The organism is Gemmatimonas sp. UBA7669, from assembly GCF_002483225.1.
In the GTDB taxonomy this organism is placed as follows: domain Bacteria; phylum Gemmatimonadota; class Gemmatimonadetes; order Gemmatimonadales; family Gemmatimonadaceae; genus Gemmatimonas.
The window spans coordinates 1-56,685 of record NZ_DLHL01000033.1 but is presented as its reverse complement, the minus strand read 5'-3'; the positions used below and the strand labels follow the sequence as shown (position 1 = coordinate 56,685).

Annotated in this window: 55 protein-coding genes and 3 tRNA genes (1 of these 58 only partly in view); 49 read left to right on the top strand and 9 right to left on the bottom strand. The window is 66.9% G+C overall.

The window, feature by feature from the left end; all coding sequences use genetic code 11:
* Positions 1-406 carry the final stretch of a hypothetical protein gene (locus B2747_RS09745; RefSeq protein WP_291159787.1) on the top strand. 767 nt of this gene lie to the left of the window's left edge, so the window shows 406 of its 1,173 coding nt (coding positions 768-1,173); the start codon falls outside the window, past its left edge; its stop codon occupies positions 404-406.
* A 122-nt stretch (positions 407-528) separates the two neighbouring features.
* Here B2747_RS09745 and rpsT read toward each other — a convergent pair whose 3' ends face one another.
* The gene (gene rpsT, locus B2747_RS09740; protein WP_291159786.1) at positions 529-780 is read right to left on the bottom strand and encodes a 30S ribosomal protein S20; all 252 of its coding nucleotides are present in this window, start codon (positions 778-780) and stop codon (positions 529-531) included.
* A 258-nt stretch (positions 781-1,038) separates the two neighbouring features.
* Here rpsT and B2747_RS09735 point away from each other — a divergent pair, with 258 nt between their 5' ends.
* The 17 genes from B2747_RS09735 to groL all read left to right on the top strand — a co-directional run bounded on the left by B2747_RS09735 (position 1,039) and on the right by groL (position 20,331).
* Positions 1,039-1,791: a site-2 protease family protein gene (locus B2747_RS09735; RefSeq protein ID WP_291159784.1), complete on the top strand. Its 753-nt coding sequence runs from the start codon at positions 1,039-1,041 to the stop codon at positions 1,789-1,791.
* A gap of 4 nt (positions 1,792-1,795) precedes the next feature.
* A complete protein-coding gene (locus tag B2747_RS09730) occupies positions 1,796-2,545 on the top strand; it encodes a segregation and condensation protein A (RefSeq protein ID WP_291159782.1) in 750 nt (249 codons plus the stop codon).
* Positions 2,520-3,074, top strand: coding sequence for an SMC-Scp complex subunit ScpB (scpB, locus tag B2747_RS09725; protein WP_291159779.1), 555 nt, complete (start codon positions 2,520-2,522; stop codon positions 3,072-3,074). Before B2747_RS09730 ends, scpB begins: the two co-directional genes overlap by 26 nt.
* A 293-nt stretch (positions 3,075-3,367) precedes the next feature.
* Positions 3,368-4,105 (top strand): pseudouridine synthase, encoded by a 738-nt coding sequence (locus B2747_RS09720; RefSeq protein ID WP_291159778.1) that lies wholly within the window; start codon positions 3,368-3,370, stop codon positions 4,103-4,105.
* A gap of 225 nt (positions 4,106-4,330) precedes the next feature.
* Positions 4,331-5,317 carry an AAA family ATPase gene (locus tag B2747_RS09715; protein WP_291159776.1) on the top strand — a complete coding sequence of 329 codons (987 nt, stop codon included), beginning with the start codon at positions 4,331-4,333 and terminating at the stop codon, positions 5,315-5,317.
* Entirely contained in the window at positions 5,314-6,285 is a 972-nt protein-coding gene (locus B2747_RS09710) for a DUF58 domain-containing protein (RefSeq protein WP_291159774.1), read from the top strand. The genes B2747_RS09715 and B2747_RS09710 overlap by 4 nt, the downstream gene beginning before the upstream one ends.
* Positions 6,282-7,295 (top strand): hypothetical protein, encoded by a 1,014-nt coding sequence (locus B2747_RS09705; RefSeq protein ID WP_291159772.1) that lies wholly within the window; start codon positions 6,282-6,284, stop codon positions 7,293-7,295. Before B2747_RS09710 ends, B2747_RS09705 begins: the two co-directional genes overlap by 4 nt.
* A 27-nt stretch (positions 7,296-7,322) precedes the next feature.
* On the top strand, positions 7,323-8,387 hold the full coding sequence (locus B2747_RS09700; protein ID WP_291159769.1) for a VWA domain-containing protein: 1,065 nt from the start codon (positions 7,323-7,325) through the stop codon (positions 8,385-8,387).
* 10 nt (positions 8,388-8,397) lie between these two features.
* On the top strand, positions 8,398-10,116 hold the full coding sequence (locus B2747_RS09695; protein ID WP_291159766.1) for a VWA domain-containing protein: 1,719 nt from the start codon (positions 8,398-8,400) through the stop codon (positions 10,114-10,116).
* A 17-nt stretch (positions 10,117-10,133) separates the two neighbouring features.
* Positions 10,134-12,455 carry a hypothetical protein gene (locus tag B2747_RS09690; protein ID WP_291159763.1) on the top strand — a complete coding sequence of 774 codons (2,322 nt, stop codon included), beginning with the start codon at positions 10,134-10,136 and terminating at the stop codon, positions 12,453-12,455.
* Positions 12,456-12,463: 8 nt separating this feature from the next.
* Positions 12,464-14,383, top strand: coding sequence for a DNA mismatch repair endonuclease MutL (gene mutL / locus B2747_RS09685; protein ID WP_291159760.1), 1,920 nt, complete (start codon positions 12,464-12,466; stop codon positions 14,381-14,383).
* Positions 14,384-14,393: 10 nt separating this feature from the next.
* Positions 14,394-15,329 (top strand): tRNA (adenosine(37)-N6)-dimethylallyltransferase MiaA, encoded by a 936-nt coding sequence (gene miaA, locus B2747_RS09680; protein WP_291159757.1) that lies wholly within the window; start codon positions 14,394-14,396, stop codon positions 15,327-15,329.
* Positions 15,326-16,534 (top strand): N-acetyl-alpha-D-glucosaminyl L-malate synthase BshA, encoded by a 1,209-nt coding sequence (gene bshA / locus B2747_RS09675; protein WP_291159754.1) that lies wholly within the window; start codon positions 15,326-15,328, stop codon positions 16,532-16,534. Before miaA ends, bshA begins: the two co-directional genes overlap by 4 nt.
* On the top strand, positions 16,531-17,337 hold the full coding sequence (gene uppP, locus B2747_RS09670; RefSeq protein WP_291159752.1) for an undecaprenyl-diphosphatase UppP: 807 nt from the start codon (positions 16,531-16,533) through the stop codon (positions 17,335-17,337). Before bshA ends, uppP begins: the two co-directional genes overlap by 4 nt.
* Positions 17,330-18,148: a biotin--[acetyl-CoA-carboxylase] ligase gene (locus B2747_RS09665; RefSeq protein WP_291159749.1), complete on the top strand. Its 819-nt coding sequence runs from the start codon at positions 17,330-17,332 to the stop codon at positions 18,146-18,148. Before uppP ends, B2747_RS09665 begins: the two co-directional genes overlap by 8 nt.
* A gap of 230 nt (positions 18,149-18,378) precedes the next feature.
* A complete protein-coding gene (locus tag B2747_RS09660) occupies positions 18,379-18,672 on the top strand; it encodes a co-chaperone GroES (RefSeq protein ID WP_291159745.1) in 294 nt (97 codons plus the stop codon).
* 27 nt (positions 18,673-18,699) lie between these two features.
* Positions 18,700-20,331 (top strand): chaperonin GroEL, encoded by a 1,632-nt coding sequence (groL, locus tag B2747_RS09655; protein ID WP_291159742.1) that lies wholly within the window; start codon positions 18,700-18,702, stop codon positions 20,329-20,331.
* 315 nt (positions 20,332-20,646) lie between these two features.
* Here groL and B2747_RS09650 read toward each other — a convergent pair whose 3' ends face one another.
* The 5 genes from B2747_RS09650 to B2747_RS09630 are packed head-to-tail and all read right to left on the bottom strand — an operon-like array spanning position 20,647 to position 24,599.
* Positions 20,647-21,495, bottom strand: a complete 849-nt coding sequence (locus B2747_RS09650) for an MBL fold metallo-hydrolase (protein WP_291159739.1) — start codon at positions 21,493-21,495, stop codon at positions 20,647-20,649.
* A gap of 51 nt (positions 21,496-21,546) precedes the next feature.
* A complete protein-coding gene (locus tag B2747_RS09645) occupies positions 21,547-22,806 on the bottom strand; it encodes a putative sugar nucleotidyl transferase (protein WP_291159736.1) in 1,260 nt (419 codons plus the stop codon).
* Between the two features lies 1 nt (position 22,807).
* Positions 22,808-23,848, bottom strand: coding sequence for a mannose-1-phosphate guanylyltransferase (locus tag B2747_RS09640; protein WP_291159733.1), 1,041 nt, complete (start codon positions 23,846-23,848; stop codon positions 22,808-22,810).
* Entirely contained in the window at positions 23,845-24,240 is a 396-nt protein-coding gene (locus tag B2747_RS09635) for a response regulator transcription factor (protein ID WP_291159731.1), read from the bottom strand. The genes B2747_RS09640 and B2747_RS09635 overlap by 4 nt, the downstream gene beginning before the upstream one ends.
* 5 nt (positions 24,241-24,245) lie before the next feature.
* Positions 24,246-24,599, bottom strand: coding sequence for a roadblock/LC7 domain-containing protein (locus tag B2747_RS09630; protein ID WP_291159729.1), 354 nt, complete (start codon positions 24,597-24,599; stop codon positions 24,246-24,248).
* Between the two features lie 141 nt (positions 24,600-24,740).
* Here B2747_RS09630 and B2747_RS09625 point away from each other — a divergent pair, with 141 nt between their 5' ends.
* From B2747_RS09625 to gatB, 7 genes are read left to right on the top strand one after another with little or no spacing between them, the layout of a single operon-like run.
* Entirely contained in the window at positions 24,741-25,355 is a 615-nt protein-coding gene (locus tag B2747_RS09625; RefSeq protein ID WP_291159727.1) for a hypothetical protein, read from the top strand.
* Between the two features lie 53 nt (positions 25,356-25,408).
* A complete protein-coding gene (gene serS, locus B2747_RS09620; RefSeq protein ID WP_291159725.1) occupies positions 25,409-26,683 on the top strand; it encodes a serine--tRNA ligase in 1,275 nt (424 codons plus the stop codon).
* A 57-nt stretch (positions 26,684-26,740) separates the two neighbouring features.
* Positions 26,741-27,898 carry a sensor histidine kinase gene (locus tag B2747_RS09615; RefSeq protein ID WP_291159723.1) on the top strand — a complete coding sequence of 386 codons (1,158 nt, stop codon included), beginning with the start codon at positions 26,741-26,743 and terminating at the stop codon, positions 27,896-27,898.
* The gene (locus tag B2747_RS09610; protein WP_291159721.1) at positions 27,895-30,360 is read left to right on the top strand and encodes an ATP-dependent helicase; all 2,466 of its coding nucleotides are present in this window, start codon (positions 27,895-27,897) and stop codon (positions 30,358-30,360) included. Before B2747_RS09615 ends, B2747_RS09610 begins: the two co-directional genes overlap by 4 nt.
* Positions 30,360-30,689, top strand: a complete 330-nt coding sequence (gene gatC / locus B2747_RS09605) for an Asp-tRNA(Asn)/Glu-tRNA(Gln) amidotransferase subunit GatC (protein WP_291159719.1) — start codon at positions 30,360-30,362, stop codon at positions 30,687-30,689. The genes B2747_RS09610 and gatC overlap by 1 nt, the downstream gene beginning before the upstream one ends.
* Complete coding sequence (gene gatA, locus B2747_RS09600; RefSeq protein ID WP_291159717.1) at positions 30,686-32,086, top strand: Asp-tRNA(Asn)/Glu-tRNA(Gln) amidotransferase subunit GatA; 1,401 nt, start codon at positions 30,686-30,688, stop codon at positions 32,084-32,086. Before gatC ends, gatA begins: the two co-directional genes overlap by 4 nt.
* Positions 32,083-33,546: an Asp-tRNA(Asn)/Glu-tRNA(Gln) amidotransferase subunit GatB gene (gatB, locus tag B2747_RS09595; protein WP_291159716.1), complete on the top strand. Its 1,464-nt coding sequence runs from the start codon at positions 32,083-32,085 to the stop codon at positions 33,544-33,546. The genes gatA and gatB overlap by 4 nt, the downstream gene beginning before the upstream one ends.
* Here gatB and B2747_RS09590 read toward each other — a convergent pair.
* Both B2747_RS09590 and B2747_RS09585 read right to left on the bottom strand, forming a co-directional pair.
* Positions 33,515-34,444 (bottom strand): zinc dependent phospholipase C family protein, encoded by a 930-nt coding sequence (locus B2747_RS09590; protein WP_291159713.1) that lies wholly within the window; start codon positions 34,442-34,444, stop codon positions 33,515-33,517. The two genes, gatB and B2747_RS09590, sit on opposite strands and share 32 nt — an antisense overlap.
* A gap of 11 nt (positions 34,445-34,455) precedes the next feature.
* On the bottom strand, positions 34,456-35,061 hold the full coding sequence (locus tag B2747_RS09585) for a hypothetical protein (protein ID WP_291159709.1): 606 nt from the start codon (positions 35,059-35,061) through the stop codon (positions 34,456-34,458).
* Between the two features lie 129 nt (positions 35,062-35,190).
* Between B2747_RS09585 and murA the strand changes: the two genes are divergently transcribed.
* From murA to B2747_RS09515, 14 genes are all read left to right on the top strand, one after another.
* Positions 35,191-36,486, top strand: coding sequence for a UDP-N-acetylglucosamine 1-carboxyvinyltransferase (gene murA, locus B2747_RS09580; protein ID WP_291159707.1), 1,296 nt, complete (start codon positions 35,191-35,193; stop codon positions 36,484-36,486).
* Between the two features lie 31 nt (positions 36,487-36,517).
* Positions 36,518-37,243 carry a polyphenol oxidase family protein gene (locus tag B2747_RS09575; protein WP_291159704.1) on the top strand — a complete coding sequence of 242 codons (726 nt, stop codon included), beginning with the start codon at positions 36,518-36,520 and terminating at the stop codon, positions 37,241-37,243.
* Between the two features lie 138 nt (positions 37,244-37,381).
* The gene (gene rimP / locus B2747_RS09570) at positions 37,382-37,846 is read left to right on the top strand and encodes a ribosome maturation factor RimP (RefSeq protein WP_291159701.1); all 465 of its coding nucleotides are present in this window, start codon (positions 37,382-37,384) and stop codon (positions 37,844-37,846) included.
* A 9-nt stretch (positions 37,847-37,855) separates the two neighbouring features.
* A complete protein-coding gene (nusA, locus tag B2747_RS09565; RefSeq protein WP_291159699.1) occupies positions 37,856-39,169 on the top strand; it encodes a transcription termination factor NusA in 1,314 nt (437 codons plus the stop codon).
* Positions 39,166-39,546 (top strand): L7Ae/L30e/S12e/Gadd45 family ribosomal protein, encoded by a 381-nt coding sequence (locus B2747_RS09560; RefSeq protein WP_291159696.1) that lies wholly within the window; start codon positions 39,166-39,168, stop codon positions 39,544-39,546. Before nusA ends, B2747_RS09560 begins: the two co-directional genes overlap by 4 nt.
* 11 nt (positions 39,547-39,557) lie before the next feature.
* On the top strand, positions 39,558-42,617 hold the full coding sequence (infB, locus tag B2747_RS09555; protein ID WP_291159693.1) for a translation initiation factor IF-2: 3,060 nt from the start codon (positions 39,558-39,560) through the stop codon (positions 42,615-42,617).
* A gap of 12 nt (positions 42,618-42,629) precedes the next feature.
* Positions 42,630-43,007: a 30S ribosome-binding factor RbfA gene (gene rbfA, locus B2747_RS09550; protein ID WP_291159690.1), complete on the top strand. Its 378-nt coding sequence runs from the start codon at positions 42,630-42,632 to the stop codon at positions 43,005-43,007.
* A 20-nt stretch (positions 43,008-43,027) separates the two neighbouring features.
* A complete protein-coding gene (gene truB / locus B2747_RS09545) occupies positions 43,028-43,942 on the top strand; it encodes a tRNA pseudouridine(55) synthase TruB (RefSeq protein ID WP_291159688.1) in 915 nt (304 codons plus the stop codon).
* Positions 43,939-44,907 carry a bifunctional riboflavin kinase/FAD synthetase gene (locus tag B2747_RS09540; protein ID WP_291159687.1) on the top strand — a complete coding sequence of 323 codons (969 nt, stop codon included), beginning with the start codon at positions 43,939-43,941 and terminating at the stop codon, positions 44,905-44,907. The genes truB and B2747_RS09540 overlap by 4 nt, the downstream gene beginning before the upstream one ends.
* A gap of 149 nt (positions 44,908-45,056) precedes the next feature.
* The gene (gene secD / locus B2747_RS09535; RefSeq protein ID WP_291159684.1) at positions 45,057-46,724 is read left to right on the top strand and encodes a protein translocase subunit SecD; all 1,668 of its coding nucleotides are present in this window, start codon (positions 45,057-45,059) and stop codon (positions 46,722-46,724) included.
* 7 nt (positions 46,725-46,731) lie between these two features.
* On the top strand, positions 46,732-47,736 hold the full coding sequence (secF, locus tag B2747_RS09530; RefSeq protein WP_291159680.1) for a protein translocase subunit SecF: 1,005 nt from the start codon (positions 46,732-46,734) through the stop codon (positions 47,734-47,736).
* A 25-nt stretch (positions 47,737-47,761) separates the two neighbouring features.
* Positions 47,762-48,562, top strand: a complete 801-nt coding sequence (locus B2747_RS09525) for a TatD family hydrolase (protein ID WP_291159677.1) — start codon at positions 47,762-47,764, stop codon at positions 48,560-48,562.
* A gap of 35 nt (positions 48,563-48,597) precedes the next feature.
* The gene (locus B2747_RS09520) at positions 48,598-48,987 is read left to right on the top strand and encodes a RidA family protein (RefSeq protein WP_291159674.1); all 390 of its coding nucleotides are present in this window, start codon (positions 48,598-48,600) and stop codon (positions 48,985-48,987) included.
* Between the two features lie 11 nt (positions 48,988-48,998).
* Positions 48,999-49,631, top strand: a complete 633-nt coding sequence (locus B2747_RS09515) for a hypothetical protein (protein WP_291159671.1) — start codon at positions 48,999-49,001, stop codon at positions 49,629-49,631.
* Here B2747_RS09515 and B2747_RS09510 read toward each other — a convergent pair.
* Positions 49,617-50,390 (bottom strand): UDP-2,3-diacylglucosamine diphosphatase, encoded by a 774-nt coding sequence (locus tag B2747_RS09510; protein ID WP_291159668.1) that lies wholly within the window; start codon positions 50,388-50,390, stop codon positions 49,617-49,619. The two genes, B2747_RS09515 and B2747_RS09510, sit on opposite strands and share 15 nt — an antisense overlap.
* Positions 50,391-50,445: 55 nt before the next feature.
* Here B2747_RS09510 and B2747_RS09505 point away from each other — a divergent pair, with 55 nt between their 5' ends.
* The 10 genes from B2747_RS09505 to B2747_RS09460 all read left to right on the top strand — a co-directional run bounded on the left by B2747_RS09505 (position 50,446) and on the right by B2747_RS09460 (position 56,307).
* The gene (locus tag B2747_RS09505; RefSeq protein WP_291159665.1) at positions 50,446-50,883 is read left to right on the top strand and encodes an acyl-CoA thioesterase; all 438 of its coding nucleotides are present in this window, start codon (positions 50,446-50,448) and stop codon (positions 50,881-50,883) included.
* Positions 50,884-50,913: 30 nt separating this feature from the next.
* Complete coding sequence (locus tag B2747_RS09500; RefSeq protein WP_291159662.1) at positions 50,914-52,686, top strand: peptidylprolyl isomerase; 1,773 nt, start codon at positions 50,914-50,916, stop codon at positions 52,684-52,686.
* The gene (locus B2747_RS09495; protein ID WP_291159653.1) at positions 52,686-53,381 is read left to right on the top strand and encodes a hypothetical protein; all 696 of its coding nucleotides are present in this window, start codon (positions 52,686-52,688) and stop codon (positions 53,379-53,381) included. The genes B2747_RS09500 and B2747_RS09495 overlap by 1 nt, the downstream gene beginning before the upstream one ends.
* Positions 53,356-53,943, top strand: a complete 588-nt coding sequence (lptE, locus tag B2747_RS09490; protein WP_291159650.1) for an LptE family protein — start codon at positions 53,356-53,358, stop codon at positions 53,941-53,943. The genes B2747_RS09495 and lptE overlap by 26 nt, the downstream gene beginning before the upstream one ends.
* A 2-nt stretch (positions 53,944-53,945) precedes the next feature.
* On the top strand, positions 53,946-54,431 hold the full coding sequence (gene rfaE2 / locus B2747_RS09485) for a D-glycero-beta-D-manno-heptose 1-phosphate adenylyltransferase (protein ID WP_291159648.1): 486 nt from the start codon (positions 53,946-53,948) through the stop codon (positions 54,429-54,431).
* Positions 54,424-55,200 (top strand): ribonuclease PH, encoded by a 777-nt coding sequence (gene rph / locus B2747_RS09480; RefSeq protein WP_291159646.1) that lies wholly within the window; start codon positions 54,424-54,426, stop codon positions 55,198-55,200. The genes rfaE2 and rph overlap by 8 nt, the downstream gene beginning before the upstream one ends.
* Before the next feature lie 12 nt (positions 55,201-55,212).
* The gene (locus tag B2747_RS09475; protein WP_291159643.1) at positions 55,213-55,956 is read left to right on the top strand and encodes a non-canonical purine NTP pyrophosphatase; all 744 of its coding nucleotides are present in this window, start codon (positions 55,213-55,215) and stop codon (positions 55,954-55,956) included.
* A gap of 34 nt (positions 55,957-55,990) precedes the next feature.
* Positions 55,991-56,064, top strand: a tRNA-Pro gene (locus tag B2747_RS09470).
* A gap of 58 nt (positions 56,065-56,122) precedes the next feature.
* Positions 56,123-56,196 (top strand) — tRNA-Arg (locus tag B2747_RS09465).
* Between the two features lie 39 nt (positions 56,197-56,235).
* Positions 56,236-56,307, top strand: a tRNA-Lys gene (locus tag B2747_RS09460).
* Positions 56,308-56,685 lie beyond the last annotated feature (378 nt).

The following is a 56,685-nucleotide window of genomic DNA, read 5'->3' as shown; positions in this document are numbered from 1 at the left end:
CATCCCGCCGGTTGCGGAGCCGCGCGTCGACAACGAATTCGACGATGCGCTGGCCATGTTCTCCGACAGCGGGAACGCGCCCGATTCCACCTTTGTGAACTCACTCGAAGGCATCGAAGTGGAAGTCGATGTGCCGAGTGTCGATCCCACCACGCGGACCGCGACGCCGCCCACGTCCGCGCCGTCTGCCGGCGCTCCTTCAGCCGGCTTTGATGACCTGGCCTTCCTGCGTTCGGTCATCAATCCCTCGGGTGGCAACCCGGCGGTGGGATCGGTGCCCGATGCGCTGCCGTCAGCCACGGGCGCCGAGCCGCAGAAGACGCTGCGCTGCACCGAGTGCGGCACCATGAACCTGCCCACCGAGTGGTACTGCGAACGCTGCGGCGGAGAGCTCGCGGCGTTCTGACGGCATGAGCTGTCGACGATCCGGCTCCTGCACCCGCACTCGCTGCAATTCCAAGATCGCAAACGACAAAGGGGCCGGACTCGCGATGAGTCCGGCCCCTCGTGCGTTGCTAACCGACTGGCTTACGCTGCCGAGGCGGCGTTGGCAGCCTTGGCCAGCTTGCTCTTCTGACGAGCCGCCGCATTCTTGTGAATGAGGCCCTTGCGCGCCGCACGATCGAGCAGCGACACGGCCGTGAGACGATCGTCGCTCGCCGCACCCGCCGCCTTCGCCTTCTTCACGGCAGTACGCAGCGCCGAACGCTGAGCGCGGTTGCGCACGGCAGCCGCACGCGACTTGCGCAAGTCCTTCTTGGAGGACTGGATATTCGGCACGTAAAACTCCTCAGAACCCGTTGATCAGTGACGTGGAACCCACCCGGCACACGGATGGAATCCGGCCACGGCGGAACAGACTGGGAAACGTAGAACATCCGGCCGCGCCGGTCAAGCCACCACTGCTGCAGCACTTACCGGACCTGTGGTGTCGGGAGCCACCTCCGCCAACGGCTCCGGCAAAATGTGGATAACCTCACATGTGGAATACTTTTGACATGCCCCGGTCCGATCGCTAGACTTCCCCTCTCGATTTGCTTGCATTCGCGTCCCGGTTCGCGTTCCCTCGCGCCTGCCCGCTCGCTCTCCTATCAGCTCGGCCTCGCGGTGACCCTCGTCCAGCAACTCGCCCTCGTATTCCCCGTGCTGCTGTTCTCGATGGTCGCCCACGAGTACGCGCACGGCTATGCGGCCTATCGGCAGGGCGACCTCACAGCCTACCAGCTGGGACGGCTCACCTGGAATCCGGTCAAGCACATCGACCCCTTCATGACCCTCCTCCTGCCAGCCCTGCTGGCCTGGATGGGCGGGCCCATCTTCGGCGGCGCCAAGCCGGTGCCGGTGAACCCACGCAACTATCGGCAGTACAAGCGGGGGGACATCATTGTCTCCCTGGCCGGCGTGGCCACCAACCTGGTCATCGCCTTCGCCCTCGTGCCGCTGGTCGTGCTCGTGGGCCTCATCGGGCAGCAGGTCCCGGGCCTCGTGCGGCCGCTCGGCATCCTGCAGCTCATGTTCGCGCAGGGTATCATCATCAATCTCGTGCTGGTGGCGTTCAATCTCATCCCGATTCCGCCACTCGACGGGTCCCACGTCTTCAAGTACCTCCTGCCACCGCAATGGTCGCTGCAGTATCAGCGCCTGGGTGGTATCGGACTGTTGCTGCTGTTCGCTCTGCTGTCCTTCGGACGGCCCATCGTGAACCTCTGGATGGCCCCGGCGTTCATCCTCGGACGCCTCGCCCAGCAGTTCTACATTCCGTTCCTGTTGCCCAACCCCTTCGGCGTGTGATCGCGTGACTGCACCGAACTTCCGTTCCGTCGAGGCCAACACCCCGTCGTTTGTCATCGAGCTGAGCCAGTTCACGGGCCCGCTCGACCTGCTGCTGTCGCTCATCCGCGACGAGCAGGTGGACATCTACGACATTCCCATCGCCCGCATCGCCGAGCAGTTCCTCGCGCGCATCAGCTCACTCGGGCTCGATGAAGCCGCGGACTATCTCGAGATGGCGGCGCGTCTCTTGCGCATCAAGGCGCAGATGCTGCTGCCGCGCGCCGATGGCGAGGACGCGTGGGAAGATCCGCGCGCTGAACTCGTGCGCCGTCTGCTCGAGTACCAGCAGATGCGCGAAGTGGTGGACCTGCTCGAGCGCCGCGGTGAAGAGCGCCGGCATCAGTTCGCGCGCCGCTTCGTGCCGGTGGCCGCTGACCTCACGCCGCTCAATGCGCCGCTCTCGCTCTCACTCGGCGAGCTGCTCGCGGCGGTGGATCGGGTGCTGCGCGTCACCAAGGAGCCCACGCTGCACGAAGTCGTGCCGCGGGCGCTCGACGTGGCCGGGGCCATGGGCACGGTGCGTGCCGTGCTGGCCATGCGCCGCGCCTGCCGCTGGTCGGACCTCGTCGCCCGCGACGCCGAACCCTGGCAGATCCTGTCCGTGCTGCTGGCCCTGCTCGAAATGGCGAAGCTCGGTGAGCTGCGCATTGCGCAGTCCCGCGCCTTTGCCTCTGTGGAGATCCGTCGTGACGCCATTAGCGAAGCTGCTTGAAGCAGCGCTCTTCGCTGCCCCGCGCCCCATTCCCTTCGACACGCTCGCGGCGCTCGACCCCGAGTCGAGCCCCGCGGCGGTGAGCGCTGCACTCGACGAGCTGCGCGAGCACTACGATGTGGACGGGCACGCCGTCGAACTGGTGGAGCAGGGTGGAGGCTGGCAGATCCTCACGCGCGCCGAATTCGCCGAGGCCATCGAGCGCGCGCAGGTCGCGGTGCGTCCGCAGAAGCTCTCGGCGGCCGCGCTCGAAACGCTGGCCATCGTCGCCTATCGTCAGCCCATCGGCCGCGCGGAAATCGAAGAAATTCGTGGTGTGGCCGTGGGCTCGGTGCTCAAGTCGCTGCATGAGCGTGGGCTCATCGACATTGTGGGCCGCAGTGAAGGCATCGGCCGTCCGCTGCTCTATGGCACCACCTCGCAATTCCTCGAGCAGTTTGCGCTGCGCCATCTCGAGGAACTGCCGCGCGCTGACGAACTGGCCATCGCGCTGCGCGGCGCTGGAAACGCCACGGTCGTACCGGAGTGACGCCCGCGCGTCGCTCCGGAGGTGACGGCCGGCCGGGCTCCGGCAAGCCCGGGTCTGGTAAGCCGGGATCCGGTAGGCCGGGGTCCGGCAAGCCGGGAGCCGGTAGATCGGGCGCCGGGAAGTCTGGCGCCGGCAAGCCGGGAGCTTCCAAGGCCGGCCCGCGCGATGCCGCGAAAAAAACAGCAGACAGGCCAGGCGCCAAGTCCGCGGCCAAGTCTTCGTCCAAACCGTCGGCCAGGCCCCGCCCCAAGCGTGCAGCCGCCGGACAGGAGTACTCGCGCAGCGGCGGCACCATGGCGGCGCGCAACGAAGGACCCATGCGTGTGCAACGTGCACTCGCGCGCGCCGGAGTGGTGAGTCGCCGCGAGGCCGACAAGGCCGTCGCGGAGGGCCGCGTGCAGGTCAACGGCAGTGTGGCCACCGTCGGGCAGGTGGTCGACCCGAAGCGCGATCAGATCACGCTCGACGGACAGCCGGTCAAGACGGCCGTGTCGGCGCATCGCTGGATTGTGTTGCACAAGCCGGCGGCCGTCATGACCACGCGCAAGGATCCGGAGGGACGGCGCACGGTGTTCGATCTCGTGGAGGACGCGCCCGGTCTCGTGTACGTGGGGCGGCTCGACTTCATGACCGAAGGCGTCATCCTGCTGACCACCGATGGCACGGCCGCACACGCGCTCACCCATCCGAGCCGTGAAGTGGAGCGTACCTATGTGGCCACCGTGCGCGGCGACGCCGTGACCGCGGCCCGCGAAGCGCGGCGCGGCGTGGAACTGGAAGACGGCATGGTCTATCCGCGTGACGTGACGGCGGCTCCCCTCGGCAATCGCCGCTGGGCCTTCGAACTCACCATTGCCGAAGGCCGCACCCACGAAGTGCGCCGTCTCTGTGACGCCCTCGGTCTCGAAGTCGAGCGTCTCGTGCGTACGCGCTTCGGCCCCGTCAAGCTCGGCAACCTCCCCTCCGGTGCCGCCCGGGCCCTCACGCCGGCCGAGCAGGACATACTGGAAGCCGTGATCGCGTCCGGGTGACGCCCGGGCGAAACGCCAAAGGCCACCGCGAACGGGTGACCATTGGCGAGCACGGTGGGGTTGGGCAGTGTTGGAGCAACGAGCCGGTCTGTCGGGTATGCTGCAAACGGTCCTGCGATCACTCGCAAGGTCGTGCGGCAGTTCGGGCCGACGTCCATATCGGGATGTATCGCGGAATTCACCTCTGTTCGTATAGCTGACACATCGGCTGGGAGTACAGCACACGTGACCTCACACGTCACCCAAAGTGTTGCCGCCTCGCAGGACGCGGCCCTGGTACAGGGCGTGCTGCGTGAAGTGGCGCGCCGCATTGTTGGACAGGAATACATGGTGGAGCGGCTGCTCATCTGCCTGCTCACCGGTGGCCACGTGCTGCTCGAAGGTGTGCCCGGTCTCGCCAAGACCCTCACCGTGCGCACACTCGCGGAGACGGTGCGCACCACCTTCCAGCGCATTCAGTTCACGCCCGACCTGCTGCCTGCCGATGTGGTGGGCACCCAGATCTTCGATCAGCCCACGGGCGAGTTCCGCGTCAAGCACGGCCCCATCTTCGCCAACATCATCCTCGCCGACGAAATCAATCGCGCGCCGGCCAAGGTGCAGGCGGCGCTGCTCGAGGCCATGCAGGAAAAGCAGGTCACCATCGGTGGCACCACCTACCGTTTGGCCGAGCCCTTCCTCGTGCTGGCCACGCAGAACCCCATCGAGCAGGAAGGCACCTATCCGCTGCCTGAAGCCCAGGTGGACCGCTTCATGATGAAGCTGCGCGTGGGCTACCCCACCCGCGCCGAAGAAAAGGAAATACTGCGTCGCATGGCCGGCGGTGATCGTGTGTCCATTGCCCCGGTGGCCTCACCCGACGCCATTCTCGACGCACGGCATCGCATCAGTGAGCTGTACATGGACGAGCGCATCGTCGACTATATCGTCGAACTGGTGCACGCCACGCGTCATCCCGAGGAAATGGGCGCCGCCGACCTGCGTCCGCTCATTGAGTTCGGTGCCTCGCCACGCGCCACCATCGCGCTCGGCCAGGCGGCGCGTGCGCACGCGTTTCTGCGTGGTCGCGCGTTTGTCACCCCCGATGACGTCAAGAGCATCGCCCCCGACGTGCTCCGGCATCGTGTGCTCACGTCGTTCGAAGCCGACGCCGAGGGCGTGACCAGCGACACCATCGTCTCGCGCCTGCTGGCGGTCGTCGAGGCGCCGTGAGCCTGACGGCGATCGCTTCGGCCGAGGTGCTGCGCCAGGTTCGACGCATTGAAGTGCGCACGCGTCGCCTGGTGGACTCGCGCTTTGCCGGAGAGTATCGCTCGCTGTTCAAGGGGCAGGGCATGGAGTTCGCCGAGGTGCGCGAGTATCAGCCTGGCGATGAAGTGCGCTCGATTGACTGGAACGTGTCGGCGCGCATGGGCAAGCCCTTCGTCAAGCGCTACGTCGAGGAGCGCGAGCTCACGGTCATGCTCGCCATCGACCTTTCGGGCTCAGCGCGCTTCGGTACTCGTGCACGCTTCAAGCACGATCTCGCGGTGGAACTGGCCGGTGTGCTGTCACTGGCCGCCGTGCGCAACAACGATCGGGTGGGCCTCATGCTCTTCACCGATCAGGTGGAGCACGCGCTGCCTGCGCGCAAGGGGCGCAAGCACGCGTTGCGACTCATTCGCGATCTCCTGTCCGTAGAGCCCGAGGGACGTGGCACGTCCATGGCGGCGGCGGTTGATCGGCTCATGCGTCTCTTGCCGCATCGCTCGGTGGTGTTTCTCGCGTCGGACTTCCTCACGGAAGACGCCGAGAAGCCGCTCGCGCGTCTCGCGCAGCGACACGACGTCATTGCCATCACGCTTGAAGATCCGGCGGAGCGGCATCTGCCCGACATCGGACCGGCGCGCCTTGAAGATCCCGAGTCGGGTGAGATTGTCGAAGTCGATACCTCGCATCCACTCGTACGCGCGGCCTTTGCCAAACGGGTGGCCGATGCCGAAGAGGCGCGCCGTCGTCTGTTTGGCCGCCTGGGCCTCGACGAGATCATCGTGCACACCGAGCACGGGTACGTGGATGCGCTGCTGGCCTTCTTCCGTGCGCGCTCGCGCCGTCCGCACGGCGCAGTGCGCACCGGCCCGCGCGGCACGCTGGGTGATGCCGCCTCGCGCTATGGTTGGAACGGCGAGGGGCGGCCATGAACACCGCGTTGCGTGTGCAGCCGCCGCGCATACAGGCCGGTACGTTGCTGCGGCCTGACACGGTGGAGGTGGGTGACCCCTTCGTGTTCGTGGTCACCGTGGCCGTTCCGGCCGGTGCCACCGTGGAATGGCCGCAAATCAAGGACAGCACCGCCGTGGTCAACATGCGCGCGCCGCTGCGCATTGTGGACGAAGGCACCAAACTCGGCACACGCCGCGAGCGTGCCGAGTACACGCTCTCCGCGTGGGATGTGGGGCGGGTGCCCATTGGCTTGTCCGATGTCACGGTGCGTGTGGGCAGCAGCAGTCTGCGTGTGCCACTCAGCGATGCGCGCGTGTTCGTACGCAGCGTGTTGCCCGGCGACAGCACCCTGCATGTGCCCAAGCCCGCGCGCGATCTCTACCTGCGCGAGGTGCCATGGTGGGAGCGCTGGTGGCCGGCCCTGCTGGTTCTGGCAGCACTGGCGCTGCTGGCCTGGCTCTGGCGACGCCACAAGCGCCGCAAGGTGGCGGCACCCGCCGCGCCGCTGCTGGATCCGTACGCGCGGGCCCTGCACGAATTCGATCGGCTGGATCGCCTGAGTCTGGCCGACGCCGGTGAAACCGGACGCTGGACCGCCCTCGCAGTTGATGTGCTGCGCTGGTATCTCGAGGCGCGAGTACCGGCGGCGCATCTGGCACTCACCAGTGGTGAAGTACTGGAAGCCGTGGCGCCCAATCCGCATGTGCCACACGACCGTCTGTACTCGCTGCTGGCCGACGTCGACATCATCAAGTTCGCGGCGCATCCCGTGAGTGCCGAGCGCGCTCGGCGTCTGGCCGGTGAAGCGCGCGCGATTGTGGAGCACATCGAGGCCAGCGAGCGTGCCACCCGTGAAGCCGCGCGTGCAGCGGCCGATGCCGCGGCCCGCGCCGCCGATGCCGAACGTCGGGCCGCCGAGGAGGCCGCTCGACGTGCGTCGGTGACAACACGCAGCGATCGCCGCGGTCCGCCGGCAGGTGTGCCCTGATGGGTGAACACTGATGGGTCAGCACTGATGGGCGCGCTCTTGGAGTGGTTCGCGGCGTTGCCGTTCGCCGACTGGTGGGCCGCACGCAGCGGCTTCGTGACTGTCGCGGGCATCAACCTCGCGCATCCCGAGGCCCTGCTCCTGCTGCCGCTGCTCTGGCTGTGGTTGTGGACCCTGCGGCGCCGTGAATCAGGTCAGGCCACCATTCCCTTCTCGCGTGCCGGCGTGCTCGCGCGCGGGCCGCGTCCCGTGCTGCGTGGTGCGCGCTGGATTCCGTGGCTGCGTGCACTCGCCCTCACGGGTGTGGTGCTTGCCGTCGCGCAGCCGCGCTCGGGCGCGCGTGCCGAGCGGGTGAACAGTGACGGTATTGATATCGTCATGACCGTGGACATCAGCAGCTCCATGCTGGCGGAGGACTTTCAGCCGCAGAACCGCATGGAGGTGGCCAAGGACAAGGTCAAACGATTTGTCATGGGCCGCACCAGCGACCGCGTGGGTCTCGTGGCGTTCTCCGGTGAGGCGCTGACGCAGGTGCCGCTTACCACCGACTACCCGGTGGTGCTCGCGGCCATCGACAACCTGCAGATCGGTCAACTCGAAGACGGCACGGCCATTGGCACCGCCATTGCCACGGCGGCCAACCGGCTGCGCAATTCGCCAGGACGTTCGCGCGTGATGGTGCTGCTGACGGACGGCGAAAACAATCGCGGCTCCATCGATCCACGCACCGCAGCGCAGGCGGCGGGAGCGTTTGGCATTCGCATCTACACCATTGGTGTGGGCACCGAAGGCATGGCGGCCGTACCCGTGGGACGTGGACTGTTTGGACTGCGCTACGAAAACCGGCCCGTAAAGATCGACGAGCCACTGCTCACCGAAATCGCCAATTCGACAGGTGGCAAGTACTTCCGCGCACGTGATGCCGCCGCACTGCAAACCATCTACGAACAGATCGACCGCCTCGAGCGATCGTCGGTAGAAGCCAAGGCCTACATTCGCTACACCGAGCAGTATCGCTGGCCGCTGCTCTTTGGCACCCTCGTGTTGCTGGCCGAACTCTGGCTGCGCGCGCGGCGCGGAATCCTGCCATGAGTGCCTTGCCATGAACAACCTGCCGCCGCTGCGTTTCGACGAACCCTGGCTGCTGATCCTGGCCATCGTGCTGCCCCTGGCGGTGTGGTGGGCACGTCGGCTGCAGTCACGCCGTCACGCTGCGCGATTGGCGCGATTTGCCGAGTCCTCGGCATTGCTGCGACTGGTCAGCGTGGACCCCATGCCGGAGCGGCGACGCACGTGGCGATTGGTCCTGGCTGCGCTGCTCATTGGCGTGGCGCTGTCGGGCCCACGCTGGGGCCTCGCGCGTGGGCCGGTGAGTTCGCGCGGCATCGACATGGCCCTCGTACTCGACGCCTCGTTGTCCATGATGGCGCAGGACGAGCGCCCGTCGCGTCTCGAGCGCATGAAGCAGGAAGTGCGCCGTCTGCGGGCCATGTCGCAGGCCGATCGCATCGCGCTGATTGCCTTTGCCGGTCGCAGCTACATCCTCACGCCGCTCACCAATGACGACGGCGCACTCGAGCTCTTTCTCGACAATCTCGATCCCAGCGTCGTGGGGCAGGGAGGTTCGTCGCTTTCACGCGCCATCGCCCAGGGTACCGAAGTCCTGCTGGCCAGCGATGGCAGCGCCGATCGTGCGCTGGTCCTCATGAGCGACGGCGAAGCCTTTGACGACGTCGGCGAGGTGGAGCGCGTCGCGCAGGAAGCCGGCAGCAAGGGCGTCAGCGTGGTAACGGTGGGATTCGGCACTGAACAAGGCAGCACGATTCCCCTACGCGACGGCTCGGTGGTGCGCCAGAAGACGGATGACGAAGGCAACGTGGTGGTCACGCGCTATTCGCCCACGCTGCTCGAGCAGGTGGCTCGCGCGTCGAATGGAACCTTTGTGCCCGCCGAAGCCTCCGACAAAGCCTCGCGCATTCGCGGCGCGCTGCGCACCCTGCGCACCGCCCGCCGCGAAGTGAGCTCACGCGAAGACCACGTCCCGCGCTTTCTCTGGGTCCTCACGCCCGCCTTGCTGCTCCTGCTCTGGGACACCTGGCGCCTCATTCCTCGCGCGCGCCGCACCCCGACCTCGACCCCGACCCCGACCAAGACCCCGACCCCGACCAAAACCAAGACCGCCGTCTCCAATCCTCCAATCCTCCGAACCTCCCAGCTAGCTGTTCTCCTCGCCCCCCTGTTCCTCTCCTGCACCCGCCCCCCCGACCCGGCCACCATCTTCGCTGAAGGCCGCATCGACGAAGCCATCGCCGCCTATCGCACCCTCATCACCGAAGGCGACACCACCCAGCGCACCGCCTACAACCTCGGCACCGCCCTCATCGCCCGCGACTCGCTCAACGAAGCCAGTGAGCGCCTCGAAGCCGTGCGCCTCCAGACCAGCGGCGAGCCCCAGTTCCGTGCCCGCTTCAACGCCGGCCTGGCCTCCCTGCTGCTCGGTCGCGCGGCCCCCGGCAATGAAGCCGAGCGCTATCTCGCCGCCGCCCGCTCTGCCTATCGGGATGCCCTGACCGACACACCGGGCCACGCCGACGCCAAGTGGAACTACGAACTCTCCCTGCGCAAGAACCCGCCGCAGAGCGGCGGCGGTGGAGGGGGCGGGGGCAGTGGCAATCAGTCACCCACCGATCCGCAGGACGACGCCGGACTCGATCAGCGTCAGGCCGAAGCCCTGCTCAACAGCGCCGCGCGTGAAGAGCGTGACGTGCAGGGTCGCAAGCAGCGTCAGGGGCGCACGCCGCCGGGTGGGAAGGACTGGTGAGGGACATGATGGGCCTGATGAAGCGGCTCGCAGTAAATGCGCTGTTGCTGACCGCCGTGGCCAAGGTGGCTTGGGCGCAGCCCTCACCCACCGCCGTGCTGGGCGATGTACGCGTGAATCCCACGCGGCCCATCGACTTCCACGCGGCCGCGTATCCCGACACTGTCTACGTCGGACAGCAGATCACCTATCAGGTGGCCGTGCTGCTCAGCGAACAGGCGCGCAGTCGGTTGCGGCGCAATCCGGAGTTTCTGCCGCCTGAACTGCGCGGCCTGCTGGCCTATGAGCTCGGCACGCCGCGCCGTGTCGCGCCGCAAAATTATGCCGGCGCCGTGTTCGAGGCCCACGTGTTTCAGCGCGCCCTCTTTCCGGTGGCCCCAGGCCCGCTGCGCATTCCCTCGCCGCAGCTCACGTACAGCTTGCCGCAGTCGTCGAGCTACTTCAGTCGTGAAGAATCGTACGTCGTGCGCGCCGAAAGTGCGTCGGTGGTGGTACGTCCGCTGCCCGACGTGGGGCGACCCGCCGATTTCACTGGTGCCGTGGGTGTACTCACGCTGAGCACACGCGTGGATGCCAGCGAGGCGCGTGTCGGCGACCCCTTTGTGCTTACCCTGCGTGTGGACGGCGTGGGCAACGTCAAACTTCTGCCGCGTCCACAAGTTGAACTGTCCTGGGCCAGCGTGGTGCCGGGCAGTGAGCGCGTGCGGGTGGATTCCACCGGCGCCCGCGTGCGCGGCGTGAAGGAGTTTGACTATCTCGTCACGCCTGTGCGTTCCGGTCCGGTGTTGCTGCCCGTGCTGCGCTATGCCTACTTCGATCCCTATCGCGCCGAGTATGCGTGGGCGGAGAGTCCGGCGGCGGACATCAGCATTGCGGCGGGTGATAACGCACCGGGGAGTGAAGACGGCGGTGACGACAATCCGCAGCTGGCGCTGCGCGACTGGCGCAACGCAGCGCCCGCGTGGGATGTACTGGGACAGCCGACCTGGAAGCTGGTCATTGGCACGGCGTGGCTCGGTGCACCACTGCTCGTGCTGGTGCTGCTGCTCATGGCGCGACGTGGCGCACAGGCCAGCGCAGCGCCAATCGTAACCATGGCCGAGCGCACACCGGAGCCCGAGCCGCTGAGTCCCGCCGCTACCGCGCGACGTGTGCGCCGTGAGCTGCTGCGCAACGTGCAGGGGCGTCTGCAACTCGAGGAGACCCAACTTGCAGAGCGACGGGTGTTCGAACGTGCACTGCGCCGCCATGGGGTCACCCGCGCCACGACACAGGACTTGCTGACGTGGTTGGATCGGGCCGCGCTCGTGGGATATGGCGGAATGGATCATGAATCGGGATCGTCCACCGCATCCACGGCGCACAGTGATCTGTCAGACGCTGGTGCCCAGGCCCTCGCCGCTCGCATCGACGCGGAGGCGGTGGCTGCAGGGCAGGGCAGACGGTGGATGCGTTGGCGGCATCGTGGCGCCGCGCATGCGCAGAACGTAGGGAAGTCCCGCGGTCACACGGGCCGCGGTATGAGCGGCCGCGGTCGCGCCGTTATTGGCGTCGGACTTTGGCTGAGCGGCGCGCAGCCCGTGCCGGTGCTGTCGCCAACATCGCCTGCACCCGCGCCTCAGGCCTCGGCCAGTGCTCCCGCACTGTCTACCGCCGATCTCACGCTGCTCGAGCGTGAGGCACGGGCCGCCTACGAAGGACGGCGGTTTTCGCGAGCTGCCGAACAATGGGCACGCGCAAGTGCAGCAAGGCCACGTGATACCGACCTGTTGGTCAACTGGGGCACGGCAGCGTGGGCTGCCGGTGATACCGTGTCGGCCGTACTGGCCTGGCAGCGAGCCGCGCGCATTGACCCCATGGCCGCCGATGTGCAGGAACGTCTGCTCTTGCTGCCGACTACCGCGCACAGTGGCCTGGCCGACGTGCCCATGGTGCCGGTGAATCTGCTGGTACTGGTCGCAACCGGGCTGTGGATGGTCGGGTGGATCTGGCTTTTTGTGGTGCTGCGGCGTCGACGCACTGTACCCAAAGGCACGGGCGCACAGCGGCCGCCGCATCTGCCGTCACGCGCGCCCGCATTCGCCATTCTGATCGTCGCCGCGGCCGGCATGAGCTACGCCCATGTGCAGGCCGACGCGTTGCGTGCGGATGGCCTCGCGGTGGTGCAGCGTCCCGACATGCTGCGTTCGGCGCCGCTGGCCAACGCCACGCCGGCCGGCGGTGTCGGCACGGGCGATGTCGTGCGCATGGAGATGCGCCGCGGTGAGTGGGTGCAGGTGCGTCACGCCGATGGCCGCACAGGCTGGCTGCCGCAGGCCCGCGTTGTGCGCTTCGACTAACTTTGGGCATGCCGCGCATCGCCATCCTGCCCAGCAGCGTTGCCGACCAGATCGCCGCCGGTGAGGTGGTCGAGCGTCCCGCGTCGGTGGTCAAGGAACTCGTGGAGAACGCCATGGATGCCGGCGCCACCACGATCGACGTGACCATCGAAGAGGGCGGGCGCACGCTCATTCGCATTGCCGACGATGGCAGTGGCATGGATGCCGATGATGCGCGCCTTGCACTCTCGCGCCACGCGACCAGCAAAATTGTATCGGCCGAGCAGCTGGTGGGCGTGCGCAGTTTCGGCTTTCGCGGCGAGGCGCTGCCCGCCATTGCGTCGGTCTCCGATCTCACCATTGAGACGGCACCAGCCGACGGCGCGGGCTCCAGGCTGCGTGTCATGGGTGGATCGGTGGTAGAGGCCGGCGAATCGGCCCGTCGGCAGGGCACCACGGTCACGGTGCAGCGCCTCTTCTACAACACACCGGCGCGTCAGAAATTCCTGCGCGGCGCACGCTCCGAATGGCGTGCCGTGCTCGATACCATGCACGGCATCGCCACGCTGCGCCGCGATGTGCACTTTGTGGTCACGCACGATGGCAAGCGTGTACTCGACCTGCCGGCGGTCGGCTCGCTGCGTGAACGACTCGCCGCCCTCTGGGGCGCACGCGAGCTCGAACGTTTTGTTGACGTGAATGACGTGCGGGGGCCGGTGCAGGTGAGTGGACTCGCCGAACGTCCAGCCGACGTGGGCACCGCCAGCCGACGCATTCTGCTCATCGTGAACGGCCGCCTCATTCGCGATCCGGGGCTCGTGCGCGCAGCGGAAGCGGCCTACAAGTCCACCTTGCCCGGTGGGGTGCGCCCCTCGTTGGTGCTGCAGTTGCATGTGCCCGGCGCTGATGTGGATGTCAACGTGCATCCCGCCAAGGCCGAGGTGCGCTTTCGCGATCGCTGGCCCATAGAGCGCGCAGTGGAAGCGGCCGTGCGCCGCGCCCTCGGGCTCTTCGACGCGGCCGCCGATGTGGGCGGTTGGCGCACCTGGGCGCCGCCGCCATCGCTGCAGGCTGGTATGTCCTCTGGCATGCCGGGTGGTCTCGGACGCTTCAGCGCGCCACCAGGCACGGAACTGCCGCCCTCGTCGCTGCGCATCACGGCTACGCTCGACGGGCTCTTTGCGCCGCGTGACACGCTGCCTGTCGGCCCCGGTCTCGACAGTGTCCCGTTGCCGGATGCCCCGCTGGCTGACGCGCAGCATGCCGGGCCGGCCACGCACAACGGCATGCCCGCGCCCGCGCCGGCGCCGTGGGAGGATTTGCCACGTCAGTCGGCGGACGTGGGCACGCCGCATGCCCACGCAGATGCCGCGCCCATCAGCGTGCCGCCGCTCATGCAGTTGCGCCGCATGTACCTCATGTTCGAACATGAGGAAGGGGTGGTGCTCATCGATCAGCATTCGGCGCACGAGCGCGTCCTGTACGAGGAGTTCCTCGGCGTGTTCGAACGCGGTGAGGCGCCGTCGCAGCGTCTGTTGTTTCCGCTCACGCTGCATCTGGCGCCACGTGAGCTCGAGGCCTTTGAAGCCAATCGTGACCTGTTCGCGCGGCTTGGTTTCGAGGCCGATCCCTTCGGCGGCCACACGGTGCTCGTGCAGTCCGTGCCCATGCCGCATCCGCGTTTTGATGCCGAGCGCTGTCTGCGCGACACCCTGGCCTCGTTGGTGGGTGATCGCCATGCCAGCGCACATGCGCGTCACGAGCGTCTGGCCGCTACCGTGGCCTGCAAGGCGGCCATCAAGGCCGGCGATGCGCTGTCGCCCGGCGAAATGCGCGCGCTGTACATCGCGCTGGCGGAAACGCGCCTGCCGGCGCATGACGTGCACGGGCGATCCACCATTGTGCGACTCACCTGGGATGAACTCGACCGGCGTTTTGGTCGGGCCTGAGCGCACACGCATGATGCTGTCCTGCATCGTTGGACCCACCGCGGCGGGCAAGAGCGCAGTGGCCATGCACCTCGCACAACAATGCGGGCTGTCCATCGTGTCGGCCGATTCCCGCCAGGTGTATCGTGGCTTCGACGTGGGCACGGCCAAGCCCTCCTTGGCCGAGCGTACGCTGGTGCCGCACTATGGCATCGATGTGGCCGACCCGTGTGAGCGCTACTCGGCGCATCGCTGGGCTGAGAGCGCCAGGACATGGATACAGCAGGCAGACGCCAACGGTCGCGCCCCGGTGGTGGTCGGGGGCACGGGTCTCTATGTACGCGCCCTTGTGGAGCCGCTCGATGCGGTGCCCGAGCTCGACGCCGGCCAGCGTGCGGCCCTCGCCACCTTTCTCGACACGCTGTCCATGCCGGAACTGGAACGTTGGTGCGCTCGGCTCGATCCGCCTCGTGCCCACCTGGGCCGGACGCAGCGACTGCGCGCCATCGAGACCGCGCTGCTGAGTGGACGCCGGCTCAGCGACAGTCTGCGGCCCCCCGCCGGCGACTCGTCGCGAACGTCTTCGTACCAGGTCCGCTATCTTGTGGTGGACCCCGGCCCGGTGCTTGCCACGCGCATCGAACGGCGCGTGCACGACATGCTGCAGGCTGGCTGGGAAGAGGAGATCTCGCGACTGATGACCACCACCGCGCAGGATGCGCCCGCCTGGAAGGCCAGCGGCTATGCCGTGCTGCGTGACGCGATGGAAGGTCGCCTGTCGCGTGCAGCGGCCGTTGAGCGTGTGGTCATTGAAACGCGGCAGTACGCCAAACGCCAGCGCACCTGGTTTCGCCACCAGTTGCCGGTCGCGCAGGTGACGCTGCTCAACCCGCTCGAACCGGACGCCATGCAGCAGGCCACGCGCTGGTGGCAGTCGGTACCCTCCGAAGGAGTTTCGGCCGCATGAGAATCGGCATCACCTGCTATCCCACCTACGGTGGATCGGGCGCCCTCGCCACCGAGTTGGGCATCGCGCTGGCGGCGCGTGGTCACGAGGTGCACTTCATCACCTATCGGCAGCCGTTCCGTTTGCCAAGTTTCCTGCCACGGGTGTGGTTTCACGAAGTGGACGTTGGGCGCTATCCGTTGTTCGAGTATCCGCCCTACGATCTCGCGCTTGCGGTGCGCATGCACGAGGTGGTGCGTGATCACCAGCTCGACATTCTGCACTGTCACTACGCCATCCCGCACGCCACCAGTGCCTGGATTGCGCGTGCGATGCTGCGCGAAGAGGGCCGTGACGTCAAGGTGGTGACCACGCTGCACGGGACCGACATCACCATCGTGGGGCAGGAGCGTTCCTTCCACACCATCACCAAGTTCTCCATCGAGAAGTCCCACGCCGTCACGGCCGTGTCGCAGTATCTGCGCGACGAGACCTATCGGGCCTTCGGCTGCGTGGGCTGCAACGTGGAAGTCATTCCCAACTTCGTCGACCCCACCCTCTACGACCGCACGCGTCACACCTTCCCCATTCCCGCCGATGTCATCCGCGGACGGAAGGTGCTCATGCACATCTCCAACTTCCGTCCGGTCAAGCGCGTGCGCGATGTGGTGGCCACGTTCGCGCGTGTGCAGGAGCAAGTGCCGTCGGTGCTGGTCATGGTGGGCGATGGACCGGAGCGCGTGGAGGCGGAGGACGAGGCGCGGCAGCGCGGCGTGGCCGACAACGTGATGTTTCTGGGCAAGATCGACGCCATCGCGCCGCTGCTCGCTGGTGCGGATTGCTTCCTGCTCATGTCCGACAAGGAGTCCTTCGGACTCTCGGCACTCGAGGCCATGGCCAGCGGCGTGCCGGTCATTGGCTACGATGCCGGCGGTTTGCCCGAAGTGGTGCAGCACGGCGTCACCGGCTTCTTGCATGCGGTGGGTGATGTAGAGGGCGCAGCAGCGTCGGCCATCGCCCTCTTGAGTGACGCCAGTGCGTGGCAGCGCGTGAGTACCGCCGCCGCCGAAGATGCGCGCACACGATTCAGTGAGCAGGCCATCGTGGCGCAGTACGAGGATCTCTACGAGCGCACCCTCGCCACCGCCGACACCAGTCCGTTGCGCACACCTCCGTTCGTGCCGGCCATCCTGCCTTCGCATTTGCCTTCCATCGCGGCCCCGTGACCCTGTTTCAAGCTATTGTGCTGGGGCTCGTGCAGGGCCTCACCGAACTGCTGCCGGTTTCCAGCTCCGCCCACCTTGCCCTCACGCCCTACCTGCTGGGCTGGCAGGACCCGGGACTGTCCTTTGACGTGGCCCTGCATTTTGGCACGCTGCTCGCGCTGGGCTGGTACTTCCGCAGCGAATGGGTGGAGATGACCTACTCCGCCCTGCGTCTCTTGCGCACACGACGTGTGGTCACGACGCACGATCGTCGGCTGATCTATCTCATTGTGGCCACCATACCGGCCGGTGTGGGTGGCCTCGTGCTCAATGATCTGGCCAAGACCACCTTCCGCTCGCCGTACATCATAGGCACGACGCTCGTGGTGCTGGGCGTGCTGCTCTGGGCGGTGGATCGTTGGGCGGTGCGCGCCCGCATGCTGGATGAAATCACCATGCGCGATGCCCTTGTGGTGGGATTCGCACAGGTGCTCGCGCTCGTGCCAGGTGTCTCGCGCAGCGGTTCCACCATTACCGCTGGGCGATTCCTCGGCCTCGACCGGCCCAGTGCGGCGCGCTTCAGTTTTCTCATGAGCATGCCCATCACGCTGGCGGCGGTGATCTTCGAAGCACCGGAAGCGCTGCGCAGCGAGGGTCTGAGCGCGCCGCTGTTGGCCGGCGTGGCAGCGGCGGCCGTGAGCAGTTGGCTCGCCATCACGGTGCTGCTGCGCTACGTGAGCAAGCACAGCTTCGGCGTGTTTGCGTGGTATCGCGTGGCCCTCGCGGCGGTGGTGTTCTATACGCTGGCGACGCGTGGTGCCTGAGGAACACCGTCGCGACGTCGCGCCGTCGGCTGCGCCCTCGGGGGCACCGTCCGCCGAGGTGATTGCCGCACTTGGTCTCGCACGGCTGGACTATCATGTGCGCGTGACATCCACCATGGACGTCGCGCATGCCATCGCGGCTGACGGCGCGCCGTCGGGTACTCTGGTACTGGCGTCATCGCAGGAGCAGGGCCGGGGGCGCAGCGGCAAGGCCTGGCGGTCGGCGCCGGACGCGGGGCTCTGGTGCACGCTCATCGAGCGGCCACGTGATGCGCGCGCACTCGATGTGCTGGCGTTGCGTGTCGGACTGCATCTCGCCACTGCGCTCGATGCGCTGGTTGATGTGCGCCGTGAGGGGCCGGTGCAACTCAAGTGGCCCAATGATCTCTGGCTGGCCAGTGGCAAGCTGGGGGGCATTCTGATCGAGGCACGGTGGCGCGACGGCATGCCGGAGTGGGTGGCCATTGGCGTGGGCATCAATCGCCAGACAGCGCCGGTCGTGCAATCCCCAGGTGCGTTTCGTGCGTCGCAGCTCCGCGGTGATGTGAGCCGCGATGCGCTGCTCATCGCCGTGGTGCCGGCGCTGCGCCGAGCCGCAGCGTGCACAGGGCCGTTGGGCGACGCGGAGTGTGCGGCGTGGGCGGCTCGTGACCGCATGGTGGGGCGGTTGGTGCGCTCGCCATCGCCGGGCGTGGTGGAGGGCATCACAGCCGATGGCGGGGTGGTCATTCGGGGGCCTGACGGCGTGGCGCGGAGCCTGCACAGTGGGTCGTTGGAAGAGGTCGAGTCCCCGGAAACCCTGCCAGGCTGACAGGCGAAGCGTGGTGTCGTCTGCAAGTTCTGCAGGGGCGCTGTCGTGTTGGCAGAAGTGTAAACTATTGTAAATAAACGACTTGTGCATTTCCTGTGAGCTTCGGCGGGCCTTGACGCCCCTCCATGGCGTGGGTAGGTTTCGCGTGTTAGCACTCAACCCATGCGAGTGCTAATACCAGTCCGATATTCCAGACTGATCCCCTGACACATCGCAGGAGACAAGCACTCATGGCCAACCAGAAGGTCGCGCCTCTGGCTGATCGCGTCGTCGTGAAGCCGTCCGAAGAGGCGGAGCAGATGCGCGGTGGGCTGTACATCCCCGACACCGCGAAGGAAAAGCCCCAGCAGGGCACCATCGTCGCCGTGGGCCCGGGTCGTTTCGAGAAGGAAGCCCGTGTGCCGATGGACGTGAAGGTCGGCGACAAGGTGCTCTACGGGAAGTACAGCGGCACCGAGGTGACGATCGAGGGTGAGGCGCTCCTCATTCTGCGCGAGTCCGATATCCTCGCCGTGCTCAACTGAACCGCCCCCTAACCGAATTCAGCTACCATGGCAGCCAAGGAACTGCATTTCAACGTTGACGCGCGCGCGGCTCTGAAGCGCGGCGTCGACCAGCTCGCCGAAGCGGTGAAGGTCACGCTCGGCCCCAAGGGTCGCAACGTCGTCATCGACAAGAAGTTCGGCGCCCCCACGGTCACCAAGGACGGCGTCACCGTCGCCAAGGAGATCGAGCTCGCGGACCCCATCGAGAACATGGGCGCGCAGATGGTGAAGGAGGTCGCGACCAAGACCTCCGATCTCGCCGGCGACGGCACCACCACCGCGACCGTGCTCGCCCAGGCCATCTTCCGTGAAGGCCTCAAGAACGTGACGGCCGGCTCCAACCCGATGGCGCTCAAGCGCGGCATCGAGAAGGCCGTGGCCGCCATCGTCGAAGAGCTGCGCAAGATCTCCGTGCCCACCAGCGGCAAGAAGGAAATCGCGCAGGTCGGCACGATCTCGGCCAACAACGATCCCGAGATCGGCAACCTCATCGCGGAAGCGATGGAGAAGGTCGGCAAGGACGGCGTGATCACCGTGGAAGAGGCCAAGGGCCTCGAGACGACGCTCGAGACGGTCGACGGCATGCAGTTCGACCGCGGCTACCTCTCGCCGTACTTCGTCACGGATCCGGAGAAGATGGAGGCCGTTCTCGAGAACGCCCTCATCCTGATTCACGACAAGAAGATCTCGGCCATGAAGGACCTGCTTCCGGTCCTCGAGAAGGTGGCGCAGCTCGGCAAGCCCCTGCTCATCATCGCCGAAGACGTCGAGGGCGAGGCGCTCGCCACGCTCGTCGTCAACAAGCTGCGTGGCACGCTGCGCATCTGCGCCGTGAAGGCCCCGGGCTTCGGTGACCGCCGCAAGGCCATGCTGCAGGACATCGCCACGCTGACCAAGGGTCAGGTCATCTCTGACGAAGTCGGCTTCAAGCTCGAGAACGCGGTCCTCACGGACCTCGGCTCGGCCAAGCGCATCGTGATCGACAAGGACAACACGACGATCATCGACGGCGCCGGTGAGCAGAAGGACATCGAAGGCCGCGTGAAGGAAATCCGCGCTGCCATCGACAAGAGCACGTCGGACTACGATCGGGAGAAGCTCCAGGAGCGTCTCGCGAAGCTCGCCGGTGGCGTGGCCGTCATCAACGTCGGCGCCGCGACCGAAGCCGAGATGAAGGAGAAGAAGGCGCGCGTCGAAGACGCCCTGCACGCCACGCGTGCGGCCGTCGAGGAAGGCATCGTCCCGGGCGGTGGTGTGGCGCTGGTGCGCTCGCAGCACGTGCTCAAGGACATCAAGCTGGCCGACCGTGACGAGCAGATCGGTGTCGACATCATCCGTCGCGCCATCGAAGAGCCGCTCCGCATGATCGTCCAGAACGCCGGTGGTGAAGGCTCGATCGTGATCGAGAAGATCCGCACGGCCAAGGAGACGAGCTTCGGCTACAACGCCCTCACCGACACGTACGAAGACCTCGTGCAGGCCGGTGTCATCGACCCGACCAAGGTCACGCGTACGGCCCTCCAGAACTCGGCCTCGATCGCCGGTCTGCTGCTGACGACCGAAGCGGTCATCGTCGAGAAGAAGGAAGACAAGCCGGCCGCGCCGGCTGGCGGCCCGGGCATGGGCGGCATGTACTAAACGGCGGCTCGGAGTTCTGAGTCGTCAGGTGTGAGTTGGAAGGTGGACGGGCGCTCCGATGGAGCGCCCGTTTTCCTTTCAGAGGAGGTCGATCTCACAACTCGACACTCAGCACTCACAACCCGATCCACAGTGCTGAGACTTGCGACGTGCGTGGTGGGTGTGCGTGGTGCATGCCGCCGCATCACTCCATCCAGCACTATCGGACAACGCGATACCGCCGCTACACCACGCGCACCCATAACCCACGGCGCACGGCACACTGCAGTGGATGGCGCAAGCCCCAACTGCAGCTCGCTGCCCGCACATCGCCAGTCAGAACAACGACAACTGCCCGCCTCCCATCCCCCGCACCCCAACCGCCGGCATCACCTCACGCTGCGCGCACGCCCACATTGAATCCTTCACCCAGCCCGCCTTCCGCAGCGCCGCCCTCACCTCGCGCACCGCATGGGTCGGCGTATTGTTCGTCTCGCTCAGATGGGCCAGAAGGACTCCCTGCAGCCCTTTGTGTGCACACGCGGCCAGCAACTCCGCCGTCTCGGCATTCGACAAATGTCCGCGTCCGCCGCGAATGCGCTGCTTGAGTACCCGCGGATACGGCCCGTTTGCCAGCATCTCGCGGTCATGATTGGCTTCCACCACCAGCAGGTCGGCCGCCGACAAAAAACTCACCAGCGACGAAGTCAGTGCGCCGCAGTCCAGCACCACGGCCATGCTTGCGCCGCTTGCCACATCGGTCAGCCGCAGCGCGCGGCAATCCGCGGCATCATGCGGCACCGCGCAATGCGTGATGTGAAATCCGGCCACCACACTCGCGCCCTGCTCGGCCAGCGCGGCCCGATGCACCGGTGGTCCGTCTGGCAGCGTATCGAGCGCGGCGAGTGTGCGCGGCGTCGCATGTACCGTGACGCCCCACTTGGCGCTCACCGCCGGCGCGCCACTGGCATGATCGACATGCTCATGCGTGAGCAGCAGGCCCTGTATCTCGTCGTGCCGCCGGCCCACGGCGCTTAGCCGCTGCTGCAGCGCCCGCGGACCATAGCCGGCGTCGATGAGCACCGTGCCCGCGCTGCCGTCCACCAGCAGCGCATTGCCCCGACTGCCCGAGCCCAACACCGTCACCTGCAATGGGGAACGGTTGCTGCTATGGCTGGCGCTCAAGAACGCATCTCACGCATCTCACGTATCGCCCACGCACACCGCACGTCCACATCAGCCCCGCGGCCAGCGCGCATCGGCCGCCGCATAGGCATGCACCGTCGCCCACCACGCGCGCTGCGCCGCACTCAATACCACCTCACGCCGCGCCATCATGCGCGCGGCCGTATCGAGGAACTTGTCCACGGCATGCGTGGCGTAGGGCGGCGTGCTGCCCCAGGCAAAGGGGGCCACGGCCTTGGGCGGCATGTGTTCGAACACGTTGGCACCCGTACCAATCACGCAGCCCGTTGTCAGGCACAAACCAATGCCCGTTTTGGCGTGATCCCCGAAACAGGTGCCGAGAAACTGCAGGCCCGTATCACGCGCACCGGACGGCGTCCAGAGTGCCACTGGGCCGTAGGTGTTCTTGAGATTGCTGGTGATGGTGCCCGCACCGAGATTCACCCAACGCCCCAGCACCGAGTGGCCCACAAAGCCATCGTGGCTCTTGTTGCTGTGCCCAATCAGCACCGACGTGGACAGTTCACCATGCACGCGGCAATGCTCGCCAATGGCGCTCGCCGCAATGCGATCGGTGGACAGCGTGCAATGTTCACCCACGTAACACGGCCCCACCATGCGCGTGAATGCCTGCACGCGCGTGCCGCGCCGAAGCAGCACGGGCCCCGACGACGTATCGAAGTAGGCCATGGGCTCCACCACGACCTCGTCTTCCACCCACACCGCATGCGGACCGCTCACCACGATGCTCGCGTGTGACGGTTCGAGGCGCGTGGCCTCAGCCCGCGCGGCGAGATGCGGGATGTCCCGTTGCAGGAGGGCCACCACATGGCGCACAATGTCCCATACGGCGTCGAGCCACACGCCATCGATGTCGTGCGCCTGAGTTGCAGGGCGTTCCGCAAACGGCCACGTGCCCGCGCGCAGTGCGAGCTCGTGCCCGGCCGCTTCCGACGCCGACAGGCGAATGGCCGCGACGCGACCTCCAATGTGCAGCGTCGTCGCCGTTCCAGGCAGCGCGACATCCAGCATGGGAACGGCTCGCGTGTTCACCACCCACACGTCGTCGGTGCCGGTCTCCCGAAGCCACGCCGACACATCCGGGCAGCACGGCGCCGCATCGAACTCGGCAAACCCCTGCAAATGTGCCGCGCTCACAAACGCCACGGACTCGGCGTTCACCCCGAATACTGTCGTCCAGCGCTCGCGCAGCAACAACGCCCCTACGCGCAGCTCACCGCCTGGACGCGACGTGGCAAAGGGCTCGAACCCGCGCGCCACCTCGTCGTCAACAAGCAGGAGCGCGCTCATGTCAGGCGCCACGCACGTCGGAGGGCAGCGCGTCCAGCAGCGTCTTGAGATCGGCCGCCTGCTCGCGCGTCGTCACCATGGTGAGGCCGTGGCGCGCCACCACCACCAGATCCTGCACCCCGTAGAGCACGACCTGTGTGTCCTCGGCGTGCACCACATTGCCCGCCGCCTTGAGCGCAAACACCGCGCCGTGCAGGGCGTTGTCGTTGGCATCCTTGCGACGCACACGATGCAGTGCGGCCCAGGTGCCCACGTCGTCCCAGCCGAACTGCCCGGGCAACACCAGCACGCGCTGGCTGCGCTCCAGTACACCAACATCAATGGCGATGGACTGCACCTGCGCAAAGAACGTCGCGAGATCGTCACCGGCCGCTTCGAGTGCCGGCTGCACTTCGGGGGTGAGCGCACGAATCTCCTCGAGCAAATCGCCCACACGCCATGCAAAGATGCCCGAGTTCCACAGATAGCCTGCTGCCAGCATGCGTTCGGCCGTGGCCCGATCGGGCTTCTCGGCAAAGCGCGCCACGCGCCGCGCACCATCGCCCACGTCGTCACCGGGCTGGATGTAGCCAAACCCCGGATCGGGACGCGAGGGGACAATGCCCACCGTCACCAGCGCTTGGCGGCTCGCGGCCAACTGTGCCGCACGATCGAGTGTAGCGCTGAACGCCGCCACATCGCCAATGGACCAGTCGGCATGCGTGCAAACCATGACGGCCTCGGGACCGCTGCGCGCCGCAATGCAACGCGCGGCCCAGGCCAATGCCGCACAGGTACCCGCCGGGCGTGGCTCGGCAATCACATTCTCCGGCGGCAGCGACGGCTCCATGGCCAGTACCGCATCACGCAGCGAGGCATTGGTGAGCACCAGCGTGCGCTCCGGGGGGGCCGAGTCGCGCAGGCGGTCGAGTGTATCGCGCAGCATGGGCTGATCGGTGACCAGCGGCAGCAGCTGCTTGGGTCGCTCGGGAGTGGAGAGCGGCCAGAAGCGCGAGCCGATACCACCGGCCAGCACCACGTTCCAACGCGTCACGTTTGTCATTCGGAGAGAGAAGGGGCGGGAATGGCCTGGGCGAGGCACTCCTGAACACGGGCGGCCAGACGGCGGGGACTGAACGGCTTGGTCATGATGTCGAACACGCCCAGTGCTTCGACCTCACGCAGCTGCTCGTCCTGTCCGGCGGCCGTGAGCACGATGCAGGGTAGGCGATGCAGCCGGGGATCGTGGCGCACGGCATGCAGCACCTGCACACCCGAAAGCACCGGCAGCATCAGATCGAGGACGATCAAGGCCGTCTCGGGCATCAGGGCCAGACGATCCAGCGCTTCAACCCCGGTCTCCGCTACCTCGACGTGGAAACCCTCCTGCTCGAGGCGGGTTCGAATGATGCGGCCGATGTGCGGCTCGTCCTCCACCACGAGGATGGTGGCCATCGCCGTCAGACGAGGGCGGAAATCTGCGAACGATGGCGACGCAACTCGAAGAGCAGGGCAGCCAGATTGGCGGAGGGTTGCAGGGCCACGAGCAGGTAGGCGTCGCTGGACAGGGGCGCCACGACCACCGGGCCGCGGTCGTATTCCAGGACGGTCAGTCCCAACGTGCCACGCTGCGCAAACACGCCCAGCTCTTGCGCGGCGTGCACCAGGGGCGGCACATGGACCGCGAGGCCCTCGGGATCGAGCGGGGCCGAGCTGGCCCCGTCGATCAACAGGCCATCGCGACCCAGCACGATGGCAGCGTCCACCCCGTCGCGGCGACGCAGGGCGGTGACAAGATCGCGAATGGTGGGCATGGCGGAACGCTGCCGCACGCGGCAGATGAAGTCAAGCGACCATTCAAACGGCCGAAGCGCTTGCCCCGACAGGAGTTGGGGGGTATCGTCCACATCGCTGAACCAGTCGGTTCACTCTCGAGAATTCCCATGGGGATCCAGTTGTCCAGTTTCGCCTTCGGCGCGCCCCGCCTCGCTCGGCGCGCCCTGTCATTTCTGGTGGCCTGTGTCACAGTGAGCGCGCTTGGCGCCTGCGGTGGCGACAACAACCTGCTCTCGCCGGCCACCACGGAAAACGTCATCCGCACGTACTCCGTGTACGCCATGTCGGGCACGTCGCCGGCCTTGCCGGCGGCCTACCGCTTCACGACCGAGTCACTCGAGCGCCCGCAGATCCTGTCCAACGGCGCCGTGAACTTTGACATGGCCTTCGACCTCACGGCGAACAACCGCGTATCCCTCGTGCCAGTGCGGGTCGTGGTGCCGTTGCCGCCTGCCGGCGCGCCCTCGCTGGGCCTGCGCACGAGCGACGCGTCCTTCACGGCCATGGAGCGTGCGCCCACGACCGGGTTCCGTCCCGACACCTCCCTCGTGGTGGGAGTCGGCGAGACGGTGCTCGTGCAGGTGCAGGGCGGCGGTTGCTTCCTCGGTGATCCGCTCTACGCCAAGCTCGTGGTGGACAGCATCATCGTCGCTGAACGCCGCCTCGTCGTGCGTTCGCTCACCAATCGCAATTGCGGCTATCGGGCGTTGACCGAAGGCCTGCCCCGGAACTGATCGCGACACCCCGTCACACTGGTCCATACTTCGACCGCGTAACCCCGCTCATCATGCACGACATTCGACTGCTGCGCGATCAGCTTGATCATCTGCGCGAAGGCATGCGCCGCCGCGGGAGGCTCGAGGAGCTCGCGCCCGTGCTCGATCGGGCGGACGCGCTCGAGAAGGAGCGCCGGGCCGCGATTACCGAAGTGGAAGCGCAGCAGGCCCAGCGCAATCGCATCACGCAGGAGGTCGCGCAGCGCCGCAAGGCCGGTGAAGACGCCAGCGAGCTCATTGCGGCTGGTCGTGCCGTGGGCGAGTCCATTGCGGCGCTCGAGGCGCGGCGCACGGCGGCCGAAGAGGCCGTGCAGCAGCTGCTGTACGAGTTGCCCAACATCACGCTCCCCGAGGTGCCGGAGGGCGACGAGTCCAACAATCGGGTGGTGTCGAGCTGGGGCACACCGCGTGAAGACGGGGCCTCGCTGGTGCCGCATTGGGACAAGGGCGCTGAACTGGGCATCATCGATTTGCCACGCGGCGCCAAGGTGGCGGGCTCGGGCTTCATCGTCTATCGCGGCGCCGGTGCCAAGCTCGTGCGCGCGCTCATGAACATGATGCTCGACGTGCACACCGGTGAGCATGGCTACGAGGAAGTGTGGGTGCCGGTGGTCGTCAATCGCGCGACCATGACAGGTACGGGCCAGTTGCCCAAGTTCGAGGACGACATGTACGCCCTCAACGAGGAGGGCATGTTCCTCATCCCGACGGCCGAAGTGCCCGTGACCAACCTGTATCGCGACGAAATCCTCGAGGCGGCGGATTTGCCGCGTGGCCTCTGCGCGTACAGCCCCTGCTTCCGCCGCGAGGCGGGGTCGGCCGGCAAGGACACGCGCGGTCTCCTGCGGGTTCACCAGTTCGACAAGGTGGAGCTGGTGCGCTACGCGACGCCCGAAACGTCGCGCGACGAACTCGAGCGCCTCACGCGCGAAGCGGAGACGATGCTCGAGCGTCTCGAGTTGCCGTATCGCCGCGTGCTGCTCGCGGCGGGCGACACGGGCTTCTCGAGTGCCATGACGTACGACCTTGAGGTGTTCGCGCCGGCGGTGGGCAAGTGGCTCGAAGTCTCGAGCTGCAGCGTGTTCACCGACTTCCAGGCGCGGCGGGCCAACATCCGCTATCGTCCGGCAGCCGGTGAGAAGCCGCGCTTCGTGCACACGCTCAATGGCTCGGCGCTCGCCTTCTCGCGCATCATCGCCAGCATCATCGAGCATCACCAGCAGCCCGACGGCACGGTGCGCCTGCCGGCCGCATTGCAACCGTATTTCGGACGGGCGACGCTGTAACGTCTGCAGCGTCCCGTCCGCGCCCGCCCTCGCACTCCCCCCTCCAATCCGGCACCCATGAGTCGCCTGCGACGCCGTCGATGGCCGGTGATTGCCATTGTCATTGGGGTGCTGGGTTTGCTGGCGTGGTACGTGCTCTACACGCAGCAGGTGGTGACATCCCTGCGCCGGGAGGCGGCGGTGCAGGCGCGCATGTATGCGCGCATCTACGAGGCGCTGCAGGACACGAGTGCTACCGCCGATCCCACCGTGGCACTCTTTGACCTCTCGCGCGCCATTCGTGAGTCGGGCCTGCCCATTGTGGTGACCGACCCCAGTGGCCGGGTCACGGCCAGTGCCAACGTCCCCGAGGACATCACCCGCGATACAGCCGCCATGCGGGCCTTCGTGGCGCAGCTCGACAAGCGCAATCCGGCCATCGTGGAGCCGGCCATCGGTGCTGTGCACCTGGGCGACAGCCAGGTCGTGGCTGGCCTGCGCACCATTCCCGCGCTGCAGGCCGTGGGTATCGTGCTGCTGGTGGGCTTTGGCATTTACGCGCTGGTGGAGCGCGGCCGCGCCGAGCGCGAAAAGGTGTGGGCCGGCATGGCCCGCGAGGCGGCGCACCAGTTGGGCACGCCGCTCTCCGCCATGGCGGGCTGGCTGGAACTGCTCGAAGACTCGGTCACCGGTGCCACACCTACGAGGGCCGTGGCAGCCATGCAGCAGGATGTGCAGCGTCTCGAGCGGGTGTCGCATCGCTTCGAGCGCATCGGGCGGCCGCCACGGCGCGATGAGGTGGACTGCAACGCCATGGTCGACCGTATCGCCGAGTACTTCGCCCTGCGTGCGCCGACACTCGCGCGCACCGTACGCATCCGCAGTGAGCATCCCGAGGAGGCGGTGACGGTGCCGGGTGACACCGTGCTGCTCGAGTGGGTGCTTGAGGTGCTGGTGAAGAACGCCATGGACGCTCTGGGCGGCAAGAATGGTGAGGTGGTCATCTCTGCACGCGCCGAGCCCGAGGGCGTCCGCATTCGTGTGCAGGACGATGGTCCGGGCGTCCCTCGGCACTTGCGGCGCCGAATCTTCGATGCGGGCTTCAGCACCAAGGATCGCGGCTGGGGCATCGGGCTGTCCTTGGCGCGGCGCATCGTGGAAGAGCACCATGGGGGGCAATTGCTGCTGGCCGACACCGACCGCGGCGCCGCCTTCGACATTATCTTGCGTGGATGACCACGGGATGGACCGGAAGCCTGTTTGACGTGGTGCCACCAGCGGCACCCGCTCTCGACCTCGACCACATCACACGCGGCCTCAATCCGGGGCAGCGGGAAGCGGTGTTCCACGACGACGGGCCCGCGCTCGTGCTGGCCGGTGCCGGCTCGGGCAAGACGCGCGTGCTCACCACCCGCATTGCGCGACTCATCGGGGCGCGCAACGTGGCGCCGCATGAGATCCTCGCCGTCACGTTCACCAACAAGGCCGCCGGCGAGATGCGCGAACGCATCGCCAGGCATCTGGGCCACGAGCCCAAGGGCATGTGGTGTGGCACCTTCCACGCCCTTGGCGCGCGCATGCTGCGTGGCGTGGCCCCACTGGTGGGCCGCGAACAGAACTTCACCATCTACGACGAAGACGACACCATCGGGGCCGTCAAGCGCGTGATGGAGAAGCGGCGCCTGAGTCCCACGCAGTTTGCGCCCAAGGCCATACTGAGTGCCATCTCGGGCGCCAAGAATGCGCTCGTCTCCCCCAGTGAGTACGCGCGCACGGCCCGCGACACCTTCAGCACCGCCGTGGCCGGTGTGTACACCGATCTCGAAACGGCGCTGCAGCAGGCCAACGCCGTCACCTTCGACGATCTGCTGGTCCTGCCCGTGCGCGCACTCGAAACCGACGAGCGTCTGCGCACGCACTACCAGCAGCGTTTCCGCTATGTGCTGGTGGATGAGTATCAGGACACCAACGCGGCGCAGTATCGCTTCGTGCAACTCATCGGCGGCGCACATCGCAACGTGATGGTGGTGGGTGACGACGACCAGTCCATCTATGGCTGGCGCGGCGCCGATATCCGCAACATCCTCGACTTCGAGCGCGACTTTCCCGGTGCGCGCATCGTGCGTCTCGAGGAGAACTACCGCAGCACGCCCAACGTGCTGGCACTGGCCAATGTGGTCATCGCCGAGAACACCGAACGGCGCGGCAAGACGCTGCGCGCCACGCGGCCGGCCGGCGAACCCGTCACGCTCATCGAGGCGCTCGATGAACGGGACGAGGCAGACTTCATTGCCGAAACCATCATGGCGCGGCGGGCCCGCTCCGATCTGGGCTATCGCGACTGCGCCGTCCTCTACCGCACCAACGCGCAATCGCGCGCGGTCGAAGACAGCTTTCGTCGGCGCAACATTCCGTATCGCCTGGTGGGCGCGGTGCGCTTCTACGATCGCCGCGAAATCCGTGATCTCATGGCCTACCTCAAGCTGGTGGCCAACCCCGCCGACGACGAAGCCTTCCGCCGCGCCGTCAATGTGCCCAAGCGTGGGCTGGGTGAGGCCACGCTCGCGTTGCTGGCCGACCGGGCAGCAGCCGAGGCGCGGCCCCTGCTCGACATGGCCACGCGCACCGATGTGCTGGCCACGCTGCGGCCGGCCGCGCGTACGGCCCTGAGCGAATTCACCACGCTGGTGCAGCGCCTGCGCACCGCCGCCGTCGATGCGGCGGTGGACGAGTTGCTGCGGGATCTGGTGCAGGCCATTCGGTACGCCGATCATCTGAAGGCCGAGGGCCCCGAAGGCATCGAGCGCATCGACAACGTGCGCGAACTCATCGCCGGCGCGGCCGAAGTCGTGGCCGACGAGGGCGGGGAAGTGGGGCTCACCCCACTCGATCACTTCCTGCAGTCCTCCACGCTGGTGGCCGGTGTGGACAAGCTCGATCCCTCGGCCGACGCCGTGGTATGCATGACCATGCACAACGCCAAGGGGCTGGAGTTCCCGGTGGTGTTTGTGTGCGGGCTCGAAGACGGACTTTTTCCGCTCGCGCGCGCGGCCGAAGACCCGTCGCAGCTCGAGGAGGAACGGCGGCTGTTCTACGTGGGCATCACGCGTGCCGAGGAGAAGCTCTATCTCACCTGCGCCGAACAGCGTCGTCGGAACGGCGAGCTCATGTTCTCCATGCCCTCGCGCTTTCTCAAGGTCATCACGCCCTCGCTCGCAGAACGCGGACGCACCGCGCGGGCGAGATCGGAGGGACGCAGCGCGGGCAGCAGCTTCGGTTCATACGGTGGCGCGAGTCGCAGCAGCGGGTTCGGCGCAACCGGCGGCGCGGGGCAACGGAGTGGGTCGGGCTCGTCCGGATTTGGCTCGTCGGGCTACGGATCCTCGGGCTATGGATCATCGGGTTATGGCACACGTGGAGGGGCCAGTCAGGGCGGAGGCTTCGGCTCGGCCAAGGTGGCCAACTTCAGCACGCCCAATCGCCGCGCCGTCGACAACGCGCCGGAAGACGAGTCGCAGGACCAGCCGATGTTGCGTGCGGGCGAGCGTGTGAAGCATGCCAAGTTCGGCAGTGGCACCATTGCCGAGATCACGGGCAGCGGACGCGACACCAAGGTGCGCATCGATTTCGATGACGAGGAGATCGGGCGCAAGACGCTCGTGCTCGCGCAGGCCAAACTCGAACGAGGGTGGGAGTGATGTCGGTTACCCCCGAAGATGTGCGTCATGTGGCGCGGCTGGCGCGGCTCGGACTCGATGAGGCCGAGTTGCCGCAGCTCGTGAGTCAGCTCAACGGCATTCTCGAGCATATGGACGTGCTGCAGCAGGTGCAGGTGCCGGACGCCGTTGGCGATTGGCAGCAGGCGGCCCAGCGCGTGGACGTGGCCCGCCGCGATGATGCACAGCCCTCTGATTCGCTGGCGCGCGAACGCGAAGCCTTTGCCCCAGCCATGCGCGACGGGTTCTTTCTTGTGCCGCGCCTGGCCACACATGAGGCGCTTGGCGCCTCCGCGGAGCGCGAGGCATGAGTCGGGACACCGCACTGGCTGCACTCAAGGCGCACGGCGTGGACGCCGCCTGGGGCGCCTACGACCGCGTGCAGGCAGGTCCCGAGGGGCTCAACGCGTTTCTGTCCATCGATCGTGAGGCGCGCACGATTGCGCCCGATGGCGTGCTCGCCGGTGTGCCCGTGGCCATCAAGGACAACCTCGCCACACTGGGACTGCCCACCACCTGCGGCTCGCGCACGCTCGAAGGGTACGTCAGTCCCTTCGAAGCCACCGCGGTGCGGCGCCTGCGCGAGGCAGGGGCTGTGGTCATTGGCAAAACCAACATGGACGAATTTGCCATGGGTTCGTCCAACGAGAACAGCGCCTACGGCCCCGTGCGCAATCCGCTCGACCCCTCACGCGTCCCGGGCGGCAGCTCCGGCGGCTCGGCGGCGGCCGTGGCGTCCGGCGTGGTGCGCGTGGCGCTGGGTTCGGAAACCGGTGGGTCCGTGCGCCAGCCCGCTGCATTCTGTGGCATTGTGGGGATCAAGCCCACCTACGGACGCGTGAGCCGCTATGGGCTCGTGGCCTATGCGTCGTCGCTCGACAACGTGGGGGTGTTCGGCACGACTGTGGCGGAGGCGGCGCTCGGCCTCGAGATCATGGCGGGGCATGATCGCTTCGATGCCACCAGTGCCGACGTGCCAGTCTCGCCGCTCGTGCCCACCGACGATGCCGTTGGCGGCTCGTCGCCGCTTGCCGGACTAGTGGTCGGTGTGCCGCGTGAGTATTTCCCCGCGTCACTCGACGCGGACATCGCGGCAAGTTGCCGGCGTGCACTCGATCACTTGCGCCGTCTCGGTGCCGAAGTGCGCGAGGTCTCACTGCCCAGCACCGACCTCGCCATCCCGGTCTATTACATCATCGCGCCGGCTGAAGCCTCGAGCAATCTGGCCCGCTATGATGGTGTGCGCTTCGGGCAGCGCGCCGCGGCGGACGACTTGGGCCCGATGTACGAACGTACGCGCTCGCACGGCTTTGGCGCCGAGGTCCAGCGTCGCATTCTGCTGGGCACCTACGTGCTCAGTGCCGGCTACTACGACGCGTACTACAAGCGAGCGCAGGCTGTGCGCGCCATGATCGCTGACGAATTCCGTGCGGTCTTTGCCAGCGGTGTGGACCTGTTGTTCACGCCAACGGCCCCTACGCCCGCCTTCCGTCTCGGTGAAGTGTCCGATCCCTACGCGATGTACCTGAGCGACATCTACACGGTGACGGCCAATCTCGCGGGCATTCCCGCCATGTCGCAGCCCATCGGGCGTGTGCGGGGCATGCCCGTTGGTGGGCAGTTGCTCGCCCCGGCGTTCGGTGAGGCCGTCATGATTCGTGCGGCGGCCGCGCTTGAACAGTCGCTTGGCGCGGAGGCCCATCGATGAGCGCCACTTTCGCATCAGCGGCTGGCCGCGACTGGGAACTGGTCATCGGCCTCGAAGTACACTGCCAGCTGCGCACACGCAGCAAGATCTTCTGCGGGTGTGCGACGTCGTTTGGTGAGGCCCCCAACGTCAACACCTGCCCGGTGTGTCTGGGTTTGCCGGGCGCGCTGCCGGTCATCAACGATCACGCGGTGGCCCTGGCCGTGCGCGCGTCGCTGGCTCTCGAGTGCACGGTGCACGAGACGTCCATCTTTGCGCGAAAGAACTACTTCTACCCTGATCTCCCCAAGGGCTACCAGATCTCGCAGTTTGATCGTCCGCTGGCCACCAACGGCCAGGTGGTCATTGGCAAGCAGGCCGATGGTACGCCGCGTGTCATTCGGGTGCATCGCGTGCACATGGAAGAAGACGCGGGCAAGTCCGTGCATGACCGTTTCCCGCAGGCCTCGGCCATTGATCTCAATCGTGCGGGCACGCCGCTCGTCGAAATTGTCTCAGAGCCGGATATCCGCAGCGCCGCTGAGGCCGCGGCTTACGCACGGCGTCTGCGGCAGATTCTCGAGTATGCCGATGTCTCCGACGCCAACATGGAAGAGGGCTCACTGCGCGTGGATGTGAACATCTCCGTGCGTCCTGTTGGTGAAACGGCGCTTGGCACCAAGACCGAGGTCAAGAATCTCAACTCCTTCTCGGCCATTGAGCGCGCGGTGGAGATCGAGTTTGCGCGCCAGGTGCAGGTGCTGTCGTCCGGTGGACGCATTGAGCAGCAGACCATGCTGTACGACGACAAGCGCAACGTCGTGCGTCCGGCGCGCAGCAAGGAAGGCAGTCACGACTATCGCTATTTCCCCGATCCGGACTTGCCGCCGCTCGTGGTGCGTGCGGCGGAGCGACAGGCACAGCGTGACGCGCTGCCGGAGTTGCCCGAGGCGCGGCGCACGCGCTTTGCGCGCGAGCATGCACTGCCCGAGGCAGACATTGAACAGCTGCTGGCGTCCCGTCTGTTGGCGGACCGCTTCGAAGTGCTGGTGCAGGAAAGCGGCGATGCGCGCCGCGCAGCCAATTGGATGCTGGGGCCGGTGCTGGCGTCGGTGAACGCCAGCGGCTGTGCGCTCGAGGCGCATCCCGTGTCACTCGCGCGGCTGGGCGCGCTCATTCGTCTCGAAGCGGCGGGTGACGTGTCCAACACCGCGGCGCGTCAGCTCTTTGCTCTGCTCGAGCGCGAAGACGAGGATCCACGCGTGCTGGCCGAGCGTGAAGGGGTGCTGCAGGTGCGCGACGACAGCGCGCTTGTGGCCTGGATTGACGAGGTGCTGGCCGAGAACCCCGCCGAGGCCGCCCGCTTTGTCAGTGGCGAGCGCAAACTGCAGGGCGTGCTGGTGGGGCTGGTGATGAAGAAGTCCAAGGGCGCGGCCGACCCCAAGAAGGTCAACCAACTGCTCGCAGCTCGCGCGGGATGAAGAGGGGGGACGGCAGGTCGGCCGCGTGGCGCAGCGGCGTGGTCGGCATGCCGAACATGCGATCGGCTTCGAGGGCCGCTCGCATGTCACCCCCCTGTCGCCGCGCCAGCCGTCGCACCTTCTTGGCTTCTCGCAGCGGCAGCTCACCTGACGGATCGTAGCGATACGGCTCGCTCTGGTCCCAGTGGCAGAGCAGGTCCACGATGTAATCGAAGGAGCGCGCCAGATATCGGGACACGTCGGCGTCGCTCAGATCCCAGCGACTGTTTTCGGACACGAGCTGGAAGATGCGCTGCCACGATTCGGTGTCCGTCACGTACACCATGCCGCGAAAGATGCGGCGGTTGGTGGGCGTGCCGAACAGCGTGGGACTCAGAATGCGATCGAGGTGCTGGTCGGCGCGGGAGTGATCGAGAGACAGCAGCTCCCGGGCCCGCCGCGGCCAGGGGTCGCCAATGTGCGTGTCGATGCGGCTTTCCCAGTAGCTGTGGCCAAGGGCCGTCGTGCTCGAGGTGACCGCCAGTTGCCGCGGCACAAAGAAATTGTGCGCCACCACATCGGCGGCGAGATGCGACAGGTAACCCAGCGCAAACGCCTTGAGCGCTGGCGGCTCGGCTTCGTCATGAATCTCGAGGCCCACATGCCAGGCATGACAATGTCGGCCGACCTCCGCATACTTCTTGGCAATGCTCGTATCTGCCGCAATCGACCCGTAGAGGAAGTCAGCGGGAAAGCTGCGCAGCAGATCGGCGATATGACCGGGCAGCAGTGTCAGATTGGACAGCACGGCATCACCGAGAAAGACGTGCGTGCCTGGCGTCCACGCCCAGGCCTCGGTGGGGCAGAGTGCCACCAGCAGCAACGCAGCCCACACGGGCCAGCACCCGCGTACCGACATGGGGGGCGGGTTCAGTCGACGGCGTCGCGGCGCCGCGGCATCGGCACGTCGGACCTCGACGCATCGGGCAGCGTGGGCCGGCGACGCTTCTTCTTTCCGCTGAGCTCTGCGGCAAAGGCCCTGGCGCCCGCTTGCGCCCCGCGCAGCGTGGCCACCGCCGAAATGGCACTGCCCTCGAGTTCATCCTGCAACACGTCGAGTACGGCGTTGACCTCGTCCACGCGCTGCGCGGCAGACTCGGCCGCGTTGAGCAACTCGTCGGAAATGGCCGCCGCGGCATCGGTGACCTGCTCCACATCGCGGCGCACCATGGCCACCATTTCGCGGGCATCGCCCACCATGGCGTTGGCGTTGGCCAGCATGGGCGCCGTGTCGGTGGTGAGCTTGGCCAGCGTCTTGTTCATGCCCTGCACGGCGTCCCGCAGGGCGCGCAGCAGCAGAATCAGCGTGATCAGCGCTCCGACCCCCAGCAACAACACAAGGATCTGCAGCAGACCCGTGGTCCACTCCAGCACCCCGCGGTCGGGGATGGTGCGGGCCACAATGGTATCGGGCACGGTCAGTGCCTGAAGCAGCGGCAGCGGCAGGTGCCGCAGGAGTGCATCGGCGAGCAGCATATCCCGTGATCTAAGGCTCACGGCGGCTCGTGTCCATGGCGCGGGCCGTGTTATGCTTCGCTCGGGCGCATGCGGGACCCCCAGCATGCGCCAGCCCGCTCTCACATTCCGCGACCAGCCATCCACGCAATGTCCGCCGTCCAGTTCGTCGTCGAAGGGGGTCACCGGCTCAGTGGCAGCATCCGCCCGGCCGGCAACAAGAACGCCGCGCTGCCCATCGTGGCCGCCGCCCTGCTCACCGATCAGCCGGTGCAGCTGCACAATGTGCCGCGCATCCGCGATATCGAAACGCTGGTCGAACTCGTGCGCACCACCGGTGCGGTGTGCGAGTGGAACGGCGACAATTCGCTGCGTATTCACGCGCAGGATGTCCGTGCCGCCGACCTCGACCCGGCCATGTGCGCGCGCATTCGTGCGTCCATTCTGCTGGCGGCGCCGCTCCTCGCGCGCTGCGGCACCGTCACGCTGTCGCCGCCTGGTGGCGACGTGATTGGCCGGCGCCGACTCGACACGCACTTCCATGTCCTGCAGGCGCTGGGCGCCACCTACGAACTTGGCGAGCGCTTCCGCTTTGATACCAAGGGCCTCGTGGGCGCTGATGTGTTTCTCGATGAGCCCAGTGTCACCGCCACCGAGAACGCGTTGGTGGCCGCCGTCGCCGCCAAGGGCCGCACGGTGCTGCGCAACGCGGCCAGTGAACCGCATGTGCAGGACCTTGCGCACTTCCTTGTGGCATTGGGCGCGCGCATCGAGGGCATCGGCTCGAACGTGTACACCATCGAGGGCGGTCTGCCGCTGGGCGGCGCCACACATGCCATCGGCCCCGATCACATTGAAGTGGGTTCGTTCATCGGCCTCGCTGCGGTCACGCGCTCCACGCTGCGCATTGAGAAGGCCGGCATCGAGCATCTGCGCAGCACGCTCATGGGCTTCGAGCGTCTGGGCATCATGTGTCAGGTGGATGGCGACGACCTCATCGTGCCGGCCGAGCAGTCGCGGGTCATTCAGAGCGATCTCGGCGGCCATGTGTCCAAGCTGGAGGACCAGCCCTGGCCGGCGTTTCCGGCGGACACCATGTCCATTGCCATCGTCACGGCCACGCAGTGCGAAGGCATGATTCTCTTTCACGAGAAGATGTTCGAGTCGCGGCTGTACTTCACCGACAAGCTGGTGAACATGGGCGCACGCATCGTGCTCTGCGATCCGCACCGCGCCATCGTGTCCGGGCCGACCCGTCTGCGCGGCAGTACCGTCGAGTCGCCCGACATTCGCGCCGGCATGGCCATGCTGCTCGCAGCACTCTGCGCTGATGGCACCAGTGTCATCAACAACGCGCAGCAGATCGAACGCGGCTACGAGCGCATCGAGTCGCGGCTCGGCCTGCTAGGGGCGCGCATCAAGCGCGTGGAGTTGAGTGCCCGGTAACGTCGAAACCCGCGTCGGTGGTGATGCCGCCATGACCGGTCTCCCCCTCGGTCCCGTCCTCCGTCTATGCGAGCCCGTGCCCGACCTGCCGGATGGTGTGCTGGGCTTCACCACCACGCGGGCGGCCGGTTCGTTTGGCCTGTCGTCCACTGAGCCGGTGGCGGAGGTCATGGCCCGCTGGGACGCCCTGCAGGCGGATTTCGAGGCGCTGGGCATTCAGCGGCTGGCCAGCGCCTATCAGGTGCACGGTGCCGAGGTGGCGAGCCACGGCGCCGGCTGGCACGGTTGGCTTCGCCTGCGCGGCATAGACGGGCACCTCACGACGACGCCGGGTACCGCCCTCGCGGTGACCGTGGCCGACTGCACCCCGGTGGTCGTGGCCCATCCGGCCGGGGCGGTGGCGGTGCTGCACGCCGGGTGGCGGGGCACAGCGGCCGGCATCCTGCGCGTGGGACTGTCCCAGTTGGCCGAGCGCGGTTTTGCCGCAGCCGAATGCCGGGTTCATCTGGGGCCGTCCATCTGCGGCGCCTGTTATGAAGTGGGGCCGGAGGTCCTCAAGGCCGTCACCGGTCGGCCCGCCTCTGGCAAGGGCTGCCTCGATGTACGCGCCACCTTATTGGAGCAGGCCCGGGCGCTCGGTGTACGGGCCGTCACCGTGGACGAAGGGTGTACCCGTTGCCATCAGGGGCGCTATTTCAGCCATCGGGGCGGCGACAGCGGCCGCCTGCTTGGCCTCGTGGCCCTTCGGTCGGCTTGACCTTGTCCCGTCCGCCCCATAGCTTGAGAATCTGAGTAGCAACTTCCGAGTACTCCTCGCCCGCCACGCGCGGGTGTCTGAAGTGTGGGGATGGCCCCCACACTTTTTTGTTCTCCTGAAGTTTGGTGGTGCATCGTGGTGACGTCGCTCGAACCCATTGTCACACAAGAACTTGACAGCCTGGGCTTCGACCTGGTCGAACTCCGCCGCGGGGGCTCACGCTCCCGTCCGGTGCTGGAAGTTCGTATCGACCGGCGGGACGGGGAAACGGTAACCATCGCGGATTGTACGACGGCCTCGCGCGCGCTCGAAGCGCGTCTCGAGGCCGACGCGCTGGTGTCGGAGCAGTACGTGTTGGAGGTGTCGTCACCCGGAGCGGATCGCCCGTTGCGCCATGTGGCCGACTGGCGGCGCTTTGTGGGCCGACGCGCCACCGTCACGAGTGCGGTGTTGGCAGGCGGTAAGCAGGAAGTCGAGATCCTCGCCGTGGACGGCGAGGACGGCGCGGAGGTGGCGCTGGTGCGTGACACGAAGGGCCGGGAAGTCCAGGTCCCTTTGCGTGACGTGACCCAGGCACGTCTCGCGTTCCACTGGAAACGATAGGGGAGACGGATGGCCGGATCGGCGGAAATCCTCACAGCCTTACGTGAGCTCGCGAATCTCAAGCAGATCACGAAAGAGGAGCTGCACGGGCTTCTCCAGGACGGCATTCATGCCGCCCTGGCCAAGAAGCACGGGGCCAACGTCCAGGCAGAAGTCGAAATCGACGACGCCAAGGGCGAAATTCGCATTGTGCTGCTGAAGACGGTGGTGGAAGAGGTCACGGACGCGTCGCGCGAAATTCTGCTCGAGGAGGCGCGGTTCGAGGATCCGGAGTTCCAGGTCGGTGACGTCATGGAAACCCAGGTCGACTTCATGGAATTCGGCCGCACGGCGGTGCAGGCGGCCAAGCAGCGCATCATTCAGCGCGTCCGTGAAGGCGAGCGTTCGCGCATCCGCGACGAATTCGCGGGGCGCGTGGGTGACCTGCTCTCCGGCGAAATTCAGCAGATCGAACGCGGCAAGCTGGTGGTCATGCTCAACAAGTTCCGCGAGGCGGAAGCCATCATTCCGTATCGCGAGCAGAACCACCGCGAGCACTACCATCAGGGTGAGCCGGTGCGCGCGGTGCTCAAGCGCGTCGAAGACACACCCAAGGGACCGCGGCTCATTCTGAGCCGTTCCGACGCGCTCTTCGTGCAGGCGCTCTTCAAGCTCGAAGTCCCGGAAATCCAGCAGGGCATCGTGGAGATCAAGGCGGCGGCCCGCGAAGTGGGCAGCCGCACCAAGATCGCCGTCACCTCGCGTGACGAGTCCATCGATCCCGTGGGCGCTTGCGTGGGCCTCAAGGGCGCGCGGGTACAGGCCGTGGTCAACGAACTGGGCGGTGAGCGCATCGATATCGTGCCCTGGTCGCCCGACCCCGAGCGCTTCGCCAAGCTGGCGCTGGCGCCGGCGCGTGTGGCGCGTGTGTTCAGTGATGCGGCGTCGCGCACCATTCAGGCCGTGGTGGACGAGGACCAGCTTTCGCTGGCCATCGGTCGTAATGGCCAGAACGTGCGCCTCGCGTCCGAACTGACGGGATGGAAGATCGACCTCTACTCCAGCCGCGAGTGGCTCGAGAAGGGCGGGGAAGGTCCGCTCTTCGCGCCGCTGCCCGAGGAGCAGGAGGACGCCGATGTGCCGCTCAATGAGATCGAGGGCCTCGAGACGGCCACGGTGGCCGTGCTGGCCGACGCGGGCTATCGCACGCTCAACGACATTCTCGATCTCGATCGGGATGACCTGCTGCGACTGCCCGGCATCGCGCCGGAAGAGGCCGATCGCATCATGGCTATCATCGATGAGCTGACCACCGAAGACGATGAGGCAGGTCAGGGCGCGTGAGTGACGAGCCGCCGCGCGCTCCTGTTCTCGATGAGGCAACACGCCGCAAGGTGTTGGGTCTCGTCGGGCTGGGTGCGCGAGGCCGGCTGGTGGTGATCGGTACCGAGCAGGTGCGGTTGGCCGCGCAGAAGGACAACGTGGTGCTGGCGATCGTGGCGCAGGATGTCTCGCGCCACTCGCTCGAGAAGGTGGTGCCGGTCCTGCGGGCCCGGCGGGTGGAGATGGTGGAGTGGCCGAGTGCGGCCGAGTTGGGCGGCGCTGTGGGTCGAGAAACGACCGCGGCGATCGGGATCGTTGATCAGGGGCTGGCGCGCGGGATCCGTGGCGCCGTAGCCGGGGCACTCCCGGCGGGCGACGCGACGCGCGTTTCGCGGTAGGAGGAGACGGGTTGAGCAAGCTTCGTGTGCATGACATGGCGGGTGAGTTCGGCATCTCGGCGGACGAGGTGATCGCACTGCTGCGCCAGATGGACGTGCCGGTTCGCAGCCATATGTCGCTGCTGACCGACGACCAGGTATCCCGTATCCGCGCCCGGTGGGAGCGCGAGAAGCGCGTGCGCGCCGAGAAGGCCGCGCCTGCGCCCGCGGCGCCGACGCGCCGTCGCAAGGCGGCGGCTGAGGCCGCTCCGGTCGCCGAGGCGGAAACGCCGGCGCCCGCGCCCGTGGTACGTCGCCGGCGTGCGGCGGATGTGGCGGAAGCGCATGAGGCGGAGCAGGCGGCGGGCTTGGAACAGCAAACAGCGGCAGCCTCAAAGGCAGAAGTCGCTGTAGCGGCACAGCCAGAAGCGGCAGCCACAAAGCCAGCAGCTGCCACGCCGGAAGCCCCCAAGGCGGAAGCCCCAGCGCAGGAAGCGCCGGTCGCTCCTGTTGCTCCGGATCCTGTCGCCGCACCTGCTCCCGCTCCCGCCGTTTCGTCGGCTCCGTCGGCTCCGTCGGCTCCTGCTGCCAAGGCTCCCGCCGCAGAGGCTGCTGCCGTTCGGGCTGCCGCCGTTCCGGCTGCTGCCGTACCGCCGGCCGTTCCGGCGGCCGCTGTTCCCCCGGCTCCTGCGGCTCCTGCGGCTCCTGCGGTCAAGGCTCCCGCCGCGGAGGCTTCTGGCGTTCAGGCTGCCGCTGTTCCGCCGGCTCCTGCGGCTGCAGCGGTTCCTCCGGCTCCGGCGTCAACGGCTCCTGCTGCCCCGGCTGCCGCTGTTCCTCCGGCGCCTCCCGCCGCGACGGAGCCCGCTCCCGATCTACCCGCCGACCGTCCCCGTCCGCGCCCCGTTGTGCCTGGTGCACCGCGTCTGCGCCCGGTCGCCAGCGCGTCGCCCAACTTCGGTTCCGCCCGCCCCGTGGCCTCCGCGGCTCCGGGTGGCGGTTTGCAGCAGGGACAGCGCCGCGATGATCGCCGGCCCGGACAGGGCGGGGGTCAGGGTGGCCAGCAGGGTGGACAGGGTGGCGGCCAGGGTGGCGGCCCCTCGGGTGCCTCGCAGGCCGGTGGCAACCAGCAGCAGCGCCGCGGCAAGAAGAACAAGCGGGGCGCGGTGGATCAGGAAGCGGTGTCCGCCAACATTTCCAAGACCATGACCGCTCTGCGCGGCGCGCCACAGCGTGGCCGCTCGGGTCGTCGCTTTGGCGCCGAAATGCGCGCCGAGGCGGAGGAGCAGCGCCAGGCGGCCGCCGAGCGTGAGCGCAAGACCGTGCGCGTGAACGAGTTCATCACGGTCTCCGAACTCGCGCAGATTCTCGGCGTCTCCGCCACGCAGATCGTGGGCTTTGCCTTCAAGTCGCTGGGGCTGATGGTCACCATCAACCAGCGCCTCGACTTCGACCAGATCGAACTCATTGCCGGCGAGTTCGGCTTCCAGGCTGTCAAGGAAAGCGACTACGCCGCCGATGTGCCGGATCAGCACGAAGAGGACAACGTCGAGGATCTGCGGCCGCGTCCGCCCGTGGTCACCATCATGGGTCACGTCGACCACGGCAAGACCTCGCTGCTCGACTACATCCGCAAGGCCAACGTGGTCGCGGGTGAAGCGGGTGGCATTACGCAGCACATCGGTGCCTACCACGTGGAGGTGGCGGGCAAGCGCACCATCACCTTCCTCGATACGCCGGGTCACGAGGCCTTCACGGCCATGCGTGCGCGTGGTGCGCAGGTCACGGACATCGTCGTCATCGTGATCGCGGCCGACGACCAGGTCATGCCGCAGACCATTGAAGCCATCTCGCACGCCAAGAGTGCGGGTGTGCCCATCATCATCGCCATCAACAAGGTCGATCTGCCGACGGCGAACATCGAGAAGGTCAAGCAGGACCTCCTGCAGCATGAGGTCGTGCTCGAAGACTTCGGTGGCACCGTGCTGCACTCCGAGATCTCGGCCAAGAAGGGCACGGGCGTCAACGAGCTGCTCGAACAGATCCTCCTGCAGAGCGACATTCTCGAGCTCAAGGCCAACCCCTCACGCCGCGCCGTCGGTTCGGTGGTGGAAGCCCAGCTCGATCAGGGCAAGGGCCCCGTGGCCACCGTGCTCGTGCAAAACGGCACGCTGCGCGTGGGCGACGACTACATCTGCGGCATCCACTCGGGGCGCGTGCGCGCCATGCTCGACGAGCGGGGCAAGCAGGTCAAGGAAGCCGGTCCCGCCATTCCGGTGCAGATCCTCGGCCTCACGGGCGTGCCCATGGCCGGCGATCAGTTGCTGGTGGTGGACGACGCCACGGCCGCGCGCGAAATCGCGCAGCGTCGTGAGCGCCTCGATCGTGAAGCCAAGAGCCGCCGCACCACGCGTGGTGTGGTCTCGCTCGAAGACTTCATGTCGCAGGCCGCCGCGGGCCAGAAGCGCCAGTTGCGCCTCGTCATCAAGGCCGACCAGGGCGGTCCGGCGGAAGCCCTCGCCGACGCCCTGCAGCAGCTCTCCAACGAGGAAGTGCAGGTGGAGATCATCCACCGCGCCGTTGGTGCCATTGCCGAAAGCGACATTCTGCTCGCCAAGGCGGCCGGCGCCATCATCATCGGCTTCCACGTGCGCCCCGACAACAACGCGCGTCAGGCCGCCGAGCGCGAGGGTGTCGACATCAAGCTGTATCGCATCATCTACGAGGCCGTTGCCGATGTGAAGGCGGCGCTCGAAGGCATGCTGCGTCCCGAGGAGCGCGAAGTGGTCTTCGGCGAAGCCGAAGTGCGCGAGACCTTCAAGGTCGCGCGGGTCGGCACCATCGCCGGCTGCATCGTCCGCTCGGGTATCATCAATCGCAAGGGACGCGTGCGCGTCATCCGCGACGGCATCGAGATCTACGACGGCGGGATCGCGTCGCTCCGCCGCTTCAAGGATGACGTCAACGAGGTCAAGGAAGGGTACGAGTGCGGTATCGGCATCGAGAACTTCAACGACGTCAAGGTCGGTGACATGTTCGAGTGCTACCGCACAGAGGAAGTGGCCCGTACCCTCGACCAGGCCAACAAGGCCTGAGGAGGGCTGGACATGGGCGAACCGCGGCGTCCTGACCGCGTCGCCGAAGCCATTCGCGAAGAAGTGGCGACCTTCCTGTCGGAAGGCGCCAAGGACCCGCGAATCCGCGCGTTCGTCACCGTGACTGCGGTCGACGTCACGCGCGATCTTCGGCATGCCACGGTCTTCGTCACCCTCATGGGTGACGAAGCCGACAAGAAGAGCACGGTGGCGGGGCTGGCCAGTGTGGCCACGCACCTCCGCTCGCGGCTCGGTAAATCCCTGCGTCTGCGTTCGGCACCGGAAATTCATTTCCGGGCCGACGAGAGCGTGGCGCATGCCACGCGCATTGAGCAACTGCTGGCCCAGATCCGCACCGAACGGGAGCAGCAGGCCGACGGGGGCGAGTGAGCGCAGGCGGTCTGGTCCTGGTGGACAAGCCCGCCGGGCCCTCGTCGCATGATGTCGTGGCTCGGGTCAGGCGGGCGGCGCGCAGTCGCCGCGTCGGTCATGCCGGTACGCTCGACCCGTTTGCCACCGGGCTGCTGGTGGTGGCCGTAGGGCCGGTCACGCGGCTGCTGCCGTACGTGCACGGGGAGCCCAAAGTCTACGAGGCCACCGTGCAGTTCGGTTGGGAAACCGATACCGATGATGCCACGGGCCAGGTCTCGCGCGAGGCACCGCCACCCGAGGTGTCTGTGCTGCGCGAGTCGCAGCATCCTGTGCGTCTGGCAGCAGAAGCCACACTCACTGGTCCCATTCTGCAGGTGCCGCCCGCCTTTTCAGCCAAGCATGTCGATGGGGCGCGTGCCTACGATTTGGCGCGGCGTGGTCGTGATGTGGACCTACCGGCGGTGCCCGTAGTCGTGCATCAATGGACCTGGCTCGGTGCGTCGAACGACGGCGACACCGCCCACCAGCTCCGCGTACGCATTGCGTGCGGTGGTGGCACCTACATTCGCGCCCTGGCGCGTGACCTTGGACGTGCGCTCGGCAGCGCCGCACACTGCGCGACACTGCGTCGTGTGCAGAGTGGAGCCGCGTACGTGTCGGAGGCGGTGCCCTGGGATGCACTCGAGCCCGGCAGTATTGCCGATGGATATGTCGCACTGCAGCCGGCCGAGCCACGTTTGCTCCCGGAGCTCGCGCGGGAGCCGCTCACCGCCGAAGGACTCGATGCACTGCGGTTTGGGCGCGCGGTACCGGCGACACAGACCGGAGCGAAGGCGGTGCTCATGCAGGGCCACGAGGTGCGCGCGATTGCCGAGCGCGTGAACGATCGCTGGCAACCACGCGTGGTTTTGCCTGCGGACACCGACGAACTGCCAGCGAAGGATTCGCCGTGAACACCTTTGCGCCCGATCCGCGTGGTGAGTTGAGTGGACTGCCACTGCCTGATGGCGCGGTCATCACCGTCGGCACGTTCGACGGGGTGCACCGCGGACATCAGGATGTGCTGCGCACCTTGGTGGCCCACGCGGAACGCCGTGGATTGCCCAGTGTGGTGCTGACGTTTGAACCGCATCCACTCGAAGTGGTGAATCCCACCGCCGCGCCGCCGTTGCTCACGCTGCACGAAGAAAAGCTCGAGATGCTCGCGCAGTCGGGCGTGTCCTATGTGGCGGTGCTGCCATTCACACCCGCGTTGGCAGCCCTCGAAGCCGAGGCCTTTGTCGACGACGTTTTGCGTGGCCGCTTTGCGCTGCGTGAACTGCTGGTCGGGCATGATCACGGCTTTGGCCGTGGTCGCCTCGGCGACATCGAGGTGCTCAAGGCGCTGGGACAGAGCCGCGACTTCGACGTCTCCGTCCTGCCTGCCGTGCACACACCCGATGGGCATGCCATCAGCTCCACGGCCATTCGCCGGGCGGTGGCCGGTGGAGACCTCGACCGGGCGGCCGCCGGACTGGGGCGGCCCTTCAGCCTCAGCGGCACGGTAGTGCAGGGTGACCAGCGCGGCCGCACCATCGGCTATCCCACCCTCAATCTGGCGCCCATCTCCGAGCGCAAGCTGCTGCCGCCGGACGGGGTGTACGCCGTGCGCGTGCAACTGCCCGAGGGCAGCTTCGGCGGCATGCTCAACCTCGGCCCTCGGCCGACGGTGGGCGACCGGCAGCGCCGCATCGAGACGCATGTCTTCGACGCCGGCGCTGACTGGTACGGCGCCCACATACGCCTCGACTTTGTCGCGCGTCTCCGCGGGGTGCAGGCTTTTGCCGGTCTGGATGCCCTCAAGGACCAGCTGGCCCGGGACGAAGCGCAGGCCCGGGCCGCGCTGTCCGCGTCCCCGACCCGGGCAACCACGGCCTGAGCCGGCCGGCCACGCAGAATGCGCCCGCGGACGAACTACCGTCTGTGGGGTAACCCCTGTAAGTTTGGGGGCTTGGCGCTTCTGGCGCCGATAGGTTCCGGCGCCTCTCCATTCCGGCGCGCTGACATTCCCCCTGGCCACCGGCATCGATGGCAAACCTGAAGTACCGCATCCTGCTTATCGTGGGACTCCTCGCGGCCTCCGTCTGGGCCCTATTCCCGCGCACCGTGGTCGAGCGCGTCAAGCGCAACGGCGTGTTCGTGTATGACACGGTCACGCGCGTCCCGCTCAAGCGTGGCCTCGACCTGCAGGGCGGCATGTCCCTGGCGCTCGAGATCGACGAATCCAAGCAGACGGTCGCCGACAAGAGCGAAGCGCTCGATCGCGCCATCAAGGTGGTGCGTCAGCGTATCGACGAATTTGGTGTGTCCGAGCCAGTCGTGCAGAAGGTCGGCACTGATCGCATCGTCGTCGAACTGCCGGGTATCGATGATGCCGAGCGTGCGCAGGACGTGGTGCAGAAGTCCGCGTTCCTCGAGTTCCAGATCACCGACAAGACCCAGGCCCTCGAAAAGGTGCTGTCGCGTTTCGACGAAATTGCGCGCGCCAATGGCTTGAGTGTCGGCGCCGCCGCGACCGTCACCGGCGACTCCGCCAAGCCCACGACCGTGGGGAGCCTGCTCACGCAGAAGTCGGACAGCGCGGCGGACAGCAGCAAGGCCGTCGCCGGTACTACCGACAGCGCCGCTGCTCCTGCCGCACCCGCGGCCGGCGGCCTGTTCAGCAGCAACATCCAGCCCGGTCAGATCCCCGGACAGTACATCGTGCCTGAGCGCGCGTACCTGGCCATGGCGCAGGCACTCGAGTTGCCGGCCATGCAGGCGGCCATGCCGCCGGGCAAGGTGGTGCGCTGGGGCGTCGATTCGCTGGCGACGGGCACCGAGCGGTTCCGCACGCTCTACGTGCTCGATTCGCGGCCCATCATCACCGGTGAGGCGCTGACCGATGCGCGCCCGTCCACCGATCCGGTGGAAGGCAATGTGGTGCAGTTCACGCTCAACAACGAAGGCGCGCGTCGCTTCAAGGTGGAAACCGGCAAGCACGTGCGCGACAACATGGCCATCGTGCTCGACCAGCGGGTCGTCACGGCGCCCACCTTGCAGAGCGCCATCGGCCGCAATGGTCAGATCACGCTGGGTGGCGGCACGCTGCAGGCCGCGCAGGACCTGGCGCTCGTGCTGCGCGCCGGCGCCCTGCCCGTGCCGCTCAAGGTCATGGAGACGCGTCAGATTGGTGCCAGCCTCGGCGCCGACTCGATCAACAAGGGCATCATCGCTCTTGGCGTGGCCATGGGTCTGGTCGTCATCATCATGATCAGCTATTACCGCTTTGCGGGCGTGCTGGCCGTGGCGGGCCTCACGCTCTACCTCGTGTACACACTGGCCACGCTGGCCGGCTTCAATGCCGTGCTCACGCTGCCCGGCCTCGCCGGCTTCGTGCTCTCCATCGGTATCGCCGTAGACGCCAACGTGCTCATCTTCGAGCGCATTCGCGAAGAGCTGGACCACGGCAAGTCCGTGCGTCTCGCCATCGACGAAGGCTTCCAGCACGCGCTCAGCGCCATCGTCGACACCTCGGCGGCCACCATTCTCTCCGGCATGGTGCTCTACCAGTACGGCACGGGCCCGGTGCGCGGCTTTGCCGTCACGCTCATTGCCGGCCTCGTGGCGTCGCTGTTCACGGCCATCTTCGTCACCAAGACCTTCTTCCTGATCTGGCTCAACCGCTCGCGCGGAACCCAGACGCTGAGCATCTGAGGCCGTCATGCTGCGTATCTTCCACAACACCAAGTACGAGTTCGTCAAGCACTGGCGCCTGTCGGCCGGCCTCACCATCGCCTTCATTCTGGCGGGTCTGGTCACCTTCGGCATCACCGGCGGCGTGAACTACAGCATCGAGTTCACTGGCGGCACGCTCATGCAGGTGCAGTTCAAGCAGGCACCTGACGTGGCCGACGTGCGCAACACGCTCGATGCGGCCGGCATCACGGGCGCGGAAATCCAGCAGTACGGCTCCAACACCGAGTACACCATCCGCGCGCGCAGTGAAGCGCAGGTGGAAGCGCAGGCCGGTGGCGCCGAAGGGGTGGCCAAGGAAATCCAAACCGCACTCGACGCCAAGTACGGTGCAGGCGCCGTGACCATCGTGCGGACCGAAGCCGTCGGTCCCAAGGTGGGTGCCGAACTCCGCACCGGCGCGGCCATGGCCATGCTCATCGCCTCGCTGTTCACCCTGGTCTATCTCGCCATTCGCTTCGATTGGCGTTTTGGCGCGGCGGCGGTGTTGGCCACGGCGCACGACATCCTTGTCACCATCGCCTTCATCAAGCTGATGAACCTCGAGGTGTCACTGACCATCGTGGCGGCCATCCTCACGCTGCTCGGTTACTCGGCCAACGACACCATCATCATCTTCGACCGTGTGCGCGAGAATCTCCGCAAGCCGCACAAGGGAGAGGGGCTGGCGCACATCCTCGACCGCTCCATCAACGAGACCCTGCCGCGCTCGGTCATGACGCACGCCACCACGCTGGCGGCCACCTTGGCGCTGCTGTTCATCGCCGGTGAGGTCATCCGCCCGTTTGCCTGGGTCATGGCGTTTGGTGTGTTCGTGGCCACCTTCTCGTCCATCTACGTGGCCGGCCCGATTCTCCTCTGGATCGAGTCCAAGTATCCGCGTGAGGCCGAGGACCGTACCATGCAGGCCATGCGCAAGGGCAACGAGCCGGCGGCTCCGACCGGTCGCTCGGAGCGCCTCGCCGCGCGGTAACGCGCCGCGGCGCACGGGCTGAGACATGAGCAAACATCCCGAGGTGCACGTGGCGGCGTATGCCGACAGCCACGTGCACCTGGCCAGTGAGGCCTTTGCGGACGATGTGGACGCCGTGATCGAACGGGCTCGCGCCTCTGGGGCGCGGGCCCTTGTCTGTATCGGTGAATCGGAGTCCGCCGCCTCGCGTGCTGCGGGAATTGCGGCGCGTTTCCCCGGTCTTGTCTGGTACACCGCCGGTGTGCATCCGCACGACGCGGCGACCTGGGACGATACGCGGCACCCGTCGTTCGTTCGCGAAGCGGTGTCGCAGGGCGCCGTGGCTGTCGGCGAGTGTGGGCTCGACTACCACTACGACTTTGCCCCACGCGACGTGCAGCGCCGCACGCTGACGGTGCAGCTGCAGTTGGCCGCCGAACTTGGGCGTCCGCTGGTGCTGCACACGCGTGATGCCGAGGCCGACACGGCTGACATGTTGCGCGATGCGGCGGCGGCGTCGGTGTGTGGCGTGCTGCACTGCTATACCGGCTCGCGCGAGCTCGCCCGGCAGGCCCTTGAGGTTGGCTGGTACGTCTCGTTCAGCGGCATCGTGACCTTCCGCAACTGGACCGATCTCGATCTCCTGCGTGACGTCCCCGATGATCGCCTGCTTGTCGAGTCCGACGCGCCGTATCTGGCCCCGGTCCCCCACCGCGGGAAACGCAACGAGTCGGCGTGGGTACCACGCACCATCGCGCACCTGGCCTCCGTGCGGGGCAGCACCGCTGAAGCGCTGGCGGCATTGACCCTGCACAACACGCGTCGCTTCTTTGGGCTGTCGGCCTGACGGCCCTATTCGCGTCACCATCTTCCCGCGCACGCATGTCCATCGAGACGCTGCACACCGACCACGCGCCCAAGGCCATTGGGCCCTATGCGCAGGCTGTAAAGGCCAACGGCTTTCTCTTCACGGCCGGGCAGATTCCCCTGCATCCCGACACCATGGAAGTGGTTGACGGTGATGTCGCCGCGCAGACCGAGCAGGTGCTCGCCAATCTGGGTGCCGTACTGCAGGCGGCGGGCTGTGGGTTTGCCGACGTCGTCAAGACGACGGTCTTTCTCCGCACCATGGACGATTTTTCGGCCATGAATGCCGTGTATGCGCGCGTGTTCGGTGACGCACGTCCGGCACGCTCCACCGTGGCCGTTGCCGGGCTGCCGCGCAACGTCAGCGTGGAGATTGAACTCGTCGCTGCGATTCCGACCGCGTGAGACACCGGGTCATGCGACGCGGTCTGAGCCTGCACGCCGCGGTCCGCTCGGCTGCCGTGCTGTGTGCGTTCGCCGCGGCTGCGTCGTCGCCTGCCATGGCGCAGGGAGGCGCAGACACCACGCGCGTGGCGCCACCGTCCACACCACCCGGCGCACAGGCACAGCCGGCGGCTGTGGTGGCGAGACCCACATCAAGTGTCGCGCAGCTCGGCAAGTCTCCACTCACACCCAAGCGTGCCTTCCTGTATTCGCTGGCCTTGCCGGGGTTCGGGCAGTCGCGCCTCGATCGCGGATCATCCGGGGCGCTGTTTGCGAGCGTCGAACTCACAGCACTCGTCATGCTGCGGCGTGTCAATGCAGACCTGCGTGAGGCCAAGGCATATCGCACCGACTCCTTACCCACCAACTTCACGCCGGCCGGCGATACGGTTCGTGCGGTGGCGCGAGCGCCGGGCAAGTACACCGCCGATCTCATTCGCACGCGCCGTTTGCATCTCGAAGACTGGTTGGCCGTCGTGGCCTTCAACCATCTCTTCAGCGGTGCCGACGCCTTTGTGGCGGCGCAGCTCTTCGACATGCCGGTGCAGCTTTCCGCTGTGCCGTCGGTCAACGGCCCGTGGTTTGTTGCCTCAATCCGCTTCTGATCCCGGGCGCTTGATCTCCTGCAGCAATTCGGGCTCCGCCCCCGCGTGCCAGCGATATCGCCCAATGCCTTCGTTCTCAATGCGCACGAACTGCTGATCCAGATACCAGGCCCCGGCGTTGGCGTAGATGCCGCGCCCAGCCTTCACCAGCGTGGGCACATGCGAGTGCCCGTGCATCACGAGCTCCGGACCATCAGGTGCAGACAGCTGCGCTGTGGCCACCGCCAGAAGCCCTGCGCCGCCATCACGCGCCCGTCCCTTGCGGCTTGTCTTTGAACTGGCCATGGCCACGCGCGTAGCAAGGTTGGGATGCAGGAGGCTGTAGGCCGCAATCGACCACGGATGCCGCAGCACCGTGCGCAAACGCCGATAGGGGGCATCCTCCTTTTCCCGCAGCCCGTCGCCATGCGCGAGGTGGCATTGCCAGGCGCCAATGCGTCCGGTCCAAGGCGCCAGCGTGTAGTGGGCACCGGTTTCCGCCGCCAGCGCGTCGCCGCCCCAGCAATCGTGATTGCCGCCAATCCACAACACCGGAACGCCCGACTCGTGCAGATCGGCCAGCGCGGCCAGCGTGCGGAATCCCACGCGCGGCATGGCATAGCGCCACGCAAACCAGAAGTCGAACAGGTCCCCCATGACGACCAGACTGCCGCCGGCAGACGGGATCTGCCGGAGGAAGGCCAGAAGCGCCAGTTCCGATTCGCGACTGGCGACGCCAAGGTGGACGTCACCCACGACATGACAGGGAGTGGGAAGCACGGATGGTAGGCTAACCTGTCTGCCGCGCCGCCACAAATGGCCCCATCTTCCCTGTATGAGCCTCGAGACCTGCTCCACGCTGCGTGTACGCTATGCCGAGACCGACCAGATGGGGGTGGTGTATCACGCCAATTACCTGGTCTGGTGCGAAATTGGACGCACGGACTTCATTCGCGCGGCCGGCCGGTCGTATGCCGAGTTGGAACGGGAAGGCGTGACGCTGGCTGTCTCCGAGGCAGCGCTGCGCTTCCGGGCCAGTGCGCGCTACGACGACCGGGTGCAGGTCTTCACCACGCTGACCGCGGTGGGGTCGCGCGGCATGACGTTTGGCTATCGCATCGTGCACGCCGACACTGGGGCCCTGCTTGTTACCGCCAGCACCTCATTGGTCTGTCTCAATGCCAGCGGACGGCCGTCCAGCCTTCCCGTCGAGGTGCGTGACTGGCTCGAAAGAGCCTACACGGCGCCGTCTCCTGAACCGACGACCACCTGATTCACACATGATCTCCACATGGAGTGCTGCATGACGCACGCACCGCGCGCACATCAGTCGCGCGCCATTCCGCGCCTCCTGCTATCCGGTCTGGCCTGCGCACTCCTCGGCGCCTGTGCATCATCGGGCGTCGGGCGCGGAACGACGTCGTCTGCACGATATTCCCCTGAGTCGCTTCGTCGTGATGCGGCGCTGCTGCGTCTGGTGGATCAGCGCGTGCACGACACGCTGCTGATCGACAGCCTGCTGCAGGATCCTTCGCCCGATCGGCGTGCCCGAACGGCGCTGGCCATCGGACAGGTACGGATGACGGCGCGATATCCCGCGCTGCGGCGTCTGCTGCTCGACGGGGACACGAGTGTTGCCGCCAATGCCGCCTACGCCATGGGAATCGGGCGCGACACGGTGGGCGTGCTGGCGCTCGCGCGCGCCGTGGGTGGGGCGCCCGATCCGGTGGCGCGCGAAGCAGCCTGGTCGCTTGGTGAGATCGGTGAACCCGCCCGTCCGGTCATCGCACTGGCGCTCGGCGAGGGTGTCGTTCGTCCGCGTGAGTTGAGCACGGCGGCGCAGCGTGCCGCGTCGGTGCGCGCGGCCCTGCTTCTGGCGGCGGCCAAGTTGCGTCCGGCCCCGGTTGCGCTCGTCGTGCCATGGCTTGCCGACAGTGCACCGGATGTCGCGCGTGCTGCGGCCTATGTCATCTCGCGCAATCGACTGGCGGGCGGTGTGCGGGCTTTGCTTGCGCTGCGCGCACATCCCGACGAAGAGGTGAGGCAGCACGTGGCCCGTGCTCTCGCGCGTACGCAGGTGGGCGACTCCCTGGCGGCGCCGGCCATCGATGCGCTTCGTGTGTTGCTCACCGACCAGAGCGAGCGTGTGCGCGTCAACGCCGTGCGCAGTGCCGCGACGTTCGGTGATGCGCTGGCCGAGCAGGTGATGGCGCGATTTGCCGATACGGCACCCAACGTGCGTGTCGCGGCCGCCGAAGGATTTGCCGACGTCGCGCAGCGCGATGCCTCACGGTGGAACCGCGCATGGCAGGCGGATACGCAACTGGTCACGCGGCGCACACTGTTACCGCAGGCACGTCGCCTTGGTGTCGACGTCTTCTCGAACGTCGAAACCGAATGGGCAGGGCATGGCGACTGGCGTGTTCGCGTGGCGGCCATGCAGGGCCGTGAGCGCAACGCCATGCGCGCCGAGGACTCTACGCTGGCACAGCGGCTCCTTCAGGACAGCGACGTGCGCGTGCAGCGTGCGGCGCGCGCGCGCCTCGGCATACGCGACACCACACCGCGTCCGCCGCGCAGCACCGCAGCCATCGAGCGTCCGATGGCCGACTACGAAGCGCTGGCTGCGCGCTACCTGCGTCCCGGTGCCGCGCGTCCGGTGGCGCACATCGAGACGGAACATGGCCGCATCACACTGGAGCTTGCGTCGCGTGAGGCGCCGCTCGTGGTCGAAGCCTTTACCCGGCTCGCACAGAATGGCACGTACCGGAACTCCATCTTCCATCGCGTGGTACCCAATTTTGTCGTACAGGACGGCGACGTGAACGGCGATGGATCGGGAGGCAGTGCCGGCTTCACGCTGCGCGAGAGCTGGACGCGTCTCCGTCATGACCGCGGTTGTCTTGGGCTCGCCACGGCGGGTCCCGATACCGGCGGCAGCCAGTACTACCTCTGCCATGCATCACAACCGCATCTCGATGGTGCCTACACCGTTTTTGGCCGTGTCATTGCCGGCTTCGAGGTGATGGATCGCATCGTGCAAGGAGATCTCATGTTGCAGGTCCGTGTTCCGTGATGCACCGTCGGACTCACTCGGTTCGTGGTATCGCGCTGGCTGCCATCACAGTGGTCGTAGCGGCCTGTGCGTCACCCGCTGCGCGTCCCTTGTCCGGCGCGCCCACCGTGGCCGTGCTGCCGCCGACCACCCTGCCGGCGACACCCACGGTGCTGCGCTTCACTTGGACTTACAAGGACGAAACCTTCGAAGCCAATGGCGACGGGGCCGTGCGCGTGTTGGGGCCGGAGCGGGCCCGACTCGACTTCTTTTTGCGCAACGGCATGGCCGGCGGCTACGCCATTCTCATTGGCGATACGCTGATGGTACCTGGTATCGACCTCGTCAAACGCATGCTGCCTCCTGTGCCGCTGCTGTGGGCCTCACTGGGGCGCCTGGCGGTTCCGGCCACCCGCGATACCGTCGCCCGGGTGGATGGCGATACCTTGCGGGCAGACCTGGGCAGCCTGCGCGGTCAGGATGCCTCGGCGGCTGATGGACGCGCCTGGCGTGTGGCCTTCGCCGGTCGCCATCTCACGCGTGTCGATCGGGTTGAGGATGGCAAGGTCATCGAGTGGCTCACCCGCACGCGTGGTGAGCGTGGCACGTCGCAGGTGCAATACGTCCACGAGCGTGGCAAGCGACGGCTTGCCATTGCCGTGACCGATTCTTCCACGGTTGAGGGTTTCGATGAAGCGATCTGGCGACGGCCCTGAGATGGACGGCCCAAACGTGCAGCGCCGCGAGTTGCCCGCTGTCTGGTCGCGCCGTCGCTGGCTGGGTCAGGTGATGCAGGTGTCTGTGGCCACCGCGGCTGCGGGAGTGCTTGCGGCCTGCTATCGCTTTTCCGGCGGAGGCGGCCTGCCGCGGCATCTCAAGACCGTGGCCATTCAGCCGTTCGACAATCAGACGGCGGCTCCCGAGTTGCAGCGCGAGGTGTTCGAGCAGCTGCGCAACGTCATGCGGGATCGACTCAACCTGCGCGAGGCGCCCGAGTCGCGCGCGGATCTCGTGGTGCGTGGCGCCATCACCAAGTACGAAGTCGACTTGCCGGCCGGTGCCTCTGCTGATCCCCGGCAAACCACTTCTACGCGGCGTCGCCTGCAACTCACGCTCGATATCGAGATCGTGGAGAGCGCCTCGGGGCGCAACTTGTTCAAGAAGGGCAGCATGTCGCGCGAAGGGCAGTATGCCGAGGGCGGTGAACGCAACGGTCGACGCAACGCCCTCGAAAGCCTCATGAACGACATCGTCGAAGGAGTGCAGTCGCAGTGGTGAACATGCTACCGCCTCTGCCGCGTCGCCCGGTGGACAAGGTCATGAGTTGGGACGCCGCGGTGGCATGGCGCGCGTCGGCACCGGCGCCGCTGGTCTTCACCAACGGCGTGTTTGATTTGCTGCATCCGGGACACATCGAGGTGCTCGATCGGGCACGGCGCGAGGGCGCTGCGCTGGTCGTCGGGCTCAACAGCGATGCGTCGGTGCAACGTCTCAAGGGGCCCACGCGACCGGTGCGCAACACGGCGGAACGCGCAGCGGTGCTGGCCGGTCTCGAGGCGGTCGATGCGGTGGTGGTGTTCGAGGACGACACACCGCAGGCGCTGGTGCAGGCCCTCGCGCCCGATGTCATTGTCAAGGGCGGCGACTACTCACCGGACACCATTGTCGGCGCGGAGGTTGTGCGCGCTCGCGGTGGTCGTGTTGTCGTCGTACCGCTCGTTCCCGGTCAATCCACTACCTCCATCATCGAGAAACTTCGTGGCTGATTCTGTGGCTGATCTTTCGTCTGAAACGACGGCGCGCGCGCGCGCCGGACGCAGCGCCGCCGACCTGCGTGAGGTGTCGCTGGAGCGCGGGGCCGTGCCCTACGCTGAAGGTTCGTGCCTGGTGAGTTTCGGTCGCACGCGCGTGCTGTGCGCGGCGTCGGTGGAGCAGGGCGTGCCGGGCTGGAAGAAGGGCAGTGGCGAGGGCTGGGTGACGGCGGAGTACGCCATGCTGCCCCGTGCCACGAAGACGCGTGTCTCGCGCGAGCGCTCACAGGTTGGGGGACGCACGCAGGAGATTCAACGTCTCGTGGGACGCAGTGTGCGCGCCATGCTCGACGACTTTCGCTTCGGCGAGTTCACCATCAAGGTGGACTGCGATGTGCTGCAGGCTGATGGCGGCACGCGTACGGCGGCCATCACCGGCGCCAGTGTGGCAGTCGTCGACGCCTTCGCCTGGATGGTGCAGCAGGGCCACCTGGTCGCATCGCCTGTGCGTCGGCGCGTGGCGGCGGTGAGTGTGGGACTCATCGATGGCGAACCGCGGCTCGATCTCGACTACGAGGAGGATGTGCGCGCCGGTGTCGACATGAACGTCGTCATGAGCAGCGAAGGGCGATTTGTCGAGGTGCAGGGGACCGGTGAACACGGCACGTTTGCGCGTGAAGAACTCGATGCCTTGCTGGGACTCGCGGTGCGCGGCATCGAGAGTTTGTCGGCAGCGCAGGCGCGTGTGCTTGACGGGCCGCTGAGCAGCGTGCGTGCCGGCTGAGTCCCGTTGCGCATGAGTGCGTCGCTCCGCGTCTGTGTGCTGGCCACACGCAGCAGTGGCAAGGTGCGCGAGCTCCTGCCTCTGCTGAAGGCGCACGGCTGGTCACCGCTTACGTTGGACGAGGCGGGGGTGGTGTACGACGAGGCCGAGGAGCAGATCGAAGTGCATGACAGCTTCGAGGCCAATGCCTTGGCCAAGGCCCGTCACTACGCGGCGCGTGTGCCGTATCCGGTGTTCGCCGACGATTCCGGGCTCGCTGTGGACGCGCTGCACGGCGCGCCCGGTGTGTACAGCAAGCGCTGGTGCGGGCGCGACGACTTGAACGGCGACGCGCTGGATGCGGCCAACAACGCGCACCTCCTCAAGGCGTTGGAGGCGGCGGGCGCGATGCGTGCGGATCAGCGCGGCGCGCGGTACGTGTGCATCGCCGCGTATGCGGTGGGTGCCCAGACCATGGGGGCCCAGACCATGGGAGCCCAAGTGCTGGCGGGCCAGATGCCTGGGGTCCAGGCGCCCGAGGCCTGGGCGCGCGGGGAAACCCGTGGCCATATCCTGAGCGCTCCCGTCGGCGAGGGCGGATTTGGCTACGATCCCTACTTCCACTCGGCGGACCTGCAGGCGAGCTTTGCGGTGGTGCCGACGGAGGCGAAGGCGACAGTCAGTCACCGGGGGCGGGCGTTTCGCTCGTTGCTGGAGACGCTGGAGCGCGGAACTTTTTTGCCGTCCCCAGTTGACCCGGGGAGCCGACTCGGATAACATACCCGCCCGCTGCAAGGCGGTTGGTGATGTGCGGGGCGTAGCGTAGCCCGGTATCGCGCCTGCTTTGGGAGCAGGAGGTCGCCGGTTCGAATCCGGCCGCCCCGATCCGCAGAAACGCAGGTGCAGGTCAGGTGCCCTTCGGGGCGACCATGTGCGAGTGTAGGCGCCAGTAGCTCAGATGGATAGAGCGGCAGCCTTCTAAGCTGTTGGTCGGGGGTTCGAATCCCTCCTGGCGCGTCAGCGAGATGCAGAGGTTGGCAGGACCCGCAGGACATCGCACCCTTAGCTCAATGGTAGAGCAGCTGACTCTTAATCAGTAGGTTCTAGGTTCGAGTCCTAGAGGGTGCACTACGGCGGCGGTCGCCTGGCGACCGCCGCGCTTTTTTCGGAGGAAAAGCGAGCTCAGCCGTAAGGGCTTGGTCGCTGCCGAAGAAAGTGTGGGACAGGGGGTTGCGCAAACGTTGCCGCGAGGCAATAATAGCGACCCCGCCGCGAACTCCCCGCGAACTCCCCGCGCACTGCGCGATGGAGGCGGCACGAGTGGTTCGATCGATTCGGCTTCGCGACATGATCGCGACGAACGACGAAAAAAAGAGGGGTTGACATCCTCTGGTCCACTCGGTAAGTATAGGGGCTGCCGCCGAAACGGTGGCTGACCAAAAAGATGTAACTTGCGTAGCTGCTTGCAGTTACGCGCAGGATGGAGCCCTCGGGCTCACCGCTGTT

Bases quoted from the DNA above. Each gene is read 5' to 3' on its own strand.
- B2747_RS09610 (WP_291159721.1), top strand. From the start codon at position 27,895: ATGACCACGGGATGGACCGGAAGCCTGTTTGACGTGGTGCCACCAGCG.
- B2747_RS09700 (WP_291159769.1), top strand. From the start codon at position 7,323: ATGGGCGCGCTCTTGGAGTGGTTCGCGGCGTTGCCGTTCGCCGACTGG.
- B2747_RS09495 (WP_291159653.1), top strand. From the start codon at position 52,686: ATGCACCGTCGGACTCACTCGGTTCGTGGTATCGCGCTGGCTGCCATC.
- mutL (WP_291159760.1), top strand. From the start codon at position 12,464: ATGCCGCGCATCGCCATCCTGCCCAGCAGCGTTGCCGACCAGATCGCC.
- B2747_RS09635 (WP_291159731.1), bottom strand. From the start codon at position 24,240: ATGGCCACCATCCTCGTGGTGGAGGACGAGCCGCACATCGGCCGCATC.
- B2747_RS09645 (WP_291159736.1), bottom strand. From the start codon at position 22,806: ATGAGCGCGCTCCTGCTTGTTGACGACGAGGTGGCGCGCGGGTTCGAG.
- B2747_RS09590 (WP_291159713.1), bottom strand. From the start codon at position 34,444: ATGTCGGTACGCGGGTGCTGGCCCGTGTGGGCTGCGTTGCTGCTGGTG.
- gatA (WP_291159717.1), top strand. From the start codon at position 30,686: ATGAGTCGGGACACCGCACTGGCTGCACTCAAGGCGCACGGCGTGGAC.
- B2747_RS09525 (WP_291159677.1), top strand. From the start codon at position 47,762: ATGAGCAAACATCCCGAGGTGCACGTGGCGGCGTATGCCGACAGCCAC.
- secF (WP_291159680.1), top strand. From the start codon at position 46,732: ATGCTGCGTATCTTCCACAACACCAAGTACGAGTTCGTCAAGCACTGG.
- bshA (WP_291159754.1), top strand. From the start codon at position 15,326: ATGAGAATCGGCATCACCTGCTATCCCACCTACGGTGGATCGGGCGCC.
- B2747_RS09690 (WP_291159763.1), top strand. From the start codon at position 10,134: ATGAAGCGGCTCGCAGTAAATGCGCTGTTGCTGACCGCCGTGGCCAAG.
- miaA (WP_291159757.1), top strand. From the start codon at position 14,394: ATGATGCTGTCCTGCATCGTTGGACCCACCGCGGCGGGCAAGAGCGCA.
- B2747_RS09695 (WP_291159766.1), top strand. From the start codon at position 8,398: ATGAACAACCTGCCGCCGCTGCGTTTCGACGAACCCTGGCTGCTGATC.
- rfaE2 (WP_291159648.1), top strand. From the start codon at position 53,946: ATGCTACCGCCTCTGCCGCGTCGCCCGGTGGACAAGGTCATGAGTTGG.
- B2747_RS09505 (WP_291159665.1), top strand. From the start codon at position 50,446: ATGAGCCTCGAGACCTGCTCCACGCTGCGTGTACGCTATGCCGAGACC.
- secD (WP_291159684.1), top strand. From the start codon at position 45,057: ATGGCAAACCTGAAGTACCGCATCCTGCTTATCGTGGGACTCCTCGCG.
- B2747_RS09705 (WP_291159772.1), top strand. From the start codon at position 6,282: ATGAACACCGCGTTGCGTGTGCAGCCGCCGCGCATACAGGCCGGTACG.
- B2747_RS09660 (WP_291159745.1), top strand. From the start codon at position 18,379: ATGGCCAACCAGAAGGTCGCGCCTCTGGCTGATCGCGTCGTCGTGAAG.
- gatC (WP_291159719.1), top strand. From the start codon at position 30,360: ATGTCGGTTACCCCCGAAGATGTGCGTCATGTGGCGCGGCTGGCGCGG.
- B2747_RS09500 (WP_291159662.1), top strand. From the start codon at position 50,914: ATGACGCACGCACCGCGCGCACATCAGTCGCGCGCCATTCCGCGCCTC.
- B2747_RS09515 (WP_291159671.1), top strand. From the start codon at position 48,999: ATGCGACGCGGTCTGAGCCTGCACGCCGCGGTCCGCTCGGCTGCCGTG.
- rbfA (WP_291159690.1), top strand. From the start codon at position 42,630: ATGGGCGAACCGCGGCGTCCTGACCGCGTCGCCGAAGCCATTCGCGAA.
- nusA (WP_291159699.1), top strand. From the start codon at position 37,856: ATGGCCGGATCGGCGGAAATCCTCACAGCCTTACGTGAGCTCGCGAAT.
- murA (WP_291159707.1), top strand. From the start codon at position 35,191: ATGTCCGCCGTCCAGTTCGTCGTCGAAGGGGGTCACCGGCTCAGTGGC.
- B2747_RS09585 (WP_291159709.1), bottom strand. From the start codon at position 35,061: ATGCTGCTCGCCGATGCACTCCTGCGGCACCTGCCGCTGCCGCTGCTT.
- B2747_RS09520 (WP_291159674.1), top strand. From the start codon at position 48,598: ATGTCCATCGAGACGCTGCACACCGACCACGCGCCCAAGGCCATTGGG.
- B2747_RS09575 (WP_291159704.1), top strand. From the start codon at position 36,518: ATGACCGGTCTCCCCCTCGGTCCCGTCCTCCGTCTATGCGAGCCCGTG.
- serS (WP_291159725.1), top strand. From the start codon at position 25,409: ATGCACGACATTCGACTGCTGCGCGATCAGCTTGATCATCTGCGCGAA.
- B2747_RS09720 (WP_291159778.1), top strand. From the start codon at position 3,368: ATGGCGGCGCGCAACGAAGGACCCATGCGTGTGCAACGTGCACTCGCG.
- lptE (WP_291159650.1), top strand. From the start codon at position 53,356: ATGAAGCGATCTGGCGACGGCCCTGAGATGGACGGCCCAAACGTGCAG.
- gatB (WP_291159716.1), top strand. From the start codon at position 32,083: ATGAGCGCCACTTTCGCATCAGCGGCTGGCCGCGACTGGGAACTGGTC.
- B2747_RS09630 (WP_291159729.1), bottom strand. From the start codon at position 24,599: ATGCCCACCATTCGCGATCTTGTCACCGCCCTGCGTCGCCGCGACGGG.
- B2747_RS09475 (WP_291159643.1), top strand. From the start codon at position 55,213: ATGAGTGCGTCGCTCCGCGTCTGTGTGCTGGCCACACGCAGCAGTGGC.
- B2747_RS09615 (WP_291159723.1), top strand. From the start codon at position 26,741: ATGAGTCGCCTGCGACGCCGTCGATGGCCGGTGATTGCCATTGTCATT.
- B2747_RS09640 (WP_291159733.1), bottom strand. From the start codon at position 23,848: ATGACAAACGTGACGCGTTGGAACGTGGTGCTGGCCGGTGGTATCGGC.
- groL (WP_291159742.1), top strand. From the start codon at position 18,700: ATGGCAGCCAAGGAACTGCATTTCAACGTTGACGCGCGCGCGGCTCTG.